The sequence below is a fragment of the Pseudomonas sp. 13B_3.2_Bac1 genome (assembly GCF_025466205.1).
GTDB lineage: Bacteria > Pseudomonadota > Gammaproteobacteria > Pseudomonadales > Pseudomonadaceae > Aquipseudomonas > Aquipseudomonas fluorescens_H.
The window spans coordinates 1-44,371 of the sequence record NZ_JANLOG010000155.1; the positions used below are offsets into that span (position 1 = coordinate 1).

Consider the following 44,371-nt stretch of genomic DNA (forward strand, 5'->3'; position numbering starts at 1 on the left):
AGGGGATCAGCGGCGGATTTAGTAATGAAGCAAACACAAAAAACCCGGCCGAAGCCGGGTTTCTGTTCAAGCGCTTACTGCATCCACGGTGGCGGCGGTGGTTCGTCGGACTTGCCCTTGGGCTCGTCATCCGCCGCACGGATCGCCTGCTTGCGCTCTTCGTCGAGACGCGCCGCTTCGATCTCGCGCAACACACCGCCAACGTCGGCCAGATCTTCCGGATCATCGAACTCACCGGTCAGCACGCTGTTGGGGTGCAAGGTGCCGGCTTCGTACAACGCCCACATTTCCTTCGCGTAGCGGGTCTGCTTCAGCTCCGGGGCAAAACGCCCGAAGTACGACGCCATGTTGCCCACATCGCGCTCGAGCATGCTGAACGCGTGGTTGTTACCAGCGGCATCCACCGCCTGCGGCAGGTCGATGATCACCGGGCCGGTCGGGGTCAGCAGCACGTTGAACTCCGAGAGGTCACCGTGCACCAGACCGGTACACAACATCAGCACGATCTGCGAGATCAGGAACGCGTGATACTCGCGGGCCTGATCCGGCTCCAGCACCACGTCGTTCAGACGCGGCGCGGCATCGCCATACTCGTCGGCCACCAGTTCCATCAGCAGCACGCCATCCAGAAAGTCGTATGGTTTGGGCACTCGCACACCGGCACCGGCCAGACGGAACAGCGCCGCGACTTCGGCGTTCTGCCAGGCGTCTTCGGTCTCTTTGCGACCGAATTTCGAGCCCTTGGCCATCGCCCGAGCCTGCCGGCTGTTACGCACCTTGCGACCTTCCTGATACTCGGCTGCCTGGCGGAAACTGCGTTTGTTCGCCTCCTTGTAGACCTTCGCGCAACGTAACTGGTTACCGCAGCGCACCACATAAACAGCTGCTTCTTTACCACTCATGAGTGGGCGCAGCACTTCGTCGACCAGACCGTCTTCGATCAGGGGTTCAATGCGTTTTGGAGTCTTCATCAGCTTTTATTGTGGGTCCTTTATTACCAAACACGCGAATGTCACTCGTTATACGGCAATCCTCGCGCTACGGGGAGGGGGTGCCGACCTGTGAACCCTATGGATGCACACACTGTGCCGAAATAATCGAGCTTTGCCGATCATAGCTGAGCCGGTTTGAAATGTTGGTAATCGGCGTCGAGGGCATTTGCGACAGAATCTGACATTGGCATTCATTTCCCCTGTGGGAGCGGGCTTGCTCGCGAAAGCGGTCTGTCAGACACAATGACGGCGCCTGACACGACCCCTTCGCGATCAAGCCCGCTCCCACAGGGGGATTGCGCTCAACGTTCGATAATTGCGGTGACACCTTGGCCACCAGCAGCACAGATCGAAACCAGCCCCCTGCCCTTGCCTGCCGCATCCAGCAGTTTCGCCAGGTTCGCGACAATTCGCCCACCGGTCGCGGCAAATGGATGCCCCGCCGCCAGCGAGCTGCCTTTCACATTCAATCGACTGCGGTCGATCGAGCCCAGCGGCGCGTCCAGCCCCAGGCGCGTCTTGCAGTATTCGGGATCTTCCCAGGCCTTGAGCGTACACAGCACCTGCGCAGCGAATGCTTCATGAATTTCGTAGTAATCGAAATCCTGCAAGGTCAGCCCATTACGCGCCAGCAAGCGCGGCACTGCATACACCGGCGCCATCAACAGACCTTCGGCGCCGTTGACGAAATCCACCGCCGCCGCTTCGCCATCGCGCAGATACGCGAGGATCGGCAAACCACGTTCTTTCGCCCATTCCTCGCTGCCCAGCAGCACCACTGAGGCGCCGTCGGTGAGTGGCGTGGAGTTGCCTGCCGTCAGCGTGCCCTTGGCGCTTTTTTCGAAAGCGGGTTTGAGCGTGGCGAGTTTTTCCAGGGTCAGGTCCGGGCGCAGATTGTTATCGCGGGTCAGGCCGAGAAACGGCGTCATCAGATCGTTGTGCCAGCCTTCGCTGTAGGACGCGGCGAGTTTGTGATGGCTTTCGAGGGCCAGTTGATCCTGTTCTTCACGGGGAATGTTCCAGGTCTGCGCCATCAGTTCGCAGTGCTGGCCCATCGACAGGCCGGTGCGTGGCTCGCCATTACGCGGAAATTCCGGGATCAGGTGCCGTGGTCGCAGTTGCAGAAAGGTTTTCAGCTTGTCGCCGGTGGTCTTGGCGCGGTTGGCCTGCAGGAGGATTTTGCGCAGGCCTTCGCTGACGCTGATCGGCGCGTCCGAGGTGGTGTCGACGCCACCGGCAATGCCGCAGTCAATCTGGCCGAGGGCGATTTTGTTGGCCACCAGCAGCGCAGCTTCCAGCCCGGTGCCGCAGGCTTGCTGGATGTCATAGGCCGGGGTGGCCGGTGACAGCCGCGAGCCGAGCACGCATTCGCGGGTCAGATTCATATCCCGTGACAATTTAAGCACCGCACCCGCCACCACTTCGCCAATCCGCAGGCCGTGCAGGTTATAGCGTTCGATCAGGCCTTCAAGCGCGGCGGTGAGCATCACCTGATTGCTGGCAGTGGCGTACGGCCCGTTGGAGCGGGCGAAAGGGATACGGTTACCACCGATGATGGCGACGCGGCGCAGCTGACTCATGAAAAGCTCCTTTTCCAAATGGTCGAATTCACCTGAATCCTTGTAGGAGTGACCTGTGGCGAGGGGATTCATCCCCGATGGGTCGCACAGCGGCCCCACACATTGCAATCGCGATACATTGCGACTGCTTCGCAGCCGATCGGGGATGAATCCCCTCGCCACAGGTCACTCCTACCGGGTTCAACGTTGTTTCTGAATTTGTGTTTGGCCGCACAACCATCAGCGGCCAACTACTCTGCTGTTCTAGCGTAGGCCTTATTGTGTGGATCGAACGATTGATTGCCGTTGGTAGTCCACACTTTGAACCCCAACATTTGGAGAGCGTTCCATGTCTGACCGCTATATCGACTTCGCCAACTCATCCATCGGCCACCGTCTGGTCGGGGCTTTGGGCCTGCCGTCGCCGGTGCGGCTGGAACGCTGGCAGGCCGGACGCCTGCGGCCGGTGGACGGTGCGCTGCTGATCGGCGGCGGGCCGCTGGCCGAGCGGGTCAATGCGTTTGCCAACCGCCTGACCGATGCGATCTACAGCTACGGCAGCGAACCGTCGCTGGCCACCGCGTGGATTCCCGGGCACGGGCCGAAACTCAAGGCCGTGGTGTTCGATGCCAGCGATCTGCAGCACACCGACCAGCTCAAACAGCTGCGCGAGTTCTTCCAGCCGCTGATGAAAAATCTCGACAGCAGCGCACATCTGGTGATTCTCGGTCGCGCCCCGGAAACCCTGCGCGAGCCCTTCGCCTCCAGTGCGCAACGGGCGCTCGAAGGTTTTTCACGCTCGCTGGCCAAGGAGCTGCGCAGTGGCGGCACGCTGCAACTGATCTATGTCGGTGAGGGTGCCGAAGATCAACTGGAAGGCCCGCTGCGGTTTTTCCTTTCGCCGAAAAGTGCCTTTGTCTCCGGGCAGGTGATTCGCCTGAGCCCGTGTGCCACGCCGGTCACCGATTGGACCCGGCCATTGGCCGGACGCAAGGCGCTGGTCACCGGCGCGGCACGCGGGATCGGCGCATCAATCGCCGAAACCCTCGCCCGCGATGGCGCCGAGGTGATTCTGCTCGACGTCCCCCCGGCCAAGACTGATCTGGAAGCCCTCGCCGCACGTCTTGGCGGCCGGGCGATCACCCTTGATATCTGCGCCGAAGATGCCGCCGCGCAACTGATCGAACAACTGCCGGACGGCCTCGACATTCTGGTGCACAACGCCGGGATCACGCGCGACAAAACCCTGGCCAACATGACCCCGGAATTCTGGGACGCGGTGCTCGCGGTCAACCTCAACGCCCCGCAAGTGCTGACCAAGGCTCTGCTCGACAGCGGCACCCTGCACGACAATGCGCGAGTGATTCTGCTGGCCTCGATCAGCGGCATCGCCGGCAATCGCGGACAGACCAACTACGCCGCGAGCAAGGCCGGCCTCATCGGTCTGGCGCAGGCCTGGGCGCCAACGCTGCACGAACGCGGCATCAGCATCAACGCCGTGGCCCCGGGCTTCATTGAAACCCAGATGACCGCGCACATTCCGTTCGCCTTGCGCGAAGCCGGGCGGCGCATGAGTTCGCTGGGCCAGGGCGGTTTGCCGCAGGACGTCGCCGAAGCCGTCGCGTGGCTGGCCCAACCGGGCACCGGCGCGTTCACCGGGCAGGCGCTGCGGGTCTGTGGACAAAGTGTACTGGGGGCCTAGGCATGAGCATCGAATGGCGCACGCTGGATCGCGAACCGAGTCTGCCCGGCCTGTATGCGCGGGCCGCTACACGACGCAAGATCACCGGCACCACCCTGCCCGACAGCGGTTTGCGCTGTTGGATCGACATCGACGGCAAGCGGCTGGCGGACTATCGCAAGGTCTGTGGATTTACCGATGACGGACTGCTGCCGCCGACTTATCCACACATCCTCGCGTTTCCCCTGCAGATGCAATTGCTCACAGCGAAGGAGTTTCCATTCCCGCTGCTGGGGCTGATTCACCTGAGCAACCGCATTCGCGTGTTGCGGCCCATGGGCGGGATCAGTCGCGCGCAAGTCAGTGTGCGGGTGCACAATCTGCAGCCGCATCCAAAAGGCGCGACCTTCGATGTGCTGACCACTCTCGATGATCAACTCGGGCCGCTGTGGGAAGCGGAAAGCCAGATGCTCTGTCGCGGCGTGAAACTCGACGGCGAACCCGTCGAGCAACGTTGGGAACCCACGCAGATCCTGACGCAGGTTGCGCAGTGGAAAGCGCCGGCCGATATCGGTCGGCAATACGCCAAAGTCTCGGGCGACTACAACCCGATTCACCTGAGCGCCGCCAGTGCCAAGCTCTTCGGCTTCCCCACGGCCATCGCTCACGGTTTGTGGAACAAGGCCCGTACGCTCGCAGCGCTGAGTGATCACCTGCCCAAGGCCAACCTTGAGGTCAGCGTGTTTTTTCACAAACCGGTGCGTTTACCCAGTGAGGTGACTTTGCTGGCGAGTGCAGCAGGCTCCAGCGGTGAACTGCGTTTGATCGGTGCAGGCGACCTGGAGCACATGGTCGGTCAGTGGCAGCCGATTGCCTGATCGCTGAAGAGGGGGCTTTGTCTCCCTCTTCAAGGCCGGCCAAGCCTGTAAATTGTGTATATATCACTTAAGTTTTCACCCGCACGAGCCCTTTTCCGGCAACGCACCAAGCCTTGATTCTCAAGGCTTTTTTTTGCCCGTTTATACCTTGGGTATTAGTCCTTAGGTCCTGTACACCGCTATGTATATAAAGGCGTTAATACCAACTTGAGAATGGCGAGGATCCAGTCGCGCGATTGATATGAGCACAACGGACGGAGGCATTGCCGGCGCTAGAACCGGCGGGCCATCGAATACAACGAACGTTGTGACAGGTGCAAGGAACTCAATCATGAAAACTCAATTCGCGTGGTCCAAATCAGCAATCGCTTTGGCATTGATCTTCTCCCTCGGCCTCGCTGGTTGCAGCAGTGGCGGTGGCGGGCATCACAGCAGTTCCGGCAGTTCGTCTCCAGCCAGTGGTACGGCAGGAACGTCCGGGTCTTCGGGCAGCTCCGGTACAGATGGCACGAGCGGTACTGGCGGCACGGGCGGTACTTCCGGAACCGGCGGCACCGGTGGAACTGGCGGCACGACAGTGATTACCGGTCCGGTCGGGCCGACCGGACCTACAGGGCCAACTGGCCCGACAGGCCCGACAGGCCCCACGGGTCCAACTGGCCCGACTACCCCAACTACCCCGACCACCACTCCGGTAGTGACCAACTCGCTAGTGCAGGATGTCGGCAAAACCGTCGCCGGCGTCGGCGATGGCGTCGGCCAGATCGGCGACTCCCTGGGCACTGTTCCTGTCGTCGGTGGCGTCGTACAAAGCGCAGCCAACACCGCCGGCAACGTAGTCAGCACATTGGGTAATGGCTTGACCAACGGCATCGGCAAGCTGGGAACAGTCGACAATGGCCTCGGTGTGACCGCCTCCTCGGTTGGCGGCGTGGTCACCGATGTCGGCAACGGCGTCTCTGATCTGAGCGGGAAACTGGCCACGGCGACCAGCAGCGTTCCGGTGGTGGGTGGCGTGGTCACCAAAGTCGCACCGGTACTCAACGGCGTTGGCGAAAAAGTCACCATGCTCGGTGACACCCTCAGCACGGCAACAACGACCGGCCCACTCGGTTCAGTGACCAAGAGTGTCGGCAACGGACTGGTGCCGGTGATCGCCATGGTTGAAAGCACCACCGACAAAATCGGTGACACGACCGGGCTGGGCACACCGCTTAACGGTGTCCTGCAACAAGTCGGCGGCGCCGTAAACGGGCTGGGTACACAGGTCACCGGCACTGGCAATGGCAATCCCGTGACCAACACCCTCGGCGGCGCACTGAGCAACGTCGGCACCACGGTCAGCACGGCTGGCGGCCTGGTCAGCAGCGGCACAAGCACCGGTGGAGGCACGGGTGGCGGTCTTGGTGGGGGACTTGGCGGAGGCCTCGGCGGTACCGGCCTGCTGCAAACCGTTGGCGGTGCAGTGGTCAACGTCGGCACAGGCTTGAACGCAGGCAACAACAATGGTCTGGTGAGCGCAGGCGGCGTGGCCGGCGCATCGGCGGGCAACGTAATCGCCTCGCTCAATACCGTTCTGGGTGGTTCCGGTACACCGATAACCAGCACCACAGCGCCACTGGCAGCACTGGGCAGCAACGTCGGCGCCGCACTCAACCCGGTTACCACAGCAGTCTCCGGCCTGACCCAACAAGTCGGCGCCGCGACCGGCCTCGGCAGCCCGGTTGCCGGCCTGACCAATCAGGTAGGTGGCGCGGTCAGTGGTCTGGGCGGTGCAATCGCCGCAACGAATAATCCGGTAGGCACCGCAGTCGGAGGCCTGGTCAGTAACGTCGGCGCTACCGTTGGTGCGGTCGGCGGCCTGGTGAACGGCGGCAGCGGAACTGGCACCGGTACCACCGGTGGCCTGGGTGGCGTACTTGGTGGCCTGACCGGCGCTCTTGGAGGCAACAAACGCTAAATTGCACCTGGCCGATTCGACGGCCTCACCTACAGCGCCTACGCTTGGTTGAGGGCGGAAGATTCCCACGAATCTTCCGCTTTTTTCTTAGGAAAAAAACAGCCCTGTGCTGCGACCTGACCACGGAGTGTCCTATGCGCGTAATGGCATCCCTGCTGTTCCTCAGTCTCAGTTCCGCCGCTTTCGCCGACACCCTGCCCAGCTTTCTCAACAGCAACGAAACCATTCGCAATCTGCCCGTGCCGAATCTGCCGGCCGATGCCTATCGCCCGGCCACCACCCCGGTGCAAGTGCCGGAACCCGGCGCGGCCAGTGCCCAGCCGCTGATGATGGAAACCAGAATCACCCTGAAGACGGTGCAGATTGAAGGCGGGACGATCTATCCACTCGGCGAACTGGCCGAGATCTACAAACCCCTGATCGGTCACCAGACCAGCCTTGCCGACCTGATCGAAGCCACCCGCAACATCACCCGCCGCTACCAACAGGACGGTTATCTGCTGTCCTACGCGTTCTTGCCTCAACAAAAGTTCGACGACGGGGTAGCGCGGGTGGTGTTGGTGGAAGGCTACGTCAGGGATATCCAGATGCAGGGCGACGTCGGCCGGGTCAAAGGCCTGCTCGATAAACTGGCGGCGAAGATCCAGGCCGAACGGCCGCTGACCCGCAAGACCTTCGAGCGCTATACCACGCTGATGACCCGCATTCCCGGAGTGACGGTACAGGCCCAGGTGCCTCCGCCCGGCACCACCGACGGTGCCACGACCCTGGTCGCCCAGGCCAGTCGCAAACCGTTCACCAGCACCCTGAGCACCACCGAAGACAATCGCAACGGCACTCAGGCATTGCTCGGCGTGAGCAGCAACTCGCAAACGGCCATGGGCGAACAGCTGACCCTCAGCGGCCTGTTTCCGCCAGGGCACGACGCAGAGCATTACTATCGCCTGGACTACAACCAGTTCCTCAATGCAGAGGGCACACAACTGAGCCTGTTCGCTTCGCGCTACCGCGCCGACCCGGGCACCAACGTGCAACTGGATAACGGTCTGGAACTCAAGCCGCATCAGGAAGACGATCGCTACTCCATCGGTTTCAGTCACCCGATCATCGCTTCGCCCAACGAATTACTCAGCGCCGGCGCAAGGCTTTATGCGGTCGACGACACTACCCGCTATAACGTCGTCGGCTACCCCTTGAGTGTCGAAGAGCGCACCGACATCCGCGCCGTCGCCATCGAAGGTGACTGGCGCAAGTCAGACGCCCGGCAACTGCGGATTCTCAGCGCGGGCCTGTACCAGGGCATCGACGGCATGGGCGCACACACCAATAACCCGGATCTGGATATCAACTTTTTCCGGATGCGCCTGTCCGGCGTACAGAGCGACAAGTTCTTCGACAACTGGCAGGGCGTGCTGTCGGCGGCGCTGTACTGGAGTGATGACACGCTGCCCGACAGTGAGCGTGCGGTGTTTGGCGGGCAGAATTTCGGCCGTGGCTACCCGGACGATCAGGCGTCGGGGGACAAGGGCTGGGGGGCGGCCTACGAGGTCAACTACAGCTTCAACCGCGACGGCAACTGGGTGCGCATCCTGCAGCCGTACGTGGTGCTGGACCGTTCGAAAACCTGGTTCAACAAACTGGCGGTGCAGAGCAACGACCTGTCATCGGCGGCGGTCGGGCTGCGCTTTGGCGATGCCAAGTACTACAACATTGCGCTGGAAGCGGCCAAGCCGATGGCCGATGAAGCACTGGACACCTACAACCGCCGGATGAGGTACAGCATCAGCTTCAGTTATCAGCTGTAGGAAGTCAGATCAATCAAATGAGCGGACAGACCGCTTGCTCTCACATTGCAGCGCACATCCCTGTGGGAGCGGGCTTGCTCGCGAAAGCGGTGGATCAGCCAGCATTTTTGCCGACTGACACTACGCCTTCGCGAGCAGGCTCGCTCCCACAGGTTTTACGCGATGTGGATCAGAACGCGTAACGCACCTTCGCAGTAAACCGCTCGAAGTCAGATAGTTGTAAGAGCCGCCGACACTCCAGGCACCCATGCGGTAGTTGGCGCCCACACCCAGTTCATAGCTGTCACGCACCGGCGGTCTGGTAAACCGGATCCTGCTCATCCAGCCGCGCCAGCAGATTCGATACACGACCGACCGCCGTCGCCGCGTTGCGGCTGCCACCGACCGCCAGGGTGTTCTCGGCCAGTTCCTCGCTCGATTTAGTCGTCACCACACTGGTGATGCCCGTTGCCGCTCAAGTCGACCAGACCCAGGCTCTGCAGATTGCTGTTCAGCGATCCGCCGCTCAAGTCGTAATTGAGGTTGGCGCCAATAATCAAAGAGCTGGTGAAAGGCGCAAGGCGCGTCAGCCGACATTTACCTTGGGAATGGGAAACAGATTGTTCAGCGTCTCAAGCAACCTGACGTGATAGATCGGCTTGCGAAACAGATCCAGCACCTGCAAGCGCAGCATGTCGCTGACATCTTCCATATCCGCATGCCCGGACGTCACGATGACCGGCAAATGCTGACGCGACGTGTGCTCGCGCAAACGCTTGATCAGCGACATGCCGGACTCCTCCGGCATGCGCAGATCCGTAATCACCAGGGCAATATCGGGATGCCGGGTCAGATGGTGCAACGCAAGCTTCACCGATGTCGCGGTATGGCAGACAAACCCCTCGCCCTCCAGCAACTCCGCCAACTCGAGCAACGCGTCCTCTTCATCGTCAACCAGAAGCAACTGTTGGCGCGGGATCGAGGAAGCAGTCATGGGCAATACCTGAAAACCGAGGGTGGAACAGAGTGTAGTGCGACAGTCGCCAAGTGCGAGTTTTATCCCGCTCAGGGCGTGGGTGCCGTTACCGCCGTACCACCCAATGCCACCAGCAGATTATTGAACATGATCAGCACTCTGGCACCGACGGGCGTGACAAAGACCACCACCACGACCGCTACCATCGCGACCACGATTGCATACTCGATCGCCGAGGCAGCTTCGGTACTGGAGAAAAAGCCCCGGGCACGCATCTTCAAGTACTCAAAGAACATCACCGTTCTCCTCAGGGATTGGCAGCGCGACTATGGTGTTGCACGGGTTTGCGCGGTACCACCCAGTCCGACCAGAATATCGTTGAAGTACTGCAGGACGCGGTTGCCCAGTGGTGTCACAAACGCCACGACGACAACGGCAACCATGGCCACCACTATCGCGTACTCAATTGCCGACGCCGCTTCTTCGTTCTTCACGAACAGCCGGGTTCTGGCCACCATATAGTCGATGATCATCTGAAACATACGTCCACTCCTTTGCGCCTCTGGCGCCGCTAACGCTACAGCGGCAAAGCCTCCACCGTGCTATCTGAGCATTGTCAACAAACCTCCGGTCAACAACTGTAAGAACGGATTAATCACAAAGAATTAATCAGTTGGTCGTGACGCTTAGTTCAACTGTTAATTGGCGAATGCTCATACTTTAGTGAGTTATTTTCCGGCCAGTAATGGCGTTTTGGCTTGGATCAGCTAGCTTGGAAATAGCGAAATAGTTGCATGTTCATAGCTGCCTGAATGCGAAATTCCCTTGTCAGGAAATACGGGCTTGTAGTGCAGCAGGAAAGGGAGAGCCGTCATGAACAGTCGCATCACCATGGGCCTTGCAGCATTACTTCTGCTGGGAGCAATTTTTGTCGGCTATTGGGGACTGGTGCTCAGTCGTCAACCGGCGCCTGTTGCCGAAGCGCCCGCCGCCCCGGTCGCCACTGTTGAAAAAACCGTTGCCGTCGCCGAAGACCAGACCCGTCAACCCGTGGTGGTGCTGCTCCACGATGTGCCGCCGTTCACCCCACTCACTGCCGCCGACGTGACCGTGGAAAAGCTGCGCAACGCACCGACCGGCAGCCTTAAAAGTGTCGATCAGGTCGTTGGCCGCAAACCCTGGCGGCCGCTGTCTGCCGGCACCTGGCTGAACGACGAAAGCTTCGACGCCGGCGGTGCCCTGGCCCGCATGATCCACAGCGATGAACGCGCGCTGACCGTGGCAATCGATGAAGTGATCGGCGGCGCCGGGCAACTGATTCCCGGCGACTATGTCGATGTGCTGCTGTACCTGCGTCAGGACAGCAGCAACCTGCAACAGTCGGCGCAGGTTGTCGTGCCCGCCCTGCGCGTGCTCGGCGTCGGCGACCAATACGGCCTGACCAACGACGGCCAACCCGCCACACCGGCCCTGAACAGCGACGACAAAATCAAACAGGATCAACGCCGGATCGCCGCGCGCACCGTGGTGCTGGCGGTGCCCGAGCAATTGCTGAGCCGGATGATGCTCGCCACCCAGGTCGGCACCTTGCGGCTGGCCGTGCGCAGCAGCGAAGAACAGCGCCTGGCCAAATACTGGGCCGGCGAAACGCAGTCGCCGGCGCACCTGGACAACGCCAACAGCCAACTCTTCCAGTTCACCCAACTGGCGCTGGGCAGCGGCCCGAAAGCGCCATCCAGCGCTGAACACGGCGCTGCGCGCAAAGCGATGGAAGTGATTCGCGGCAATCAGATTTCCCAACAAGCCCCATGACTGAGCAAGGATCCAAGTGCATGCAGAGTCGATTCAGGCCGATATTAAAACCTGTACTCCGGGCCTTGATACTGACGGGACTGTCGATGAACGCGGCCTTCGCGGCCACGGGCAATTGCTCGGCGCTTTCCCGCATGCCCCCGGTGATCGAGATCGGCGAAGGATTCCAACAGGACATCCAGTCGCCAGTGACGATTACCCGCGTGGCAATCGGCGACCCGAAAATCGCTGACGTGCACGACACCGGTCACTCATCTTTTCTGCTGACCGGGGTCGCCCCCGGCGCCACCAGTCTGATGGTCTGGACCTCGTGCTCCAGCGAACCCCGCCAGAGCATGGTGTTTGTTCAAGGCAGCGCCACCGCTGCCTTGACCAACGCCAGCCGGATGCCTTCCGATGATCCGACGCTGCCCTCGCAAGTGCAGACCGACATCCGCTTCGTCGAAGTCAGCCGCACCAAACTCAAAGAAGCCACCGCCTCGCTGATCGGCACCCGTGGCAATTTCCTGTTCGGCTCCCCGGGTACGCTGCCGCCCATCGACGGTGTACCGACCCCGAAACTGCCGGTGGACAACACCCTGTTCAACTTCTCGTGGATCGGCGGCAAGACCATGGCGATCATCAACGCCCTGGAAAGCAGCGGCTTCGCCTACACCCTTGCGCGGCCGAGCCTGGTGGCACTGAGCGGGCAGAGCGCGAGCTTTCTGGCCGGGGGTGAAATCCCGATTCCGGTGCCCAGTTCCGGCAGCGACAACGTGTCGATCGAATACAAGGAGTTCGGCATCCGCCTGACCCTCACCCCGACCGTCATCAGTCACGACCGCATCGCGCTGAAGGTCGCACCGGAAGTCAGCGAACTGGATTTGAGCAACGCCGTGCAGATCGCCGGCACCACCGTTCCGGCCCTGACCATTCGCCGGACCGACACCAGTGTCTCGCTGGCCGATGGCGAAAGCTTTGTGATCAGTGGCTTGATCAGCACCACCAACAGCTCGCAGGTGAACAAGTTTCCGGGGCTGGGCGATATCCCGGTGCTCGGTGCGTTTTTCAAAGGCTCGCAGATCAAGCGCGAAGAACGTGAACTGCTGATGATCGTCACGCCGCATCTGGTACAGCCACTGGCGGCCGATGCACAACTGCCGTCGCTGCCGGGGGAAAAACTGCGCAACTACGACCCGAATTTCTACCGCATGTTCTTCCTCGAAAACGGCAACTTCGACAAACGCAGCGGGTTGTCGCAATGAGCCAGAGCCTGAGCCAGACCTTCCTTGCGATCACCCGCAACAGCACCGATCTGGAGTGGCTGCAAAGCGCCCTCGCCCCCCTCGGTCAAGTGGTGAGTGCCGGTGGCGGCAGCCTCGACGAACTGCTGGCACTGGTCGACGTGACCTTTGCCAGCCTGGTGTTCGTCGGCCTCGACCGCGAGCACGTGGTGGCGCAGAGCGCACTGATCGAAGGCGCGCTTGAGGCCAAGCCGATGCTGGCGATCGTCGCGCTGGGCGACGGCATGGACAATCAGCTGGTGCTCAATGCGATGCGTGCCGGTGCCCGGGACTTCGTCGCCTATGGCTCGCGCTCCAGCGAGGTTGCCGGACTGGTGCGCCGGTTGAGCAAACGCCTGCCACCCGTGGCACCCAACACGCAACTGGGCGGCCTGACCGTGATGTACGGCGTGCAGAGCAGTTCCGACGGCGCGTTGCTGGCCAATCACATGGCGCTGGTGGTGCAAAAGAGCGGGCAGCAAACCTTGCTGCTGGACCTCGGCCTGCCCCGCGGCGACAGCCTTGCCCTGTTGGGGCTGGAGAGTTCGTTTCACTTCGGCGATGCCTTGCGCCACTTGCGCAGACTCGACGCCACACTCATCGACAGCGCCTTCACCAGCGCCGAAGCGGGCCTGCGGATTCTCGCCTACGCCAGCAACGACGAGCCACTGGAAAACACCAGCGCCGCCGAGCTGTATATGTTGCTCAGCGCGCTGCGCCAGCACTTCCAGCACATCGTCGTGAACCTCACCGGGCAAGCCGACAGCGAAGCATTGCGCACCTTCGTCAGCCACTGCGACAAGCTGCTGTGGTACACCGATCAGAACGTGCTCAACTGCCGCCGCAACCTCGCCGTGCTCAACCAGTGGCGCGAAAAAGGCATGAAACTCGATCATGGACGCCTGCTGATCGACCGTTATCTGAGCAACGTGGCGCCGAGCTCGGAAACCCTCGGCAAGACCTTCAATCTGGAAGTCATTGCGGTACTGGCGTTCAACCCTGAAGTGCGGCTCAACGCGAAAAATCAGGGCGTGAGTCTGTTCGAACTGGCGCCCCGGGAAAAACTCACCCAGAGCCTGCGCACCCTCGGTGAACGCCTGGCCAAACGCTCCGAGGGTCTGGCCAAACCGAAACTCACCTGGTTCGACCGCTTGCGAGGTTCCTCATGAGCGCGGAAAAACTCTTCGGCGCACCGCAACGCGCAGGTCTCGGCAACACCGATCACGAAGGCCTGAAACTGGTGCTGCACCGCTACATCATCGACGCCATCGAAGAGTCGGGGAGAAACCTGCTGGAAGGCTCGCGCCAGCAGCTGGCGCAATTTGTCACCGACAAGGTCGCCGAATACATCGCCCGTTTGCACCTGGCGATTTCCCGCTATGAGATGGAGCGGCTGGCCGAAGAGATCGTCGACGAACTCACCGGTTTCGGCCCGCTGGAGGTGTTGCTGCGTGATCCGTCGGTGACCGAGATTCTGGTCAACGGCCCGCACCGGGTGTTCATCGAACGCGATGGCGTGCTGCATCAAAGTGACTTGCGCTTCATCGATGCGCACCACGTCGAACGGGTCATGCAGCGAATTCTCGCACCGCTGGGGCGACGCCTCGACGAGTCTTCACCGATGGTCGACGCACGCCTCCCGGACGGCAGCCGGGTCAACGCGATCATCCCGCCGATTGCCCTCGACGGCCCGTGTCTGTCGATCCGGAAGTTTCGCAAGGACATGCTCAAGAGCACCGACCTGATGGCCATGCAGACGATCGACATGGCGATCTTCGACTTCTTCCAGGATGCCGTGGGCAAGCGCTGCAACATCCTCATCAGCGGCGGGACCGGCACCGGGAAAACCACGTTGCTGAATATCCTCAGCCAGTTGATCAACCCTCATGAGCGTCTGGTGACCATCGAAGACGTCGCCGAATTGCAGCTCGGCCACCCGCACGTCGTGCGCCTCGAAACCCGTCCGCCGAATGCCGAGGGCCACGGCGAAGTGAAGGCCAGCGACCTGATCCGCAACGCCCTGCGGATGCGTCCCGACCGGATCATCCTCGGCGAGATTCGCGGCGTCGAAGTGGTCGACGTGCTCACCGCAATGAACACCGGCCACGACGGTTCGATGAGCACCGTGCACGCCAACAACGCGCAGGATGCCTTGCTGCGACTGGAGACGCTGGTGGGCCTTACCGGCCGCACGATCGCCGAACGCACCTTGCGCCAGATGATCTGCGCGGCGCTCGACGTGGTCATTCAGTTGACCCGCATGCCCGACGGCCGCCGCTGCGTCAGTGAAGTGGTGGAAGTGGTCGGTATCCGCGAGGACGTCTACGTCACCAACACCCTGTTCCGCCTCGACCGTCGCACCGGTTTCGGCTTCCTGCGCGAAGCCGTCAACCCGGCCGGCGACAAGTTGCGCAACGACGCCCATCCGGGCTGAAGGCAAGGAGCACCGAGCATGCTTGGACCGGTCATTCTCATCATCATGTGTCTGATTCTGCTCGGGCTGTCGATCCGCCTGTTCCTGCATGGCATCCACAAGACCGCCAACGAAAAGGTACTCAATCGACTCGCCGCCGGCCAACCGCAGATCGCTGTGGAAAAAACCCGATGGGTGGGCCTTGAGCGAATGTTTCTGCGCGCCGGGCTGGGCCGCCCGACCGAGCGTTTCGGCCTGTGGCTGAGCCTGTGGGCCATCGCCATATTGCTCGGTTACCTGCTGGGCCACTGGCTCGGATTGCTGGTGGCGCTCCTCATGCCGCCGGTGATTTTGCGCCTGTACATTTCGTGGCTGTACCGCCGCCGGCTCAAACGCATGATCGAGCAACTGCCGCAGTTGCTTGATCACACCGTGCGCAGCCTCAAGTCCGGCCGCACCCTGAGCGACGCGGTCATGGGCGGAATCGAAGCCAGCGACGATCCGCTGAAAACTGCCATGGGCCGGGTACAACGCAACGTGCAACTGGGGGTCAATCTGCCGGACGCCGTCAGCGACTTCGCCGAGCTCTATGAGCAAGACGAACTGCGCATGTTTGCTCTGGGCCTGAAGGTCAACCACCGCTACGGCGGCAACGCCAGCGAGCTGCTGGAGAACCTGATCAAACTGATCCGCGAACGTGATCAGGGCGCTCGCCAATTGCGCGCGATGACCGGCGAAACCCGGATGACCGCGTGGGTGCTCGGCGCGCTGCCCGTGATACTGGTGAGTTACTTCATGCTGACCAATCCCGGCTACATGCTCGGCATGTGGCACGACTCCGGTGGCCAGACCATGCTGATTGCCGCACTGGTGCTGCAGGTGCTCGGCTGCCTTGCGCTGTGGCGCATGTTGCGGAGCGTCTGACATGATCTTTCTTGTCGCCCTCATGTTGTTGCTCGGTGCGTTTTTGCTGGTGGCCAACCACTTGCTGACCGAACGCCGCCGCGAGCGCCAGGTGACTCAACGCCTGCAAGGCAACCTGGTGCGCGAAAGCCGTCTGGGCAACTGGTTGCGCGCCTTGGGCAACAGCCGGTTTGGCCGACGCTCGGTGAGCATCGACAGCGAAACCCAGACCCTGCTCAGCCGCCTCGGCTGGCGCCGCGCCAGCGAGCGTTCGTTGTACGCGGCGTGTCAGATCGGCACTCCGCTGCTGGCGCTGGGTGTCGGACTGTTTTTGCGAGAAGTGTTCTTCCCCCACGCGCCGAACGGCTGGCTGGTGCCGATGCTCGCCACCGGCGCCGGTTACCTGCTGCCCAAACGGCTGCTGGCGTACGCCGCAGCGCGCCGGCAGAAAATCATCGCCGTAGAAATTTCGACATTCATTCCGCTGCTGCGCATCCTGTTCGAATCCGGCATGGCGGTCGAACAGGCGCTGCGTGTCCTCAGCACCGAAGGGCAAAAACTGCTGCCGGAACTGACCACCGAACTGCGCCTGATCCTCAGCCGCGTCGACTCGGGCCTGGAGCTCGGCCAGGAACTCAACAAGACCGCCGTGATGCTCGCAGTGGACGAATTCACCGACACCTGCGTGATCCTCCAACAACTGATTCAACAGGGCGGCGGCGCGATGAAATCGCTGTTGTCGCTCAAGCAATTGCTCGACGACCGACGCCTGACACGGCTGCAGGAGTACGTGTCGAAAATGTCGGCAAAGATGTCGGTGGTGATGATGCTGTTTCTTTTTCCGGCCTTGCTGATCGTTCTGGCCGGTCCCGGTTTCACTGCCATTTCAAGGGCGTTTGCAAACTGACGTGGGCTCATGGAGAGCGTTTGATGAAAGTACTGATTGTCATGGCAAGTCTGTTGATGCTCGGCGGTTGCGCCACCGACGGCCAGGCGCCGTGGACGGCAATGCTGTCACCGTCCAGTTGCAGCAAATTGAGCTCTGAACAAGAGCTGTCCCTGAACCTGGCGGACGATCTGGCCAACGACGGCAAACTGCACGCCAGCCTCGCCAACCTGCAGAGCATGCCCGACAACTTGAGCGAAGTGCGCCTGCGCAAAGCCAAGGTCTACCGCCTGCTCGGCCGCAGCGAAGCCGAGCCGCTGTACCGCGGTTTGCTCGGCGGCTGCCTGACCGCCGAAGCCGAACACGGCCTGGGCCAGCTCTACGCCGCCCGCGGCGACAACGGCCAGGCCCAGGCCCACCTGCAACGCGCCGCACGCCTGGCCCCCACCGACGAAAAAATCCGCAACGACCTCGGCGTGGTCTACCTCAACCAACTGCGCCTCGAAGACGCCCGCTTCGAATTCCTCACCGCCATCGAACTCAAGCAGAACAATCAACTGGCAACGATGAACCTGGTGTCATTGCTGCTGTACCAGAACAACTGGCAACAAGCCGCCGAAATCGTCAGCCGCGCCAAACTGACCCCGGCGCAATTCACCGAAGCCCAGGAACGCGCGGAAAAACTCAAAACGCCGGTGCCGGCGAAACCGGCGACCAGCAATCAAGTGGCGGTAGCGGCTGATCCGCAAACGTCGACAATCAAATAAGGAGACAGCCATGAACGCACTCAAAGGCCTGTGCTACCTGAGCATGTTGAGCTTGCCGCTGAGCGCCTTCGCCATCGACGCCGGCCCGGCCTCCGCGCAGCAACAGGAAACCGAAGGCTGGCTGCTGCTGCAAAGCCGCAACAAAGCCGCCTCGGAAAAAACCCAGACCGCCACCGCCGCTGAACGGGAACTGGCGATGCAGCGCTGGCTGAAAAAGTACAAATACGAAATTCCGGACTTCTACGACCCGGATGCGGGCGGCAAGATCGAGACCAACAAGTGATTTGATGCTGGCCGCCATACCGCCATCGCGAGCAGGCTCACTCCTACAATGGGATGGGGTGTGTCCTGTTGGAGGTTGGGCGGCTGTCAGGCCGCCTTCGCGAGCAAGCCCGCTCCCACAATGGGATGGGGTGTGGTCTGTGGAGGCTGGGCGGCTGTCAGGCCGCCATCGCGAGCAAGCCCGCTCCTACAATGGGATGGGGTGTGGTCTGTTGGAGGTTGGGCGGCTGTCAGGCCGCCTTCGCGAGCAAGCCCGCTCCCACAATGGGATGGTGTGTGGTCTGTGAAGGCTGGTCGGCTGTCAGGCCGCCTTCGCGAGCAAGCCCGCTCCCACAATGGGATGGGGTGTGTCCTGTGGAGGCTGGGCGGCTGTGAGGCCGCCATCGCCAGCAGGCTGGCTCCTACAATTTAGCAAGCGCACACACCATGCGGCGAAGCCGCCCCACTCAACAGGATGAGCGCAAGCTCGGCTGCAGCTCTTGATCTTGATCTTGATCCACGGGCGACGTCGGAAGGCTGAGTGGAGGGATTGATCCGGGGGTGGGAGCGCAGCGACCGTTTGGCGCAGCCAAACACAGCGAGAGGAGGTGCAGCGAAGCAAACCGTAGGCGCTGCCCCCGGATCAATCCCGAAGCGAAGGGACCCCGAGCCCCAGCGAGCGGGCCGAACGCAGGAGCAAGCCTTTTTGGTTACTTTTTCGGCGTCTGGAAAAAGTGACTCGCCGTCAGGGCGAAACCACCAGCCGCAACACCCGCAGCAACGGATCCCCCCAACCCCCCCCCCATGAACATGGCCGGCCCACAGGCCGCCAAGGTCAATGCGCCGTCACCCGCTGCCGCAAAGCCGACCCACCGGGAGACAACGCCAACGCCAACTGCGTCCGGTTATGCATATGCGTCAACCGCAAAACCTGCGACACATAAAGCTTCACTGTGTTCTCAGTAATCCCCAACTCACAGGCAATCTGATAATTGGTCTGCCCCTTGCCCACCAACCGCGCCACATCGAGCTGGCGTGGCGACAGTTGTTGAAAGATCTCCGGCATTTCCTGCTGCTCGCTGTCAGGCGCTTCCCCGCCCATCACATCACGAACCACCGCCGCCGGACTGCGCCGAACCTTGTCGAGATCCTGATAAAGGTCATCAATCGACTCGGACAAAAATTGCAGCTTCTGATTCAAATGCCCCAACTGCACATTTTTATGCCGTTCGTGCAAAGCCTGCTCCTGACGCTGCAAGCCCTCGAGCAATTCCGTCAAAACAATCGGCTTCTGATAGTAATCGGCAATTCCGGCACGCAACGCCTTGATCACGTCCTGCTTATCGGCGCGCCCGGTGAGCATGATCGCCTCGAACACCCGGTGCTTGCCGCAGATCCGCTGCAGCGCCTGCACCAGCTCGATGCCATCCATGTCCGGCATGTGCAGGTCGCACAGCACCAGGCCGATATCAGCATCTTCACTGAAGCGCGCGATCGCCTGCTGACTGGATTCACAGGGTACGCAGCGGTAACCGCTGCTTTCGAGAAACTCGCACAACTCCTCCACGATCAAGGGCTGATCGTCAACCACGAGGACTTTTATCGCAGACGTAAGCTTGTTCACGTGCCACTCCATGCCGTAGGCCAAAGCTGACCATTCCTGTACTGCCAGACTTTGGCTGTATAACCTGCTCATTTGAAAGTAGACGCACTTTCCGACTATGTACATAGGACTAGTGGCATCTGGCGACTAATGGATCCAATGTATCGAAAGCAATACACCGATCAGCACAAACGGTGCAAATGGCAGCTTTTTTGACTTTTCCGGCTCCAGATAACGAAGATGTTCTCTAACTCGTTGACTCATATGCAGCCAGAGTCTTGGCGCTATCAGCAGCCAGATCAAACTCGCCAGGCCGGCGCCGATAAACGCGCCAAGAATGAACAGACCGTCCGTCGCAAGCCCCAGTACTGTCATTAATTTCACATCGCCGGCCCCCATGCGCCCCATGAAATACCCCGGTAGCGTTAGCACCAGCGCAATCAGAAAAGCCCAACCACCCTGCTCCGCATCGGCGCCGAGCCAGGTGTTGCCGGTCCACAGCAAATACCCCAGCGCGAGCGCACCTGCACCGAGTGTCAGAACGTTAGGAATACGCCGCTGGCGGGCGTCGAAGGCGGCACACATGGCCAGCCAGACAAGAAGGGTGAAGCTGAGCATTCGGTAAAAACCGTCCGTTTTGGCTGAATGATTCTATGCTGATACTACGCAGTGACTGTCAGGGTAGACGCACTCATGAAAACCGGCTTTCGCAAGTCGCAAAAAGGCGCGGTGGCGATTGAGTTCGCCTTGGTATTCGTGATCTTTTTTGCGGTGTTTTACGGTCTGGTCAGCTACAGCCTGCCATTCGTGATGATGCAATCGTTCAACGAAGCCACATCCGAGGCGATCCGCCGCAGCGTACAGGTCGATCCGAACACTCCCAACTATTCAACGGTGGTGGTGAACACCGCAAACGCCGCGCTCACCCAGCAATTGTCCTGGGTGCCGCCGGCCTTCAATCTGGTAATCGGAGTCGATACCAATGCGGTCTATAACACCGGCAGTGCCTATGGGCCCAATGGCACGCTGACCGTCTCGGTGAAATACCCGGTCAGCAAGCTGAATCAGGTCATCCCCTTTCTGGTACTGCCGGGGATAGGCACGGTGCCGAACCTGCCGCCCAATCTGACCGCCATTTCGAGCCTGCAATTTTGACGGCCGGCGACAATCTCTTCGGGCGTTTGCTCAAGCGCGCACCGACCGCCGCCCTCGACCTGCCCAACCTGCTCGGGACGCCGCCGGTCGGCCTGCATGTGTATCTGGACGACGACGGCGGCGTGCTGCAAATGGCCGGCCCGCTGCGCCACCTGCTCGCGCAACAACCCCCGCATGAGCCGCCGTTACCGTTGCGTGCCTGCCTGCTGCCACACAGCACACTGGCGATCCACGGCCGCCCGGCAGATTGGCAGGGGCAAATGTTCGATCTGGATTTCCCCGGTCTCGGCGATCAGATTCTGCACCTGCGCGGCTGGGTGCAGCCGTCGGGCAACGGCTGGCTGATGCAACTGCTGGACATCGCCGACCTGTTGCTCGAACGCCAGCAGTCCCGTCATCGCGAAGCCAGCCAGTTGATCGGCGGACAAATCAGCGAGCAGGTGCGCATCTGCGGCCTGAGTCGCCTGCCGCAGGTCGTCAGCGAACAACTGCAACTGATCGCCCAGCGCTGGCATATCCCCTGCCTCGGTCTGGCGCTGCTCGACGAGCAGACACAAGGCTGGCAGATCTATCGTCAGTTCAGCGCCTACGATGCGCCCACACTCTGGGAGGACGGCCAGCGTCTGGGCACGTCACTGGACAGCCTGAGCGGCAGCGCGCCGCAGCGGATCGGTGCGCAGCATGGCCTTGACGAACATGCGCGGGTGCAAGCCGTGTTCGGCAATGGCGAAGGGTTGGCCGTGCCCTACAGTGATGAACGCGGCGTGGTGGCCTGGCTGCTGTGCGGTTTTTTTGCGGTGGATTCGGCCGCGCCGTACCTCAAGGACCGGGACTGGATGGCCTTGACCAGTGCCCTCGCCGGCCCGTTGCTCGGGCGTTTGCGTGAGCAGCAACATCACCTGCAACTGGAGCGCCTGGAATCCTTGCAGACGCTGCTCGGCACCGGCTGGTGGGAAATTCAGGCTGACGGCAGCGAGATCCAGTTGGCCCCCTCACTGACCAGCGCCCTGCAGTTGAGCAACTCGCGGCTGGCAGTCGAAGACTGGCTGGCGCAGCTTCATCCCGCCGACCGCGATGAGGTGCGCAGTCGTCTGCAGGCCTTGCAGCAACAGGGCGAGCCGCTGACGCTGTGTGTACGCCTCAACCGACCGGAGGCCGGGCAAACCTCGACGTGGTATCGCCTGCAGGGTCAGACCAGCGGTAACGGCGAACAGCGCCGGCTGATCGGTTTCATGCTCGACATCAGCGACATCAAGAACCAGCAGCAACTCGCCGCCGCGGCGCACGCACGGCTGGACAACCTGATCGCCAGTTCTCCGGCGGTGATTTACGTGCAGCACTACCTCGAGGGGGCTTTGGTGCCGGCCTTTTTCAGCGCCAGCCTGCAACCGTTGTTGGGTTGGAGCCTGGCCGATTGCAGCGCCAGCGCACTGGTCGAAATGATTCACCCCGAAGATCGCGACGGGTATTTCCAGCGCACCCGCCAACTGCTGCGCGAGGGCTCGGTGAGTACGCGTTATCGGTTGCGCGACAGTCGCGGGGTTTATCACTGGCTGCTCGATGAGGCCAGATTGCTGCGCAACGATCTCGGCCTGCCGGTCGAAGCCGTCGGCTTGTGGCTGGACGTCACCGAGGCGACGCAAGCCGCCGAACAAGTGAGACAAAGCGAAGAGCGCTATCGGATTCTGGTGGAAGACTCACCGGCAATGATCTGCCGGTATCGACCTGATCTGACCCTGACCTTCGGCAACCGGCCACTGGCGAATTATCTGGAATGCACCCCGCAGGACTTGCCGGGGGTCGATCTGGGCGGCTGGATGTCCGACGAGCAACGTAGCGCGTTCAAGCATCGCGTGTCCCTGTTGACCCCGGACCTGCCAGTGAGCACCGCGGAAATCAGCCTGCAACTGCCGGGGCGCGAACATGCATGGTGGGTGTGGTCGGATCGCGGTGTGTTCGACGAACACGGGCAGTTGATCGAGGTACAGGCAGTGGGCCGCGACAACACCGAAGTGCGTCGCTCGCAGCAGCAACTGACACAAAGCGCAAAAATGGCCACCCTCGGCGAAATGGCCACGGGACTGGCGCACGAAATCAATCAGCCGCTGAACGTGATGCGCATGGCCATCGTCAACGTGCTCAAGCGCCTGGGCAATGGCGATGTGCAGATTGATTACCTCACCGACAAGCTCAATCGTATCGATGCGCAGGTCGAACGCGCGGCGAAAGTGGTGGATCACATGCGCGTGTTCGGCCGCCGTTCGGAGATCGAACAGCAACTGTTCAACCCGGCCTCGGCCATCGAGGGCACGCTGTCGCTGCTGGCCGAAGGCATGCGCGGCAAAGGCGTGGATCTGCGGATCAGCGAAACCGCGTTTGTGGTGCAGGTGCGCGGGTTTGTCGATCAACTGGAGCAGGTGTTGATCAATCTGATGGTCAATGCCCGCGATGCGTTGCTGAGCAAACGCGAGAAGGATTCGACGTTCAAGCCGTGGATCTCGATCTACGCCGAACGTGATGATCAGAAGGTACGGCTGTGGGTCGAGGACAACGGCGGTGGCATTGATCCACGGCTGCTGGAACGGATTTTCGAACCGTTCTTCACCACCAAACCGGTGGGCGTCGGCACCGGGCTGGGTCTGTCGGTCAGCTACGGCATCATCGAGAACATGGGCGGCCATTTGAGCGTGCGCAACTCGGTGGAAGGCGCACGCTTCTGCATCGAGCTGCCACTGGCGCCGGACGCCTAGATCACCAGATAGGCTTTGCCGGTCTGGCCGCAGGTCATGTTGGCGCCCACATCGACGTCCATCAGATTGATGCCCAGGCTATTGAGCAGATTGTTCAGCAAGGGGTCGAGCAGAGGGCTGAGCAGGTTGGTAATCAATGGCTGAAGAATGGTGGTAACGCTGCTGATCAGACTGGCCACACCTGTAACGATGGCGCCCAGGGGGTTGCTGCCCAAAGGTTGATAAACAATCAGATTGATCCCCGCCAGCGTGCTGGCCAGGCTGTTGACGATGTTGCTCGATGGCGCAGCGGAAATCACACTGGGGGGCAGCTTCAGGTTGGGCGGCGTCGCGAATGGGGTCGCGCTGGAAAACACCAGGTCCTGAGTATTCTGAGCCACGCTGGTGTTGACCATGATCGCAATCCCGCCGGCCCCGTATTGCACATGCGTGCTCTCGTCGCAGCTGCCGATCCCGAGAATCTTGTGGCAGGTCACGGTGCCCAGATCCACAAGAGGCAGCGGCGTAACGGTGGGTTCCGCGGACGACGAAAAGGCATTGGTCGGGTCAATCTTGCCAACCTTCAGATCGGCAATCGAGGTGATGGTGTGCGCAGTCAGGCTCTTGGTGCCCGTGGTACCCGTCGGGCAGCTGTAATCAGTGACGTAGCTGATGGCACCACCGGCATCCAGGGCGATATCGATTTCCGGGGACGGCAATAGCAGCGGGTCGAGTTGTTGGCAACCGGCACCTAGCAGACAGCCGACCGAATTGAGAGTCGCTACCAGGTTGAGGCTCAGCAGAGCATTCAGGGTCGGGGTCAAAGTTCCGACCAGCCCCAGTACCGCATTGACCAGACCGGTCACCCCGGACAGCACCGGCAGATTCACCGACAGCATCGTGCGAATCTGCGCCGTGCGCACATAAATCCGGTTCGGTCCCGTCGGGTTGGCCTTGGCCAGCGCCGGATCACCGATCGCGGAGAACTGCGGCGGCTCGATGACTTTGACTCGCACCGTGACGTTCGCCAGCCCCAGTACGCTGATCGGCACCGTGGCGGACACCGCGCTGTTGCTGTTGGCCAGTTGCACCACGGCCTGCACCAGTTGCAGCAATTGCAGGTTGGCATCCAGCCCCGCCGCAGTGGTACCGGTCTGCAGTTGCAGGATGTCGCCGAGCTTGACCGGCGCGGCATTGATCGCGGCGATTTGCAGCTGGCCCAGTGCGGTGATCACGTCGGCGGTCGCGCCGTTGAGTTGCACCACGGTGGCGGCGGCTTGAATCAGCTGCGTGACGGTAGCCTGGGTGTTGAGCAACTGGGTGTAATTGCCGGCGGCCACGTTGAGATTGATCGCCAGTTGATTGAGGTAACTGAGCAGGTTGACGTTGGTATTGAGCAAACCGTTCCAGCCCAGCGCGGTCAAGTTGACGTTACCGCCGAGCAGCGATGAAAACAGCGGATTGAGAATGTTCGACTGAGCCGTGTTGATGCTCGCCAGCGTACTGCGGATGTTCAATTGCGCGACGGTCGGCTGTGGCTTCGCGGCGACGGCAGAGGCATTGAGCGTCGTGTTGAGGCTCACCGGCGTCCCGCTGAACAACGCCTGCACGCCGCCGGCAATGCTGGTGATGACGGTGCGGCTGGCGGCGACTTTCACGGCAGCGGCTTGAGTGGCGTCTACCGTGAAGGTGCGCAAGCCTGTGGCGGCGGTCACCAGCGTGCCGCAAGTGGTAACAAGGGTGTCGCTGGCATCGACGGTGTAGCCGTTACGCACGGCGCTTTGTCCGGCGTAGGTCGCGGCCGTCAGACCGGGCAGACAGGTGCCACCGCGACTGACCGCTTCCAGCGCGGCGTTATCCACCACCCGCTGCAGCTTGCGTTGTTCCATGTACAACCGGCCGGTATCGACCACGAGCAACATCAATACCACTGCCAGGCTGAGGGTGACTGCCGCCATCAGCCCGATAGCCCCGCGTTGCCGCGCCGGGCTGTTGAATTGCGAACGGGGCGACATCGCGCACTCCTTTGCCGGCCCTGTGCCGGGCGCTGCCTCCATGGGTGCAGTTGAGTGTAGACGGCGCTAGTCGCAGCGCGCCATTTCGTGCGCCATAAAACCACTGTGGGAGCTGGTCAGTCTCGACGTCTTAGCGCGGTGGATAGTTGGCCAGGATACGACTGACTGTCTCGCGAATCGCTTTGCTGCGATCCTCAGGGTTCGGCGTGCTGCTGAGCATCTGCTCGTCGCTGCCGCGCCACACCAGTTTGCCGTCCTTGCCGTCGAGCAGGTCGATCTGGATGGTCGCCACTTTGTAGGTGATGTTGCGGGTTTCGTTGTACATCGGTGCGCCCCAGTATCCGTTCCACGGGCCGCCCCAACCGCCGCCGTAGTTGGTGGTGACTTGCTGCTGGCGATCCTCGACGATCAGATAGGCTTGCACGCTCAGGTCACCCTTGGTGCCCGCTGCCGCAGGACGCAAACCACGCTGGTCGAGCTGATCACTGACGGCTTGGCGAATGCGTTGTTCGGTCAGGTCGCTCTTGATCCGTGGATCATCGGGGCGGTATTGCAGCGCGGGTTCTTTCCAGTTCCAGCTGCGATAGGCGGCAAAGTCGCGGCTGGCATCGAAGTCGTGATTGACCTGGTTGGCAGCGCAGGCGCTGAGCAGTGCGGCCATGGCCAGTAAAGCGAGACGGCGGAACATGGGTTTTCTCCGGTTGAAGGCATAAACCTGCGATGCGTTCTCACATACAGACTAGCTCGGAGGATAGGCCGACATGGCTTTTTCCACAGCCTCGCGAATCGCATCGGTGCGTTCGAGCTGGCTGCCCTGATTGGCGGTCTCGCCGCTGGCGCTCCACACCGGTTGACCGGTGACTGCGTCGAACAGATTGACCTGCACCACCACGACCTGCTCCTGATAAGTGCGAACAATCGGCACGCTGTTGTACATGCCGTAACCGCGCCCGTAGCGATCATAGCCACTGTATCCACCGTAACCGTAATCGTCCTGCACCTGACGCAAGCGGGTTTCCAGACGCAGACTGGCGCTGACCAGCAGGTCGGCCGGACGGTTGTCGTGCAACGGCCGCAACCCGCGCTGATCCAGTGCATTGCTCACCGCTTCGGCCACTTGCGCCGAATCGGCCCAGGCCGTGCCCGGCGGCAACTGGCCGTTGAGCCAGGCCCAGCTGCGATAGCGCCCGTAATCACGCGGCGGCGCCGGATAGGCGCTGCGATCAAAGGTGTTGGCGGCTTGAGGCGGCGCCGGTGGCAAGGGCCGCGATTGCGCTACGTACGGGTTGCTGCCCTGGCAGGCAGCCAACCCCAGACAGATCAGCAATAACCCGGATTGAGCTTTCATGTGGTGCTCCGATCAGATCGGCCGGCAGATCCAGTGCAAGTAACGCCCAAGCCCGGCGAAGCTTGGGTGGCGACGGTGAGCGAGCTCCATCTCCAGCAAATCCACCAGTTCGGCGCGAGCCTGGAATTCCACCGGCATGTAGTCGTGGAAAACCCGGATCCCGCTCTGGCTTTCGACCTGCCACAACCCTTCGAGTTGCGTTGCCAATTCTCGTGGATCGAGCGGCTGTTGCGGGGTCAGACTCTGCTTTTCCCCGGCCAGGGTGTTCTTGCGCATTTTCTTGAAATGGCCTTTGAGCAGGTTGCGGTAGATCAGCGCATCGCGGTTATAGAACGCCAGTGACAACCAGCCACCGGGCTTGGTCAGTTGATGCAGCACCGGCAGGATCGCATGCGGTTCGGCCAGCCATTCGAGCACCGCGTGGCAGATCACCAGATCGTAGGGCTCGGTGAGCTGACCGAGCAGCTCCTGCCACGGCGCCTGAATGAACGTTGCGCTCTGCCCGGCTTCGGCGAAGCGCTGACGGGCGCCCTCAAGCATCGGCTCAGCCGGTTCGGTAAAGGTCACCTGATGGCCGCGCTCGGCCAACCACAGCGACATGTGGCCCAGACCGCCGCCGATGTCCAGCACGCGCAACGGTCGATCCGGCAACGCTTCGGCAAGATCGGCCTGCAATACTGCGAGGCGAATCGCACCTTTGGCACCGCCATAGATTTTTTCGGCGAAACGGGTCGCCAACTGATCGAAATGCCGGTCGCTCATCAGCTGAACCGCCGTTCGCTGTCGGCGAGCTTGTTGCGCACCACTTCATTCATGTCCAGCCCCAACTCGCTGCACAGCAGCAACAGATACAAGACGATGTCGCCGACTTCCTGCCCGGCATGCGCCAGTTTGTCCGCCGGCAACTGGCGCGACTGGTCTTCAGTCAGCCACTGGAAGATCTCCACCAGCTCGGACATTTCCACGCTGGCAGCCATGGCGAGGTTTTTCGGGCTGTGAAATTGCCGCCAGTCATTGCGGTCGCGAATGGCGTGCAGGCGTTCGGTCAGTTCAACAAGGTTCATCGGGTTCTCCTGAAGGCGTATAGCTTCGGGGGGATGCCAAACGAAGGCAAGGGGCACGCGTCGCTCCCACACAGGATTGAGGCAAACCCTCTATAGTTGCAGGGAACTCGGCCACCTGCGTTGTGGCCCAAGGCTCAGCTCTTTCATCAGGATGCACACATGCAGGTAGAAAGCTTTTTCGAATGGCTCGGCCAGGCGCTCGGTTCGGTCATCCGCTTTATCGTTGATGGCCTCAGTGGCCTGTTCAATGTGCTGAGCCATGCCGGCGGCAACTTTGTCGACGGTCTGGCCAAGACCTTGGGCATGGACACCTCGATCATCAGCATCCTCGCGCTGATTGTCGGCTTGATGCTGCTGTGGTCGGCGATTCGCGCGTTCATGAATGCGTCGATCATTGCCGGGATCATCTGGTTGCTGCTGGGGTTGTGGTTGTTGAGCTGGATTATCCACTGACACCTCTCTTCCCCTGTGGGAGCGGGCTTGCTCGCGAAAGCGTCAGATCAGTAAAAGCTGTTTTGACTGACACACTGCCTTCGCGAGCAAGCCCGCTCCCACAATTGATCGCATGAATCGCTACAATCCCCGCTCCCCCAAGGAGCCCGCATGTCCAACCTGATTGCCGACTGGCGCGACCGCCCGACTCACCGCAAGGTCTGGGCGCTCGCTGCGCCGATGATTCTTTCGAATATTTCCGTACCGCTGGTGGCGCTGGTCGACAGCACCGTCATCGGCCACCTGCCCCACGCTCATCAGTTGGGCGCGGTGGCAGTCGGTGCCAGCCTCTACACTTTTCTTGCCTGGGCCATGGGTTTTCTGCGCATGGGCACCACCGGGTTTGCCGCTCAGGCGGCCGGGCGCAGCGATGGCGCGGCGTTACGGCAGATTCTGTTGCAGGGTTTGCTGCTGGCGCTGGGACTGGCGATCGTGCTCGGCGCTCTCGGCGTGCCGTTGAGCGGCGTGGCCCTGCATTTCATGCAGCCATCGGCAGAACTCGATCAACTGACCCGCGAGTTCTTCCACACCCGGCTATTCGGCTTGCCGGCAGCGCTGGCCAGTTACGCCCTGGTCGGCTGGTTTCTCGGCACCCAGAATGCACGGGCGCCACTGGCGATTCTGCTGACCACCAACCTGATCAACATCGCTCTCAACCTGTGGTTCGTGATAGGGCTGGAATGGGGGGTGGTCGGCTCGGCCCGGGCCTCGGTGATCGCCGAGTGGAGCGGCGCCCTGCTCGGCCTGTGGCTGACCCGTGGCGCATTGCGCGCCTATCCCGGGCACATCGCCTGGGCAGCGCTGAAGGTGTGGCAGAGCTGGCGCCCGCTGCTGGCGGTCAACCGTGACATTTTCATTCGCAGCCTGGCGCTGCAATCGGTGTTTTTCCTGATCACCGTGCAAGGCGCGCGATTGGGCGATGCCACAGTGGCGGCGAATGCCTTGCTGCTCAATGGCCTGCTGTTGACCGCGCATGCGCTGGACGGCTTGGCCCATGCGGTCGAAGCCTTGTGCGGCCACGCCATCGGCGCCCGCGACCGGCTCGCCCTGCGCCGCTCGCTGGTGGTGGCCGGCGGCTGGTCGCTGCTGGCCAGCCTCGGTTTCGCCGCGCTGTTTCTGTTGGGCGGGCACTTGTTCATCGAGATGCAGACCGACATCCAGAGCGTGCGCGACACCGCGTTCATCTACCTGCCGTATCTGGCGGTGTTGCCGCTGATTGCGGTCTGGAGCTACCTGCTCGACGGTCTGTTCATCGGCGCCACCCGTGCCCGGGAAATGCGCAACGGCATGCTGCTGACCATCGCCCTGCTGCTGCCATTCGCCTGGGCCCTGCAAGGGCTGGGCAATCATGGGCTGTGGATAACGTTCCTGCTGTTCATGGTCTTGCGCAGCCTGACCCTCGGCGCCTTCGCCCTGTGGCTGCGGCGCAACGACGGCTGGTTCAGCGGCGCCACTCACTGAGTCGGCGTGTGTTTGACGAACGCCACGACCTGATCGAGTACCGGCGCCAGCCGCCGCAGCGGCCGCGACAGGGTTGCCACCAGCGTCACATGATTGGGGCGCGAGTAATACAGATCCTGCACCGGCACGCCGGCCTCACGCAGTTTTTTCGCGAGGCCGGCGGTGTTGCGCATCGGGTTGACCAGATTGTCCTTGGTCGCGGCGATCAGCAGTGCCGGAGGCTCGCCCGCCCTGACGTGGTTGATCGGCTGCGATTGCGGCGGTGAGTCCGGCCAGAAAAACACCGGGCGCACGTCGGTATTGTTGATCGGCAAAAAGTCATACGGCCCGGCCAGGCCGATCCAGCCGCTGAGGTCTTTCGACGACATGCCCACTGCACCGAGCAGGCCAGGGTCCAGCGCCAGCATCGCGGCGTTGTAGGCGCCGGAACTGTGGCCCATCAGATACAGGCGTTGTGGGTTGCCGGAGAACTCGCGGATATGCGCGCGAGTCCAGGCCACCGCCCGCGCCGAGTCTTCAAGAAACAGCGGATAGCGCACTTGCGGGTACAGCCGATAATCCGCCAGCACCGCGACAATTCCCCGCGACGCCAGCGCCTCGCCGACAAACGCGTAATCGCCACGCTCACCGCTGTTCCAGCTGCCGCCGTAGAAGAACACCACCACCGGCGCGTCCTCCAGCAGCTGGCGCGGCACGTAGACGTCGAGTTTCTGTCGAGGATCATCGCCATAGGCAATCCCGGCGGTTTTGTGGAACGTGTCGTCGGGGGTCAGTGCATTGAGCACCTTGACCGGGGAACATCCCGTCAGCACCAGCAGCAGAAACCCGCCGAGGACTGCGCCGAACCGCTGCCACAGAGGATTTGTCATGGTGTCGCACCTCAAGATTGATCGTTCTGCCACTGTCGCCGCACATGGTCGAGCCGTTCCTGCTGGGTCAGCCCGTCCGGCACGCCTGGCAATCCCGCTCGGGGATGCTGCAAGCGTAGCCACAACCAGCCATCCAGCACGGTTCGGTCACTGAAACCCAGCGTCAGCCCCTCCTGCACATGGGAGGCCATCCGCGTGTAGTCGGTTCCGAGTGATTGGCACCAGCGCCAGATGTGGTGTTCCAACAGGCAACTTTGCAAACGTTCGCGCTGACGATGGGTAAGGCTTTCGTCGATCCCCAACGGCTCGACCGCCCACTGCGGATTGCGCAGTTGCTGCCAGCCCTGACTGCCGATGGCGAGGTCGGCCCAGGTGCCACCGAACCAGCGCATCAGCCGGATCGGCCCGAGCCAGCGGCTCAAGTCGGCGGCATCACAGGCATCGAAGAAATAACTCGCTGTCTGCCGGTTGTAGTAACCGAGCAAGGCACGGTGGTTGAGCCCGAACGAAACGCTGAGCATCCGGCGCAGGTGGTTCAGAAGTGTCTGCTGCGAAGCATCGCTGGCCAGCAGCAGACCGCGCCAGGTCTGCGGATCGCGGTGACACAGCGCAGCCAGTGCCGGACTCTCGTGCAACTCGACCAGCAGCGGCCCGTACTCGCTCACCACTTGAAACTCGGTGCCCTCGAGCAGCCGCGTGCAACGTACTCCGGCGAACCCCTGACGCAGTGTCGCCAACGCCTGCTGCGCGTCGGTGCCGTCGAGCAACAGCCACTGTGCCTGCTGGGCAAACCCGACGCCGCTCAAGTGGCGCCGCCCTGATCCAGCGACGCGACCAGTCGGCAACTGCAGATCGACGCCGTGCAGTGGTTGTAACTGCCGCCGCCGGGCAACAGGCACAACAGCAACAGCGGTTCGGCGGACTGGAGCCATTGCGCCAGACCCGCACTCGCCAGCACGTCCGGCAGCGCCAATGACTCGTCGACGTCTTCGATCACCGCCGGTTCCTGCAGCACACCACTGATCACCGGTTGATCCGGATCGCCCTCATGAAAACTCACCACCACTTCGACCCCTTCACGCAACGATGCCAGCGACGTGTCGCTCAACGCCGCCGCCAGCGGCAGCCAACAGTGGCTGGCGGCAGCGCCTTCGCCCTGGTAAAGCCAGTCAAACTGCACGGCCACCGGTCGCAGGTCGTCAGGTTGTGGTTCATCGACCGTCACCACCCAGGCACGTTGCAGGCTGTGCATCCGCGGTCGGGTACAAGTGCTCGCCAGCGGGGGGAGTGGCGCCTGGGCGGCGGCAACGATCCGATTGCTGTAAGAGGGCTCGCTGGCGGGGTCAGCACGATGCTCGATCCGGCTCAGCAACCAGCGGCGGTTGCACTCGGTAAACGGATGTTCGGTCAGCGCCAGCCACTGCGCGCTGCGCAAGGTCGGCAGATCGCTGTGGCCGTAAGCTTTGCCGATCCGGGCGGGATGCGCGCCCGCATCCGGCGCATTCATCTCTATCTGCCAGCGTCTTACCGTCGCCGCACTCGCGCCCGTGTCCACAGACGCCACACCCGCCACGGGCAAGCGCGCAGGATCATCGGCGAAAACCACACAGTGCCCGTCGGGCCGGTGCTCGAAGTAGTAATGAATCCCGGCCTGCGCGCACAGGCGTTGCACAAACTGCAGATCCGATTCGCAGTACTGGGTACAAAAAGTGCGCACCGGGTAATCGCAGTGCAAATCAAAGCGTCGTTGCCCACCGATGATCCCGTGCTCCTTGAGCACCTGAGCGAGGATCTGCGGCACGCACTGGCTGCTGAAAATCCGCTGGCTGAACCGTAGCGCCAGGCAACTCAGCTTCGGCCCCAGCGTCACCCGACACAAGCGGCAACCCTCAGCGTGCTCGTGCTGGACAAGACTCTGCAATTGTCCGCTCAAGCCATTGTGCAGGGGGCCGAACTGCAGGAACGCCGAGCGGAAAAGCAGACCGGCAAGGTCCAGTTGCGGATCATCGATCAACAGATCGATTGCAAAAACGAAGGGTTCGCTGATGCCCTCACTCCCGGTAAAGGCCAGCACCTCGAAGGGGTCGGGCAGCCCCGCTACATCGAGACGAAACGACGGCTCGTTGACTGATTCGAACATGGGCGGATCTCTACAGGAGGGACGGCCGGGGATTCTCGCCGAGAGCCATGGCCGAGTAGAGAGCTGAAGTACAACTTAGGAAATGACCTACGCGAAAAGCAGACCGGATGACTTCACGGGCGATGTCATGCAGTCTTTTCGCGGGGAATTTGGGAGATGTCCCACCGGGTCATCCGAATTTTCCGCAGTTTGCGGAAAAATTTCAGACAACCCGGTGCAACAGACCTGACTCAGGAAGACAGGTAGGAGGAGCGGGTCAGACCCAGACGCAAGGCATCGAGGAACTGCGTGCGCTCGCTGGCACTGATACGGGCACTGGCGCACTTGTCGCGGTAGTGGGTCATCAGTTCTTCCGGCGACAAGTGCACATAACGCAGCATGTCTTCGATGGTGTCGTGGGTCTCGATGCCGGCGTGGTACACGCTGCCATCGGCGTTCTGGTAGATGTTCACCGAGTCGGTGTCACCGAACAGGTTGTGCATGTCGCCGAGAATTTCCTGATAGGCGCCGACCAGGAACACGCCCAGCAGGTAGTCTTCACCTTCGTTCAGACCGTGCACTGGCAGGCTGGTCTCGATGCTCTGCTCGTCGACGTACTGGTTGATCTTGCCGTCGGAATCGCAGGTCAAGTCTTGCAGCACAGCGCGACGCAGCGGCTCTTCGTCCAGACGATGCAACGGGATGATCGGCAGCACCTGATCGATCGCCCAGGTGTCCGGCAGGCTCTGGAACACCGAGAAATTGCAGATGTACTTGTCGGCCAGCTTGTCGTTGAGTTCGTCGAGCACCTGACGGTGCGAACGCTGACGCGCCTTCAGCGAGTTGTGCAGGCGCCGGCACACAGCGAAGTAGCACTGCTCGGCCAGGGCTTTTTCCGCCAGGGTCAGTTTGCCGTCAGCGTACTGCGAAGCCACGTCGCTCATGTAGTGCGTGGCGCGCCAGTAAGTCTCGGTGACCATCTCGATGTCGGTCGGGCCGAGCAGGTCCACCAGCCACTGCACGGTTTCCGGCAGGTTTTCCTTGTTTTCGATCAGCGGGATTTCGTCGTTGTGTTTCTCGACGTCGGTCACCTGCACCACCAGCATCGCGTGGTGGGCGGTCAGCGAGCGGCCGCTTTCGGAGAAGATGTGCGGATGCGGCAGGCTCTGCGCGTCGCAGAATTCCTTGAGCATGCCGACCACGACACCGGCGTAGTCGTCCATGTCGTAGTTGATCGAACTGGCGTTGCGCGAGTGAGTACCGTCGTAGTCGACACCCAGACCACCGCCGACGTCGATGTGATCGACCGGCAGGCCAAGGTTGCGCAGCTCGCCGTAGTAACGGATCGCTTCCTTGAAACCGTGCTGGTAGTCAGCCAGGTTGGCGATCTGCGAACCCATGTGGAAGTGCAGCAGGCGAATGCCCTGATCGAGGCCGGCAGCGCGGAAGCGCTCGACCACCGACAGCAGTTGCGCCGCCGACAGACCGAATTTGGATTTCTCGCCACCGGTGTCCGCCCACTTCGAGGACGCCAGCGACGACAGGCGCACGCGCAGACCGACCTGTGGCTTGACCTTCAGCGAGGCGGCTTCTTCGATCACCAGGCCGACTTCGGATTCTTTCTCGATCACGATGAACACGTTGTGGCCGAGCTTCTGGCCCATCAGCGCCAGACGGATGAACTCGCGGTCCTTGTAACCGTTGCAGACGATGGTGCCGCCCTTCGGCGCCAGCGCCAGCACCGCCAGCAGCTCAGGCTTGGAGCCGGCTTCCAGACCGATGGAAACGTTCTGGGTGGCGATGATGTTCTCGATCACCGCTTCTTGCTGGTTGACCTTGATCGGGTAGAGCGCGGTGTACTTGCTCTGGTATTCCAGGCGCTCGATGTTCGAGTCGAAAGCACCGGTCAGCTGACGGACACGGTCTTGCAGGATGTCGGGGAAACGTACCAGCAACGGCAGGGACAAGCCGCTCTTGCGCAGTTGGTCGACTTGTTCGAACAGGTCGATAGGCGAACTGCTCGGGCCGTTCGGACGAACTTCGACGCGACCGGCGTCATTGATCGCGAAATACCCGGCCCCCCAATGGCGAATCCCGTAAACGCTGCGGCTGTCCGCAACTGTCCATTGGCTGCCATCGTCTTTACGTGTGCGTCGTACGGACATCGAAGTCCCCTATAAAGAAGTCATAGTGCGTCGCCTGATCGCAGGCCGGCGCAGTCTAAAGAATGAAAATGACGATTCGTCAGCGCGGCGGTAGACCGCGCTGACCGCGTGTAGTTTAGAAACCGGTATGAACAGGCTCTGTGAAAACCATGGAGACGACGCCGGCGCTGAGCATTTCAGAGCCGGATCAAGCCGCAGGTGGTTTTCACAGAGGCTGCTAGCCGCCGGACTTCTTCGCCTTGAAACCGAGCTTGATCAGTTCAGCCAAGAGTAGCTCGACATGATCGCCCTGGATTTCGATGATCCCGTCCTTCAACGCCCCACCGGTGCCGCAACGTTTCTTCAACGTTGTCGCCAGCTCCTTGAGGGCGTCTTCGGCCAATGGCACGCCGGTAATGGTGGTCACCGTCTTGCCGCCACGGCCCTTGCTCTCGCGACGCACGCGGGCAATGCCGTCCCCGGCCGGGATCACGGTTTGTTTGCAGATACAGGCGTCCACCGGCTTACTGCATTCCGGGCAATGACGACCTGCGTCGGTGGAAAATACCAGGCCACCAAGGGCGGCGAAGGATGCGGCTTTTTTGGCCACCGGCAATCCTCTTGGGAGGACAAAGACTGATCGCAACCTTGGGCAAGGTTATCGACCGCGAAGCCCCACTCAGGCAGGGGCAGCGCTACTGCACCGTGCGCTTCAACAAAAGCAGGTCGGTGCAGCTTGAAAAGGTCGCGCAGTGTAACGGCAAAAAGCGCAATTGCTAAGAGCCAATCGGCGCCAATTTATGAGTTCTTTGCGACGTCGCTTTGCTGAGCCTTCAGATAGCGCTTCAACGCGGCCAGAGAGTCCGGACAGTAAGGCTTTTGCTCGATTTCGCGCATCACCTGTTCGACCGGAATGAAGCGTGCTTCCAGCACTTCTTCAGGCTGCAGTTTCAGCGGGCCGTCCCACACCGCGGAAAATGCCGAACACCACAGACGGTTGCCGGTGTCTTCGAAGAAGAAATGATCGTGGGCGGTCAATTCCACCCCGCTCACACCCAACTCCTCTTCCAGCTCCCGGGCTGCGGATTCGGCGTAGGTTTCATCGGCCTGCACCATACCGCCGGCCGCAACATCCCAGTAACCGGGATAGATCGCCTTGCTCAAGGTGCGCCGATGCACGCAAAGCTCACCGGCGCTATTGAACAGCATGATGTAGGTGCCGCGACCGATCAGCCCGCGTTCACGCAAATCGGCCCGCACCAAGGCGCCGAGCAGGTTGTCCTGCTCGTCGACCCAGGCGATCTGTTCGGCATCGGAGGCGGCGCGGTGGGCCGCCTCTTTGGCGCTCTCGACCATGACTCAGCCCTGATTGAGCAGTTGACGCAAATCGATCACCGCTGCGTTGGCCCGGGAAATGTAGTTGGCCATCACCAGCGAGTGGTTGGCCAGAATCCCGAAACCGCTGCCATTGAGGATCATCGGACTCCAGACTGTCTGCTGCGAGGCCTCCAGTTCACGAATGATCTGACGCACGCTGACCGTGGCGTTCTTCTTGGCCAGCACATCGGCGAAGTCCACCTCGATAGCGCGCAACAGGTGCGACAGGGCCCAGGCCTGACCGCGAGCTTCGTAGAACACGTTGTCGATCTGCATCCAGGGAGTTTCCACAACTTCCTCATCGACCTGTGGCACCTGCCCCGGCGCCACGACTTCAGTCTTCAGCGCGGTATTGAGCTTGACCCGACCGACACTGGCCGACAGTCGTTGCGACAACGAACCGAGACGCGTACCGACATCGCCCAGCCAGTTGTTCAGGTTGTCGGCGCGAGCATAGAACAGCGCGTTTTTCTGCGAAGGATCGGACAGACGTGCCTGATAGCGGCTCAGGGAATTGATGCCTTCCTGATATTCCGACTCGCTCGACGGCAGGATCCAGCTCTTGTTGTCGAAGTTGAAACGCGGCTCGGCCTTGGCCAGATCGGCGTCTTCGGCCGACTGCGATTGCGAGCGGGCGAAGTCCTTGCGCAGGGCACGGGTCAAGTCACGTACCTGCACCAGCACGCCGTATTCCCAGCTCGGCATGTTGTCCATCCACAGGCCCGGCGGGAAACGGTCATTGGCGATGTAACCGCCCGGCTTGTTCAGCAAAGTACCGGCAACGGTTTTCAGGGTTTCGACCGTGGTGTAGCCGACGACCATCTGCTTGCCTTCTTTTTCGGCCGCAATCTGAGCGTTCTGCGCCACCGGGAACAGCGCCGGCTCCTCGCTCCAGTAAATGCCCAGGGCGATGGTCACCAACAGGTAAATGCCGACCAGTGTGGCCAGCGCACGGCTGAACAACAGGCCGCCGAAATAGCTGCGGGTGGCCGACTTGGGCTCGGCGGCACGTTCAGGCGCGCTGCCCGCGCGGTTCTTCCAGTCCAGCATGGCGATATCCTTTCAATCACTTGGGTTCAACGGTTCGACCACAACCATACAACAACGTGCCAAGGCCGGCACCCGCCCGTAAAGATAAGCAGCAAATCCGCGGCGCGGACGAAGCATCCGTCAGAGTCTAGGGGAATACCTGATACCGCACCGGCAAAAATCCTTCGCCGAACGGTTTTTCAAGCACGCAAAAACCATTCAAGAGCTTTATGTCAGCCGCAGCGGAAAGTCATGTGAATGATCCCGCCGGCCACCTCATACCCCCGGCATTCGGGGACTTGCCCGACGAGCAGGTCCGTTTTGAAACCCGCCAGTCAGAAACTGAATTGTGTCGCATCGCAGATTATTGACGCACGACACTGATGTAAGGGAAAAGAGGTGCTAGCATAGAGCCACCAGTCGATCTCAGCATGCACCCTAACTAGTAGTCAGGATATGACCGAGCCAGAAGACCCCAGCCGTGAGCGCCTCAAGCACCACTTTGCCCAGCGGGTAATTCATCAGGCACGTCAGATTCTTGAGATATGGCAGCGCCTGCAACGCAGTGAGTGGTCCACTGCCGACCTCGCCGAACTGAGCGAGGCCAATCTGCGCCTGCTGCGTTTTGCCGAGCGTTTCGAGCAGCCTGAGCACACGCAACTCGCGCGTCATATCGGCCAGTCGCTGGAAGCGGTGGACGCCAATCGCGGCCGCCTGAGCAGTGGCCTGATCACCGATCTCAATCGCTTGATGCAGCGCCTGTCGCGCACCGGTCTGCGCCATGGCGATCAACTCGACCAGACCTTCCTGCCGCCGCTGCGCAAACCGATCTACGTGATGTTGCAGGATCACGACCGCGCCGAGCGGCTGGCCAAGCAGCTGGAATTTTTCGGCCTCACCGCGCAGGCGCTGGACAGTGTGGCGGCGTTTCGCTCCTCGATGGTCGAGCGCTTGCCGGCTGCGATCGTCATGGACGTTGACTTCAGCGGCGCTGGCGTCGGCCTGCAACTGGCCGCCGAAGCCCAGGTCGGCCTGGAAGAACCGCTGCCGCTGCTGTTTTTCAGCCTGCACGAAACTGACACCCCGACCCGCCTCGCCGCCGTGCGCGCCGGCGGCCAGGAATTCCTCACCGGCACCCTCGAAGCGTCGAGCCTGCTGGAGAAGATCGAAGTCCTGACCTGCGTCGCCCAGTACGAACCTTATAAAGTGCTGATCATCGACGACTCCCGCGCCCAGGCCTTGCACACCGAGCGCCTGCTCAACAGCGCCGGGATCGTCACTCGCACGCTGATCGAACCGATCCAGGCGATGGCCGAACTGGCGGATTTCCAGCCGGATCTGATCATCCTCGACATGTACATGCCGGCCTGCACCGGCACCGAACTGGCCAAGGTCATTCGCCATAACGACCGCTACGTCAGCGTGCCGATCATCTACTTGTCCGCCGAGGACGATCTGGATAAACAGCTCGACGCGATGAGCGAGGGCGGCGACGACTTCCTGACCAAACCGATCAAGCCACGGCACCTGATCACCACCGTGCGCAACCGCGCTGCCCGTGCGCGCAACCTCAAGGCACGCATGGTCCGGGACAGCCTCACCGGCCTGTACAACCACACGCACATCCTGCAATTGCTCGAAGACTGCTCGTTCCGCGCGCGCCGCGAGAACAAGCCACTGAGCTTTGCCATGCTCGACATTGACCACTTCAAACGGGTCAACGACAGCCACGGCCACCCGATGGGCGACCGGGTGATCAAGAGCCTGGCGCTGTTCCTCAAGCAACGGCTGCGCAAGACCGACTTTATCGGTCGTTACGGCGGCGAGGAATTCGCCATCGTCATGCCCGACACCGACATAGAAGCGGCGCACAAAGTGCTCGACGAGATCCGCCAGCGCTTCGCCGAAATCCACTATCCGGCGCAGCCGCAGGATTTGTGGTGCACCTTCAGCGCCGGCGTGGTGGAAATGCAAGAGGACTCCGACAGCCTGATGATGGCCAGCCAGGCCGACGAGGCGCTGTACCGCGCCAAAGGTGCCGGACGCAATCGTGTACAGACCGCGTACGGATCAAAGCAAAGTGCCACTTTTTCATCGGAATCCACCGATTCGGTCATAACCCTGTAACAGAACCGCAATAAATTCAGGCGCTTACCATTTCTGCCGTTGGTAGCCGTCATGCGCCTGAAGTTGCTCACCAATCTCAACACTCTGCTGCTGGTCGCCGTCTGCGTGGCCCTCGGCGCGACGCTGTGGTGGTCGCAAAAAGCCCTGGAGCGTCCGTACCTGTTGATGGAGCGCTACCTGGGCCTGTCGCAGCAATTTCAGAATGATGTGGCGCGCAATGTCGAGGATTACCTCGCCAGCGGCGACGCCCTGCGCCTGAGCAGCGCCAGCCAGGCCATCGACGGCTTGCAGAAGGAACTCGGCGAACTGCCACCGGCACTGGCCGAGACCCTGCGGCCAAGTCTGTCGAGCCTCGAAGAATTCAGCAAAACCGACCTGCTCGCAGCCGGCAAACTGGCCGGTGATCCGCAGGCACTGCTGTTGCAGGCCGAACGTGAACTGAGCGCCAGCCTTGATCAACTGAGCACCTACGCCAATGGCAACGCGACGTACCTGACACCCCTGCTCACCGCCTCGCAGCATCTGGGCAAGCTGTCGCTGGCTCGCGACAAACTGGTCAGCAGCGGCCGCAGTGAACTGGCCGCCGACGTCGAGCGCGAGGTCAGCAACATCCGCGCTCAGGCGCAGGTGATCGATGCCCTGCCCCTGCTCGGCGTGGTCGCCAAGAACGAATCCGGCAGCGATGACTTTGCCGCCATGATGGGCATCGAAAGCAACGAAAAAGCCGCCGCCGAAGACGCTGGCGTCAGCCTCAAGCGTGAACTCAACAGCCTGCTCGGACGCTATCCGGCGGAGCTGGAACGCACCCGCGAGCAGATCCAGAAACGCACCGACCTGAGCACCGCCACCCACCTGAAGATCGCCGCCGTGCAGCAGGCCATCGCCGGCCTCGAACCGGTGGTGCGCGCGCAGCACGGGCAGATCCAGGGCGAAGTGCGCCTGATGCAGGGCGTGATGATCGGCCTGATTCTGTTGATCGCCCTGCTGATCGACACCCTGCAGCGGCGCCTCGCCCGCACCCTGACCAACCTCGCCCCGGCGCTGTCGACCTGGGCCGAGGGCGACTTCAGCAACGACATTCATTTGGGCAAGACCAACCGCGAGCTGCACGACATCGAAGCGTCGCTCAATCGCTTGCGCGCCTACCTGGTGGATCTGGTCGGCACGATTCGCGGCAATGCCGAACAAGTCGCCGGCAGCAGCCGTACCCTCGCCGAACTGAGCAACGAGCTGCACAGCGGCGCCGAACATCAGGCCGGCGATACCGCGTTGATCCGCGACTCCCTCGGCGAACTGGAGGCAACCATCCAGCAAGTGGCCGGTGATGCGCGCCAGGCCGCGGACGCCAGCCGCCATGCAGGGCTGGCGGTCGAACATGGACAGACCGTGATCGGCCAGAGCCTCACCGGGCTGCACGCACTGGTCGGCGAGGTGCAAGGCAACGCGCAGATGATCGAGCACCTGGCCGAAGAGTCGGCGACCATTGGTGGCGTGCTGACGGTGATCCGTTCGATTGCCGACCAGACCAACCTGCTGGCCTTGAACGCAGCGATCGAAGCGGCGCGTGCCGGGGAAATGGGTCGTGGTTTTGCGGTGGTGGCCGAAGAAGTGCGCTCACTGGCGCAACGCACGGCCGGCGCGACGGCGGAAATCCAGACGCTGATCGCCGGCCTGCAAACCGCCGCCCGACAATCGGTTGAAGGCATGCGCGCGCAGGTCGAACACGCCGAAGCCACGGCCAATCAGGCGCAGGCGGCGGACGGCGCGCTGGATAAAATCGTCGGTGCGATCCAGACCATTTCCGACACGGCGATCCGCATCGCCGACATCACCGCCCAGCAAAGCGGCGCGGTCAGCGAGATCCGCGATCACAGCGAGCGGATTCATCAATTGGGCGGGGATAACCTGCTGCGCATCGGCGAAGGCCGCGAACAGGGCGAGAACCTGCTGGTATTGGGCGGACAACTGCATACCGCCGTGCAAGCCTTCCGCGTCTGACAAATAGCCTTCGCGAGCAAGCCCGCTCCCACATTGGAATGCGTACCCCTGTGGGAGCGGGCTTGCTCGCGAAGGCGGTATTGCAGTCACCACAAATGACCGGATCAAATTACTCAGTCACAAATTTCGCGTAAACATCGGTCATCGTGCTGGCTATTGCAGAGAACTGGACAGTCACAAAGTCTTTGCGGCATAGTCGCCGGGTTCTGACGACTGCTCATTCATAACAAGGAACACGCAGATGGCAACGCTACTGGTGCTGCACGGCCCCAACCTGAACCTGCTCGGCACCCGCGAACCCGGCACCTACGGTTCAACGACCCTGGCGCAGATCAATCAGGATCTGGAGCGCCGCGCCCGTGAAGCCGGCCATCATCTGCTGCACCTGCAAAGCAACGCCGAGTACGAATTGATCGACCGTATCCATGCCGCTCGCGGCGAAGGTGTCGATTTCATTCTGATCAATCCAGCAGCTTTTACGCACACAAGCGTCGCATTACGTGACGCGCTGCTGGGAGTGAGCATCCCATTCATCGAAGTGCATTTGTCCAACGTGCACAAGCGCGAACCTTTCCGCCATCACTCTTACTTCTCCGATGTAGCGGTGGGAGTGATCTGCGGCCTTGGCGCCAGCGGTTACCGACTGGCCCTGGAGGCCGCACTAGAGCAGCTTGAAACACAGGCAACAGCTTGAACCACAAGCGTTAAACGCCCCTGACCGACCCTTGGGAGTTGATGATTCATGGATATCCGTAAAGTTAAGAAACTGATCGAATTGCTGGAAGAGTCCGGCATCGACGAGCTCGAGATCAAGGAAGGCGAAGAGTCCGTACGTATCAGCCGTCACAGCAAGACCCCGGCTCAGCAGTACTACGCTCCGGCGCCGATGCAGGCTCCGGCCGCTGCGCCTGCCGCCGCTGCCGCTCCAGTGGCTGCTGCCGCTCCGGCTGCCGCTGCTGCTCCAGCACTGAACGGCACCGTGGCCCGCTCGCCAATGGTAGGCACCTTCTACCGTAAATCTTCGCCAACCTCGCCAGCCTTCGTTGAAGTCGGCCAGACCGTGAAGAAAGGCGACACCCTGTGCATCGTCGAAGCCATGAAGATGATGAACCACATCGAAGCTGAAACCAGCGGTGTGATCGAATCCATCCTCGTCGAAGACGGCCAGCCGGTTGAGTACGACCAACCGCTGTTCACCATCGTTTGAACTGCGGAGAGCCTTTGATGACTGCGAAGTTGGAAAAAGTTCTGATCGCTAACCGCGGTGAGATCGCCCTGCGGATTCTGCGTGCCTGCAAAGAGATGGGCATCAAGACCGTCGCCGTTTACTCCAAGGCCGACAAAGAGCTGATGCACCTGGGTCTGGCAGACGAATCCGTCTGCATCGGCCCGGCTTCTGCCGCTCAGTCCTACCTGCACATCCCGGCCATCATCGCTGCCGCTGAAGTGACTGGCGCCACCGCCATTCACCCAGGCTACGGTTTCCTCGCGGAAAACGCCGATTTCGCCGAGCAGGTCGAGAACTCCGGCTTCGCCTTCATCGGCCCGAAAGCCGACACCATTCGCCTGATGGGCGACAAGGTATCGGCCAAGCACGCGATGATCGAAGCCGGCGTGCCAACCGTTCCAGGTTCCGACGGCCCGCTGCCGGAAGACGAAGAAACGGCACTGCGCATCGGTCGTGAAGTCGGCTACCCGGTGATCATCAAGGCCGCTGGCGGCGGTGGTGGTCGCGGCATGCGCGTGGTGCACAAGGAAGAAGACCTGATCGCCTCGGCGAAACTGACCCGCTCCGAAGCTGGCGCGGCGTTCGGCAACCCGATGGTCTATCTGGAAAAATTCCTGACCAACCCGCGTCACGTCGAAGTTCAGGTACTGTCCGACGGCCAGGGTCACGCCATCCATCTGGGCGACCGCGATTGCTCGCTGCAACGCCGTCACCAGAAGGTTCTCGAAGAAGCGCCGGCACCGGGCATCGACGAGCAGGCGCGCCAGGAAGTTCTGGCTCGCTGCGTCAAGGCGTGCATCGACATCGGTTACCGCGGCGCCGGCACGTTCGAGTTCCTGTACGAGAACGGTCGTTTCTACTTCATCGAAATGAACACCCGTGTTCAGGTGGAGCACCCGGTTTCGGAAATGGTCACCGGTATCGACATCGTCAAGGAGATGCTCAGCATCGCCGCTGGCAACAAACTGTCGTTCACTCAGGATGACGTGGTTATCCGCGGTCACTCGCTGGAGTGCCGGATCAACGCTGAAGACCCGAAAACCTTCATGCCGAGCCCGGGCACGGTCAAGCATTTCCACGCCCCAGGCGGCAACGGCGTTCGCGTCGATTCGCACCTGTACAGCGGTTATGCAGTTCCGCCGAACTACGACTCGCTGATCGGCAAGCTGATCACTTACGGCGCCACCCGCGACGAAGCCATGGCCCGCATGCGCAATGCCCTGGACGAAATCGTGGTAGACGGGATCAAGACCAACATCCCGCTGCACCGTGATCTGACCCGCGACGAAGGCTTCTGCAAAGGGGGCGTGAACATTCACTACCTCGAGCACAAGCTGGCTGGCGAGAAGCACTAAGCTTCAGCCCGCACCTGACAAAGCCGCCTTCGGGCGGCTTTGTTGTTTCTACAGATTACATAAACCCCTGTAGGAGCGGGGGGGGGGGGGGCGGCGGGGGGGGGGGGGGGTTTTTTTTTTTGGC

At 61.6% G+C, this 44,371-nt stretch carries 40 protein-coding genes and 1 pseudogene; 21 read left to right on the top strand and 20 right to left on the bottom strand.

Translation table 11 applies throughout. The features are described 5' to 3' along the window. Positions 1-74 precede the first annotated feature (74 nt). Both NTD85_RS26340 and NTD85_RS26345 read right to left on the bottom strand, forming a co-directional pair. Complete coding sequence (locus NTD85_RS26340; protein ID WP_003221347.1) at positions 75-971, bottom strand: PA4780 family RIO1-like protein kinase; 897 nt, start codon at positions 969-971, stop codon at positions 75-77. Positions 972-1,294: 323 nt separating this feature from the next. After that, positions 1,295-2,572 carry an acetyl-CoA C-acetyltransferase gene (locus NTD85_RS26345; RefSeq protein WP_045122277.1) on the bottom strand — a complete coding sequence of 426 codons (1,278 nt, stop codon included), beginning with the start codon at positions 2,570-2,572 and terminating at the stop codon, positions 1,295-1,297. Positions 2,573-2,900: 328 nt separating this feature from the next. On the opposite strand from NTD85_RS26345, the gene NTD85_RS26350 reads away from it, so the two are divergent. From NTD85_RS26350 to NTD85_RS26365, 4 genes are all read left to right on the top strand, one after another. Next, positions 2,901-4,253, top strand: coding sequence for a 3-oxoacyl-ACP reductase (locus NTD85_RS26350; RefSeq protein ID WP_262143618.1), 1,353 nt, complete (start codon positions 2,901-2,903; stop codon positions 4,251-4,253). A 2-nt stretch (positions 4,254-4,255) separates the two neighbouring features. After that, on the top strand, positions 4,256-5,110 hold the full coding sequence (locus NTD85_RS26355) for a MaoC family dehydratase (protein ID WP_262143619.1): 855 nt from the start codon (positions 4,256-4,258) through the stop codon (positions 5,108-5,110). Positions 5,111-5,441: 331 nt separating this feature from the next. After that, the gene (locus tag NTD85_RS26360; protein WP_262143620.1) at positions 5,442-7,070 is read left to right on the top strand and encodes a collagen-like triple helix repeat-containing protein; all 1,629 of its coding nucleotides are present in this window, start codon (positions 5,442-5,444) and stop codon (positions 7,068-7,070) included. Positions 7,071-7,204: 134 nt separating this feature from the next. Continuing rightward, on the top strand, positions 7,205-8,875 hold the full coding sequence (locus NTD85_RS26365) for a ShlB/FhaC/HecB family hemolysin secretion/activation protein (RefSeq protein ID WP_262143621.1): 1,671 nt from the start codon (positions 7,205-7,207) through the stop codon (positions 8,873-8,875). 283 nt (positions 8,876-9,158) lie between these two features. Here NTD85_RS26365 and NTD85_RS26370 read toward each other — a convergent pair whose 3' ends face one another. The 4 genes from NTD85_RS26370 to NTD85_RS26385 all read right to left on the bottom strand — a co-directional run bounded on the left by NTD85_RS26370 (position 9,159) and on the right by NTD85_RS26385 (position 10,372). Beyond that, on the bottom strand, positions 9,159-9,305 hold the full coding sequence (locus NTD85_RS26370) for a hypothetical protein (RefSeq protein WP_262143622.1): 147 nt from the start codon (positions 9,303-9,305) through the stop codon (positions 9,159-9,161). A 135-nt stretch (positions 9,306-9,440) separates the two neighbouring features. Next, on the bottom strand, positions 9,441-9,848 hold the full coding sequence (locus tag NTD85_RS26375) for a response regulator (protein WP_262143623.1): 408 nt from the start codon (positions 9,846-9,848) through the stop codon (positions 9,441-9,443). Between the two features lie 71 nt (positions 9,849-9,919). Continuing rightward, entirely contained in the window at positions 9,920-10,126 is a 207-nt protein-coding gene (locus NTD85_RS26380) for a Flp family type IVb pilin (protein WP_003221332.1), read from the bottom strand. Between the two features lie 30 nt (positions 10,127-10,156). Continuing rightward, positions 10,157-10,372, bottom strand: coding sequence for a Flp family type IVb pilin (locus NTD85_RS26385; protein WP_003221330.1), 216 nt, complete (start codon positions 10,370-10,372; stop codon positions 10,157-10,159). Positions 10,373-10,703: 331 nt separating this feature from the next. Between NTD85_RS26385 and cpaB the strand changes: the two genes are divergently transcribed. The 8 genes from cpaB to NTD85_RS26425 are packed head-to-tail and all read left to right on the top strand — an operon-like array spanning position 10,704 to position 18,156. Next, a complete protein-coding gene (cpaB, locus tag NTD85_RS26390; RefSeq protein ID WP_262143624.1) occupies positions 10,704-11,642 on the top strand; it encodes a Flp pilus assembly protein CpaB in 939 nt (312 codons plus the stop codon). Positions 11,643-11,662: 20 nt separating this feature from the next. Continuing rightward, positions 11,663-12,886 carry a type II and III secretion system protein family protein gene (locus NTD85_RS26395; RefSeq protein WP_045122276.1) on the top strand — a complete coding sequence of 408 codons (1,224 nt, stop codon included), beginning with the start codon at positions 11,663-11,665 and terminating at the stop codon, positions 12,884-12,886. Next, entirely contained in the window at positions 12,883-14,073 is a 1,191-nt protein-coding gene (locus NTD85_RS26400; protein ID WP_262143625.1) for a CpaE family protein, read from the top strand. The genes NTD85_RS26395 and NTD85_RS26400 overlap by 4 nt, the downstream gene beginning before the upstream one ends. Further along, positions 14,070-15,338, top strand: a complete 1,269-nt coding sequence (locus NTD85_RS26405; RefSeq protein WP_003221319.1) for a CpaF family protein — start codon at positions 14,070-14,072, stop codon at positions 15,336-15,338. The genes NTD85_RS26400 and NTD85_RS26405 overlap by 4 nt, the downstream gene beginning before the upstream one ends. Before the next feature lie 18 nt (positions 15,339-15,356). Further along, positions 15,357-16,241 carry a type II secretion system F family protein gene (locus tag NTD85_RS26410; RefSeq protein ID WP_262143627.1) on the top strand — a complete coding sequence of 295 codons (885 nt, stop codon included), beginning with the start codon at positions 15,357-15,359 and terminating at the stop codon, positions 16,239-16,241. Between the two features lies 1 nt (position 16,242). Then, positions 16,243-17,127, top strand: coding sequence for a type II secretion system F family protein (locus NTD85_RS26415; RefSeq protein WP_003221315.1), 885 nt, complete (start codon positions 16,243-16,245; stop codon positions 17,125-17,127). A 23-nt stretch (positions 17,128-17,150) separates the two neighbouring features. After that, the gene (locus NTD85_RS26420; RefSeq protein ID WP_262143628.1) at positions 17,151-17,873 is read left to right on the top strand and encodes a tetratricopeptide repeat protein; all 723 of its coding nucleotides are present in this window, start codon (positions 17,151-17,153) and stop codon (positions 17,871-17,873) included. A 10-nt stretch (positions 17,874-17,883) separates the two neighbouring features. Then, positions 17,884-18,156 (top strand): DUF3613 domain-containing protein, encoded by a 273-nt coding sequence (locus tag NTD85_RS26425; RefSeq protein WP_262143629.1) that lies wholly within the window; start codon positions 17,884-17,886, stop codon positions 18,154-18,156. A gap of 813 nt (positions 18,157-18,969) precedes the next feature. Here NTD85_RS26425 and NTD85_RS26430 read toward each other — a convergent pair. Together NTD85_RS26430 and NTD85_RS26435 are read right to left on the bottom strand one after the other, a co-directional pair. Next, positions 18,970-19,758: a response regulator transcription factor gene (locus NTD85_RS26430; RefSeq protein ID WP_045122702.1), complete on the bottom strand. Its 789-nt coding sequence runs from the start codon at positions 19,756-19,758 to the stop codon at positions 18,970-18,972. Positions 19,759-19,884: 126 nt separating this feature from the next. After that, positions 19,885-20,355 (bottom strand): prepilin peptidase, encoded by a 471-nt coding sequence (locus tag NTD85_RS26435; protein ID WP_262143630.1) that lies wholly within the window; start codon positions 20,353-20,355, stop codon positions 19,885-19,887. Between the two features lie 75 nt (positions 20,356-20,430). Here NTD85_RS26435 and NTD85_RS26440 point away from each other — a divergent pair, with 75 nt between their 5' ends. Then, complete coding sequence (locus NTD85_RS26440; protein WP_003221302.1) at positions 20,431-20,892, top strand: TadE/TadG family type IV pilus assembly protein; 462 nt, start codon at positions 20,431-20,433, stop codon at positions 20,890-20,892. Further along, positions 20,889-23,642 carry a PAS domain-containing sensor histidine kinase gene (locus NTD85_RS26445; RefSeq protein WP_262143631.1) on the top strand — a complete coding sequence of 918 codons (2,754 nt, stop codon included), beginning with the start codon at positions 20,889-20,891 and terminating at the stop codon, positions 23,640-23,642. Before NTD85_RS26440 ends, NTD85_RS26445 begins: the two co-directional genes overlap by 4 nt. Here NTD85_RS26445 and NTD85_RS26450 read toward each other — a convergent pair. From NTD85_RS26450 to NTD85_RS26470, 5 genes are all read right to left on the bottom strand, one after another. Further along, positions 23,639-25,636, bottom strand: a complete 1,998-nt coding sequence (locus NTD85_RS26450; protein ID WP_262143632.1) for a pilus assembly protein TadG-related protein — start codon at positions 25,634-25,636, stop codon at positions 23,639-23,641. The two genes, NTD85_RS26445 and NTD85_RS26450, sit on opposite strands and share 4 nt — an antisense overlap. A gap of 130 nt (positions 25,637-25,766) precedes the next feature. After that, entirely contained in the window at positions 25,767-26,324 is a 558-nt protein-coding gene (locus tag NTD85_RS26455; protein WP_003221298.1) for a DUF4136 domain-containing protein, read from the bottom strand. A gap of 51 nt (positions 26,325-26,375) precedes the next feature. Further along, positions 26,376-26,984, bottom strand: a complete 609-nt coding sequence (locus tag NTD85_RS26460; protein ID WP_262143633.1) for a DUF4136 domain-containing protein — start codon at positions 26,982-26,984, stop codon at positions 26,376-26,378. A gap of 12 nt (positions 26,985-26,996) precedes the next feature. Next, a complete protein-coding gene (locus NTD85_RS26465) occupies positions 26,997-27,746 on the bottom strand; it encodes a methyltransferase (protein ID WP_003221296.1) in 750 nt (249 codons plus the stop codon). Next, on the bottom strand, positions 27,746-28,048 hold the full coding sequence (locus tag NTD85_RS26470) for a MazG-like family protein (protein WP_103520865.1): 303 nt from the start codon (positions 28,046-28,048) through the stop codon (positions 27,746-27,748). Before NTD85_RS26470 ends, NTD85_RS26465 begins: the two co-directional genes overlap by 1 nt. A 159-nt stretch (positions 28,049-28,207) precedes the next feature. Between NTD85_RS26470 and NTD85_RS26475 the strand changes: the two genes are divergently transcribed. Then, entirely contained in the window at positions 28,208-28,501 is a 294-nt protein-coding gene (locus tag NTD85_RS26475; protein WP_003221294.1) for a hypothetical protein, read from the top strand. A 150-nt stretch (positions 28,502-28,651) separates the two neighbouring features. Further along, positions 28,652-30,001: an MATE family efflux transporter gene (locus NTD85_RS26480; RefSeq protein ID WP_103520864.1), complete on the top strand. Its 1,350-nt coding sequence runs from the start codon at positions 28,652-28,654 to the stop codon at positions 29,999-30,001. Here NTD85_RS26480 and NTD85_RS26485 read toward each other — a convergent pair. From NTD85_RS26485 to NTD85_RS26515, 7 genes are all read right to left on the bottom strand, one after another. After that, positions 29,995-30,870, bottom strand: a complete 876-nt coding sequence (locus NTD85_RS26485) for an alpha/beta hydrolase (protein ID WP_262143634.1) — start codon at positions 30,868-30,870, stop codon at positions 29,995-29,997. The two genes, NTD85_RS26480 and NTD85_RS26485, sit on opposite strands and share 7 nt — an antisense overlap. An 11-nt stretch (positions 30,871-30,881) precedes the next feature. Then, positions 30,882-31,676, bottom strand: coding sequence for a DUF4123 domain-containing protein (locus tag NTD85_RS26490; protein WP_262143635.1), 795 nt, complete (start codon positions 31,674-31,676; stop codon positions 30,882-30,884). Beyond that, complete coding sequence (locus NTD85_RS26495) at positions 31,673-33,010, bottom strand: type VI secretion system Vgr family protein (protein WP_262143636.1); 1,338 nt, start codon at positions 33,008-33,010, stop codon at positions 31,673-31,675. The genes NTD85_RS26490 and NTD85_RS26495 overlap by 4 nt, the downstream gene beginning before the upstream one ends. A 230-nt stretch (positions 33,011-33,240) precedes the next feature. Continuing rightward, positions 33,241-35,154, bottom strand: coding sequence for an arginine decarboxylase (speA, locus tag NTD85_RS26500; RefSeq protein WP_003221289.1), 1,914 nt, complete (start codon positions 35,152-35,154; stop codon positions 33,241-33,243). Between the two features lie 217 nt (positions 35,155-35,371). After that, a complete protein-coding gene (locus NTD85_RS26505; protein WP_003221288.1) occupies positions 35,372-35,743 on the bottom strand; it encodes a translation initiation factor Sui1 in 372 nt (123 codons plus the stop codon). Between the two features lie 188 nt (positions 35,744-35,931). Then, positions 35,932-36,489, bottom strand: coding sequence for an NUDIX hydrolase (locus NTD85_RS26510; protein ID WP_003221287.1), 558 nt, complete (start codon positions 36,487-36,489; stop codon positions 35,932-35,934). Between the two features lie 3 nt (positions 36,490-36,492). Beyond that, a complete protein-coding gene (locus NTD85_RS26515; protein WP_003221286.1) occupies positions 36,493-37,560 on the bottom strand; it encodes a DUF2333 family protein in 1,068 nt (355 codons plus the stop codon). Between the two features lie 435 nt (positions 37,561-37,995). Here NTD85_RS26515 and gcbA point away from each other — a divergent pair, with 435 nt between their 5' ends. The 5 genes and pseudogenes from gcbA (at position 37,996) to accC (ending at position 44,247) form a co-directional block, all read left to right on the top strand. Then, positions 37,996-39,666, top strand: a complete 1,671-nt coding sequence (gene gcbA / locus NTD85_RS26520) for a diguanylate cyclase GcbA (protein ID WP_103520860.1) — start codon at positions 37,996-37,998, stop codon at positions 39,664-39,666. Positions 39,667-41,157: 1,491 nt separating this feature from the next. After that, positions 41,158-41,664, top strand: a pseudogene (locus NTD85_RS27870) (methyl-accepting chemotaxis protein); the annotation flags it as partial. A gap of 241 nt (positions 41,665-41,905) precedes the next feature. Further along, entirely contained in the window at positions 41,906-42,358 is a 453-nt protein-coding gene (gene aroQ, locus NTD85_RS26530) for a type II 3-dehydroquinate dehydratase (protein ID WP_003221283.1), read from the top strand. A 48-nt stretch (positions 42,359-42,406) separates the two neighbouring features. Further along, positions 42,407-42,871 (top strand): acetyl-CoA carboxylase biotin carboxyl carrier protein, encoded by a 465-nt coding sequence (accB, locus tag NTD85_RS26535; RefSeq protein ID WP_024164417.1) that lies wholly within the window; start codon positions 42,407-42,409, stop codon positions 42,869-42,871. Between the two features lie 17 nt (positions 42,872-42,888). Continuing rightward, positions 42,889-44,247 (top strand): acetyl-CoA carboxylase biotin carboxylase subunit, encoded by a 1,359-nt coding sequence (gene accC, locus NTD85_RS26540; protein WP_045122275.1) that lies wholly within the window; start codon positions 42,889-42,891, stop codon positions 44,245-44,247. The last annotated feature ends 124 nt before the right edge of the window (positions 44,248-44,371 follow it).

Coding starts and splice junctions, on each gene's coding strand:
- NTD85_RS26340 (WP_003221347.1), bottom strand. CDS start 971: ATGAAGACTCCAAAACGCATTGAACCCCTGATCGAAGACGGTCTGGTC.
- NTD85_RS26345 (WP_045122277.1), bottom strand. CDS start 2,572: ATGAGTCAGCTGCGCCGCGTCGCCATCATCGGTGGTAACCGTATCCCT.
- NTD85_RS26350 (WP_262143618.1), top strand. CDS start 2,901: ATGTCTGACCGCTATATCGACTTCGCCAACTCATCCATCGGCCACCGT.
- NTD85_RS26355 (WP_262143619.1), top strand. CDS start 4,256: ATGAGCATCGAATGGCGCACGCTGGATCGCGAACCGAGTCTGCCCGGC.
- NTD85_RS26360 (WP_262143620.1), top strand. CDS start 5,442: ATGAAAACTCAATTCGCGTGGTCCAAATCAGCAATCGCTTTGGCATTG.
- NTD85_RS26365 (WP_262143621.1), top strand. CDS start 7,205: ATGCGCGTAATGGCATCCCTGCTGTTCCTCAGTCTCAGTTCCGCCGCT.
- NTD85_RS26375 (WP_262143623.1), bottom strand. CDS start 9,848: ATGACTGCTTCCTCGATCCCGCGCCAACAGTTGCTTCTGGTTGACGAT.
- NTD85_RS26380 (WP_003221332.1), bottom strand. CDS start 10,126: ATGTTCTTTGAGTACTTGAAGATGCGTGCCCGGGGCTTTTTCTCCAGT.
- NTD85_RS26385 (WP_003221330.1), bottom strand. CDS start 10,372: ATGTTTCAGATGATCATCGACTATATGGTGGCCAGAACCCGGCTGTTC.
- cpaB (WP_262143624.1), top strand. CDS start 10,704: ATGAACAGTCGCATCACCATGGGCCTTGCAGCATTACTTCTGCTGGGA.
- NTD85_RS26395 (WP_045122276.1), top strand. CDS start 11,663: ATGCAGAGTCGATTCAGGCCGATATTAAAACCTGTACTCCGGGCCTTG.
- NTD85_RS26400 (WP_262143625.1), top strand. CDS start 12,883: ATGAGCCAGAGCCTGAGCCAGACCTTCCTTGCGATCACCCGCAACAGC.
- NTD85_RS26405 (WP_003221319.1), top strand. CDS start 14,070: ATGAGCGCGGAAAAACTCTTCGGCGCACCGCAACGCGCAGGTCTCGGC.
- NTD85_RS26410 (WP_262143627.1), top strand. CDS start 15,357: ATGCTTGGACCGGTCATTCTCATCATCATGTGTCTGATTCTGCTCGGG.
- NTD85_RS26415 (WP_003221315.1), top strand. CDS start 16,243: ATGATCTTTCTTGTCGCCCTCATGTTGTTGCTCGGTGCGTTTTTGCTG.
- NTD85_RS26420 (WP_262143628.1), top strand. CDS start 17,151: ATGAAAGTACTGATTGTCATGGCAAGTCTGTTGATGCTCGGCGGTTGC.
- NTD85_RS26425 (WP_262143629.1), top strand. CDS start 17,884: ATGAACGCACTCAAAGGCCTGTGCTACCTGAGCATGTTGAGCTTGCCG.
- NTD85_RS26435 (WP_262143630.1), bottom strand. CDS start 20,355: ATGCTCAGCTTCACCCTTCTTGTCTGGCTGGCCATGTGTGCCGCCTTC.
- NTD85_RS26440 (WP_003221302.1), top strand. CDS start 20,431: ATGAAAACCGGCTTTCGCAAGTCGCAAAAAGGCGCGGTGGCGATTGAG.
- NTD85_RS26450 (WP_262143632.1), bottom strand. CDS start 25,636: ATGTCGCCCCGTTCGCAATTCAACAGCCCGGCGCGGCAACGCGGGGCT.
- NTD85_RS26455 (WP_003221298.1), bottom strand. CDS start 26,324: ATGTTCCGCCGTCTCGCTTTACTGGCCATGGCCGCACTGCTCAGCGCC.
- NTD85_RS26460 (WP_262143633.1), bottom strand. CDS start 26,984: ATGAAAGCTCAATCCGGGTTATTGCTGATCTGTCTGGGGTTGGCTGCC.
- NTD85_RS26465 (WP_003221296.1), bottom strand. CDS start 27,746: ATGAGCGACCGGCATTTCGATCAGTTGGCGACCCGTTTCGCCGAAAAA.
- NTD85_RS26470 (WP_103520865.1), bottom strand. CDS start 28,048: ATGAACCTTGTTGAACTGACCGAACGCCTGCACGCCATTCGCGACCGC.
- NTD85_RS26475 (WP_003221294.1), top strand. CDS start 28,208: ATGCAGGTAGAAAGCTTTTTCGAATGGCTCGGCCAGGCGCTCGGTTCG.
- NTD85_RS26480 (WP_103520864.1), top strand. CDS start 28,652: ATGTCCAACCTGATTGCCGACTGGCGCGACCGCCCGACTCACCGCAAG.
- NTD85_RS26485 (WP_262143634.1), bottom strand. CDS start 30,870: ATGACAAATCCTCTGTGGCAGCGGTTCGGCGCAGTCCTCGGCGGGTTT.
- NTD85_RS26495 (WP_262143636.1), bottom strand. CDS start 33,010: ATGTTCGAATCAGTCAACGAGCCGTCGTTTCGTCTCGATGTAGCGGGG.
- speA (WP_003221289.1), bottom strand. CDS start 35,154: ATGTCCGTACGACGCACACGTAAAGACGATGGCAGCCAATGGACAGTT.
- NTD85_RS26510 (WP_003221287.1), bottom strand. CDS start 36,489: ATGGTCGAGAGCGCCAAAGAGGCGGCCCACCGCGCCGCCTCCGATGCC.
- NTD85_RS26515 (WP_003221286.1), bottom strand. CDS start 37,560: ATGCTGGACTGGAAGAACCGCGCGGGCAGCGCGCCTGAACGTGCCGCC.
- gcbA (WP_103520860.1), top strand. CDS start 37,996: ATGACCGAGCCAGAAGACCCCAGCCGTGAGCGCCTCAAGCACCACTTT.
- aroQ (WP_003221283.1), top strand. CDS start 41,906: ATGGCAACGCTACTGGTGCTGCACGGCCCCAACCTGAACCTGCTCGGC.
- accB (WP_024164417.1), top strand. CDS start 42,407: ATGGATATCCGTAAAGTTAAGAAACTGATCGAATTGCTGGAAGAGTCC.
- accC (WP_045122275.1), top strand. CDS start 42,889: ATGACTGCGAAGTTGGAAAAAGTTCTGATCGCTAACCGCGGTGAGATC.